The sequence below is a fragment of the Micromonospora sp. NPDC047548 genome (assembly GCF_040642975.1).
GTDB lineage: Bacteria > Actinomycetota > Actinomycetes > Mycobacteriales > Micromonosporaceae > Micromonospora.
Window position 1 is genome coordinate 45,182 of record NZ_JBEYTI010000003.1, and the last position, 57,052, is coordinate 102,233.

53 protein-coding genes and 1 tRNA gene (1 of these 54 only partly in view) are annotated in these 57,052 nt (G+C 74.0%); 15 read left to right on the plus strand and 39 right to left on the minus strand.

All coding sequences use genetic code 11. From position 1 onward, the window contains the following. Window positions 1-104: 104 nt before the first annotated feature. Entirely contained in the window at window positions 105-1,268 is a 1,164-nt protein-coding gene (locus ABZ807_RS03670) for an acyl-CoA dehydrogenase family protein (protein WP_357152369.1), read from the minus strand. Window positions 1,269-1,521: 253 nt separating this feature from the next. Between ABZ807_RS03670 and ABZ807_RS03675 the strand changes: the two genes are divergently transcribed. After that, entirely contained in the window at window positions 1,522-2,949 is a 1,428-nt protein-coding gene (locus ABZ807_RS03675; protein WP_357152372.1) for a UDP-glucose/GDP-mannose dehydrogenase family protein, read from the plus strand. Window positions 2,950-3,106: 157 nt separating this feature from the next. Further along, on the plus strand, window positions 3,107-8,017 hold the full coding sequence (locus tag ABZ807_RS03680) for a permease (protein WP_357152375.1): 4,911 nt from the start codon (window positions 3,107-3,109) through the stop codon (window positions 8,015-8,017). A 432-nt stretch (window positions 8,018-8,449) separates the two neighbouring features. Here the strand turns inward: ABZ807_RS03680 and purE are convergent, their stop codons facing one another. From purE to ABZ807_RS03695, 3 genes are read right to left on the minus strand one after another with little or no spacing between them, the layout of a single operon-like run. Then, window positions 8,450-8,941 carry a 5-(carboxyamino)imidazole ribonucleotide mutase gene (purE, locus tag ABZ807_RS03685; protein ID WP_357152379.1) on the minus strand — a complete coding sequence of 164 codons (492 nt, stop codon included), beginning with the start codon at window positions 8,939-8,941 and terminating at the stop codon, window positions 8,450-8,452. Beyond that, on the minus strand, window positions 8,938-10,098 hold the full coding sequence (locus ABZ807_RS03690; protein WP_357152382.1) for a 5-(carboxyamino)imidazole ribonucleotide synthase: 1,161 nt from the start codon (window positions 10,096-10,098) through the stop codon (window positions 8,938-8,940). Before ABZ807_RS03690 ends, purE begins: the two co-directional genes overlap by 4 nt. A 46-nt stretch (window positions 10,099-10,144) precedes the next feature. Then, complete coding sequence (locus ABZ807_RS03695; protein WP_357152385.1) at window positions 10,145-10,615, minus strand: hypothetical protein; 471 nt, start codon at window positions 10,613-10,615, stop codon at window positions 10,145-10,147. A gap of 98 nt (window positions 10,616-10,713) precedes the next feature. Here ABZ807_RS03695 and ABZ807_RS03700 point away from each other — a divergent pair, with 98 nt between their 5' ends. After that, complete coding sequence (locus ABZ807_RS03700; RefSeq protein WP_357152388.1) at window positions 10,714-11,259, plus strand: helix-turn-helix transcriptional regulator; 546 nt, start codon at window positions 10,714-10,716, stop codon at window positions 11,257-11,259. Here the strand turns inward: ABZ807_RS03700 and ABZ807_RS03705 are convergent. The 4 genes from ABZ807_RS03705 to mca form a co-directional block, all read right to left on the minus strand. Next, window positions 11,252-13,288 carry a thioredoxin domain-containing protein gene (locus ABZ807_RS03705; protein ID WP_357152390.1) on the minus strand — a complete coding sequence of 679 codons (2,037 nt, stop codon included), beginning with the start codon at window positions 13,286-13,288 and terminating at the stop codon, window positions 11,252-11,254. The two genes, ABZ807_RS03700 and ABZ807_RS03705, sit on opposite strands and share 8 nt — an antisense overlap. Window positions 13,289-13,435: 147 nt before the next feature. Continuing rightward, window positions 13,436-15,967 (minus strand): bifunctional diguanylate cyclase/phosphodiesterase, encoded by a 2,532-nt coding sequence (locus ABZ807_RS03710; protein ID WP_357152392.1) that lies wholly within the window; start codon window positions 15,965-15,967, stop codon window positions 13,436-13,438. Window positions 15,968-16,146: 179 nt separating this feature from the next. After that, complete coding sequence (locus ABZ807_RS03715) at window positions 16,147-16,440, minus strand: hypothetical protein (protein WP_357152394.1); 294 nt, start codon at window positions 16,438-16,440, stop codon at window positions 16,147-16,149. Between the two features lie 48 nt (window positions 16,441-16,488). After that, window positions 16,489-17,370, minus strand: a complete 882-nt coding sequence (gene mca / locus ABZ807_RS03720; protein ID WP_357152396.1) for a mycothiol conjugate amidase Mca — start codon at window positions 17,368-17,370, stop codon at window positions 16,489-16,491. A gap of 189 nt (window positions 17,371-17,559) precedes the next feature. On the opposite strand from mca, the gene ABZ807_RS03725 reads away from it, so the two are divergent. Together ABZ807_RS03725 and greA are read left to right on the plus strand one after the other, a co-directional pair. Then, on the plus strand, window positions 17,560-17,994 hold the full coding sequence (locus tag ABZ807_RS03725) for a DUF4307 domain-containing protein (RefSeq protein WP_357152399.1): 435 nt from the start codon (window positions 17,560-17,562) through the stop codon (window positions 17,992-17,994). A 143-nt stretch (window positions 17,995-18,137) separates the two neighbouring features. Continuing rightward, window positions 18,138-18,638, plus strand: a complete 501-nt coding sequence (gene greA, locus ABZ807_RS03730; protein WP_357152402.1) for a transcription elongation factor GreA — start codon at window positions 18,138-18,140, stop codon at window positions 18,636-18,638. A 75-nt stretch (window positions 18,639-18,713) separates the two neighbouring features. On the opposite strand, the gene ilvA is transcribed toward greA, so the two are convergent. From ilvA to ABZ807_RS03745, 3 genes are all read right to left on the minus strand, one after another. Beyond that, the gene (gene ilvA / locus ABZ807_RS03735) at window positions 18,714-19,934 is read right to left on the minus strand and encodes a threonine ammonia-lyase (RefSeq protein WP_357152404.1); all 1,221 of its coding nucleotides are present in this window, start codon (window positions 19,932-19,934) and stop codon (window positions 18,714-18,716) included. A 141-nt stretch (window positions 19,935-20,075) separates the two neighbouring features. Further along, entirely contained in the window at window positions 20,076-21,485 is a 1,410-nt protein-coding gene (locus tag ABZ807_RS03740; protein ID WP_357152407.1) for an amidase family protein, read from the minus strand. A gap of 16 nt (window positions 21,486-21,501) precedes the next feature. Then, window positions 21,502-22,641, minus strand: coding sequence for a cystathionine gamma-synthase (locus ABZ807_RS03745; protein WP_357152410.1), 1,140 nt, complete (start codon window positions 22,639-22,641; stop codon window positions 21,502-21,504). Between the two features lie 180 nt (window positions 22,642-22,821). Here ABZ807_RS03745 and ABZ807_RS03750 point away from each other — a divergent pair, with 180 nt between their 5' ends. The 4 genes from ABZ807_RS03750 (at window position 22,822) to ABZ807_RS03765 (ending at window position 25,773) form a co-directional block, all read left to right on the plus strand. Next, a complete protein-coding gene (locus ABZ807_RS03750) occupies window positions 22,822-23,268 on the plus strand; it encodes an HIT family protein (protein ID WP_357152412.1) in 447 nt (148 codons plus the stop codon). Between the two features lie 55 nt (window positions 23,269-23,323). Further along, window positions 23,324-23,986, plus strand: a complete 663-nt coding sequence (gene msrA / locus ABZ807_RS03755; protein WP_357152415.1) for a peptide-methionine (S)-S-oxide reductase MsrA — start codon at window positions 23,324-23,326, stop codon at window positions 23,984-23,986. A gap of 348 nt (window positions 23,987-24,334) precedes the next feature. Continuing rightward, window positions 24,335-25,264, plus strand: coding sequence for a ribonuclease Z (locus tag ABZ807_RS03760; protein ID WP_357152417.1), 930 nt, complete (start codon window positions 24,335-24,337; stop codon window positions 25,262-25,264). Then, window positions 25,261-25,773 carry a GNAT family N-acetyltransferase gene (locus tag ABZ807_RS03765; RefSeq protein ID WP_357152420.1) on the plus strand — a complete coding sequence of 171 codons (513 nt, stop codon included), beginning with the start codon at window positions 25,261-25,263 and terminating at the stop codon, window positions 25,771-25,773. The genes ABZ807_RS03760 and ABZ807_RS03765 overlap by 4 nt, the downstream gene beginning before the upstream one ends. 179 nt (window positions 25,774-25,952) lie before the next feature. On the opposite strand, the gene ABZ807_RS03770 is transcribed toward ABZ807_RS03765, so the two are convergent. Both ABZ807_RS03770 and ABZ807_RS03775 read right to left on the minus strand, forming a co-directional pair. Next, entirely contained in the window at window positions 25,953-27,323 is a 1,371-nt protein-coding gene (locus ABZ807_RS03770; RefSeq protein ID WP_357152423.1) for a cystathionine beta-synthase, read from the minus strand. A gap of 76 nt (window positions 27,324-27,399) precedes the next feature. After that, complete coding sequence (locus tag ABZ807_RS03775; protein WP_357152425.1) at window positions 27,400-27,756, minus strand: YkvA family protein; 357 nt, start codon at window positions 27,754-27,756, stop codon at window positions 27,400-27,402. 184 nt (window positions 27,757-27,940) lie between these two features. Between ABZ807_RS03775 and ABZ807_RS03780 the strand changes: the two genes are divergently transcribed. The 3 genes from ABZ807_RS03780 to ABZ807_RS03790 all read left to right on the plus strand — a co-directional run bounded on the left by ABZ807_RS03780 (window position 27,941) and on the right by ABZ807_RS03790 (window position 31,249). Next, window positions 27,941-28,996: an SGNH/GDSL hydrolase family protein gene (locus tag ABZ807_RS03780; protein WP_357152428.1), complete on the plus strand. Its 1,056-nt coding sequence runs from the start codon at window positions 27,941-27,943 to the stop codon at window positions 28,994-28,996. Window positions 28,997-29,093: 97 nt separating this feature from the next. Further along, complete coding sequence (locus tag ABZ807_RS03785; protein WP_357152431.1) at window positions 29,094-29,897, plus strand: SGNH/GDSL hydrolase family protein; 804 nt, start codon at window positions 29,094-29,096, stop codon at window positions 29,895-29,897. Between the two features lie 89 nt (window positions 29,898-29,986). Continuing rightward, window positions 29,987-31,249, plus strand: a complete 1,263-nt coding sequence (locus tag ABZ807_RS03790) for an acetyl-CoA C-acetyltransferase (protein ID WP_357152432.1) — start codon at window positions 29,987-29,989, stop codon at window positions 31,247-31,249. 13 nt (window positions 31,250-31,262) lie between these two features. Here ABZ807_RS03790 and ABZ807_RS03795 read toward each other — a convergent pair whose 3' ends face one another. The 4 genes from ABZ807_RS03795 to ABZ807_RS03810 all read right to left on the minus strand — a co-directional run bounded on the left by ABZ807_RS03795 (window position 31,263) and on the right by ABZ807_RS03810 (window position 33,633). Next, entirely contained in the window at window positions 31,263-31,583 is a 321-nt protein-coding gene (locus tag ABZ807_RS03795; protein ID WP_357152435.1) for a hypothetical protein, read from the minus strand. Between the two features lie 42 nt (window positions 31,584-31,625). Further along, entirely contained in the window at window positions 31,626-32,384 is a 759-nt protein-coding gene (locus ABZ807_RS03800) for a Bax inhibitor-1/YccA family protein (protein ID WP_357152438.1), read from the minus strand. 242 nt (window positions 32,385-32,626) lie between these two features. Beyond that, the gene (locus ABZ807_RS03805) at window positions 32,627-33,445 is read right to left on the minus strand and encodes a Bax inhibitor-1/YccA family protein (RefSeq protein WP_357152441.1); all 819 of its coding nucleotides are present in this window, start codon (window positions 33,443-33,445) and stop codon (window positions 32,627-32,629) included. Window positions 33,446-33,552: 107 nt separating this feature from the next. After that, window positions 33,553-33,633, minus strand: a tRNA-Leu gene (locus tag ABZ807_RS03810). Between the two features lie 102 nt (window positions 33,634-33,735). Here ABZ807_RS03810 and ABZ807_RS03815 point away from each other — a divergent pair. Next, window positions 33,736-35,571 carry a hypothetical protein gene (locus ABZ807_RS03815; RefSeq protein ID WP_357152443.1) on the plus strand — a complete coding sequence of 612 codons (1,836 nt, stop codon included), beginning with the start codon at window positions 33,736-33,738 and terminating at the stop codon, window positions 35,569-35,571. A gap of 79 nt (window positions 35,572-35,650) precedes the next feature. Here the strand turns inward: ABZ807_RS03815 and ABZ807_RS03820 are convergent, their stop codons facing one another. The 17 genes from ABZ807_RS03820 to eno form a co-directional block, all read right to left on the minus strand. After that, window positions 35,651-36,985 carry an NAD(P)/FAD-dependent oxidoreductase gene (locus ABZ807_RS03820; protein WP_357152446.1) on the minus strand — a complete coding sequence of 445 codons (1,335 nt, stop codon included), beginning with the start codon at window positions 36,983-36,985 and terminating at the stop codon, window positions 35,651-35,653. Between the two features lie 102 nt (window positions 36,986-37,087). After that, a complete protein-coding gene (locus tag ABZ807_RS03825) occupies window positions 37,088-37,648 on the minus strand; it encodes a hypothetical protein (protein WP_357152449.1) in 561 nt (186 codons plus the stop codon). Continuing rightward, window positions 37,645-39,024: a DUF58 domain-containing protein gene (locus ABZ807_RS03830; RefSeq protein WP_357153047.1), complete on the minus strand. Its 1,380-nt coding sequence runs from the start codon at window positions 39,022-39,024 to the stop codon at window positions 37,645-37,647. The genes ABZ807_RS03825 and ABZ807_RS03830 overlap by 4 nt, the downstream gene beginning before the upstream one ends. Continuing rightward, window positions 39,021-40,028: a MoxR family ATPase gene (locus ABZ807_RS03835; protein WP_357152452.1), complete on the minus strand. Its 1,008-nt coding sequence runs from the start codon at window positions 40,026-40,028 to the stop codon at window positions 39,021-39,023. The genes ABZ807_RS03830 and ABZ807_RS03835 overlap by 4 nt, the downstream gene beginning before the upstream one ends. Continuing rightward, on the minus strand, window positions 40,028-40,588 hold the full coding sequence (locus tag ABZ807_RS03840; RefSeq protein ID WP_357153050.1) for a hypothetical protein: 561 nt from the start codon (window positions 40,586-40,588) through the stop codon (window positions 40,028-40,030). Before ABZ807_RS03840 ends, ABZ807_RS03835 begins: the two co-directional genes overlap by 1 nt. A gap of 61 nt (window positions 40,589-40,649) precedes the next feature. Next, on the minus strand, window positions 40,650-41,393 hold the full coding sequence (locus ABZ807_RS03845; protein ID WP_357153053.1) for a DUF4129 domain-containing protein: 744 nt from the start codon (window positions 41,391-41,393) through the stop codon (window positions 40,650-40,652). A 20-nt stretch (window positions 41,394-41,413) separates the two neighbouring features. Next, a complete protein-coding gene (locus ABZ807_RS03850; RefSeq protein ID WP_357152455.1) occupies window positions 41,414-42,154 on the minus strand; it encodes a uracil-DNA glycosylase in 741 nt (246 codons plus the stop codon). Next, window positions 42,147-42,833: a dienelactone hydrolase family protein gene (locus ABZ807_RS03855; RefSeq protein WP_357152458.1), complete on the minus strand. Its 687-nt coding sequence runs from the start codon at window positions 42,831-42,833 to the stop codon at window positions 42,147-42,149. Before ABZ807_RS03855 ends, ABZ807_RS03850 begins: the two co-directional genes overlap by 8 nt. Before the next feature lie 227 nt (window positions 42,834-43,060). Continuing rightward, window positions 43,061-44,110, minus strand: a complete 1,050-nt coding sequence (locus ABZ807_RS03860; protein ID WP_357152461.1) for a hypothetical protein — start codon at window positions 44,108-44,110, stop codon at window positions 43,061-43,063. Beyond that, window positions 44,107-44,439 carry a PadR family transcriptional regulator gene (locus ABZ807_RS03865; protein WP_357152463.1) on the minus strand — a complete coding sequence of 111 codons (333 nt, stop codon included), beginning with the start codon at window positions 44,437-44,439 and terminating at the stop codon, window positions 44,107-44,109. Before ABZ807_RS03865 ends, ABZ807_RS03860 begins: the two co-directional genes overlap by 4 nt. A gap of 188 nt (window positions 44,440-44,627) precedes the next feature. Next, the gene (locus ABZ807_RS03870) at window positions 44,628-45,005 is read right to left on the minus strand and encodes a Fic family protein (protein ID WP_357152465.1); all 378 of its coding nucleotides are present in this window, start codon (window positions 45,003-45,005) and stop codon (window positions 44,628-44,630) included. After that, entirely contained in the window at window positions 45,002-45,205 is a 204-nt protein-coding gene (locus ABZ807_RS03875) for an Arc family DNA-binding protein (protein WP_357152468.1), read from the minus strand. The genes ABZ807_RS03870 and ABZ807_RS03875 overlap by 4 nt, the downstream gene beginning before the upstream one ends. Window positions 45,206-45,240: 35 nt before the next feature. Next, entirely contained in the window at window positions 45,241-46,182 is a 942-nt protein-coding gene (locus ABZ807_RS03880; protein ID WP_357153055.1) for a Ppx/GppA phosphatase family protein, read from the minus strand. Between the two features lie 331 nt (window positions 46,183-46,513). After that, window positions 46,514-47,026, minus strand: a complete 513-nt coding sequence (locus ABZ807_RS03885; RefSeq protein ID WP_357152471.1) for an amino-acid N-acetyltransferase — start codon at window positions 47,024-47,026, stop codon at window positions 46,514-46,516. Between the two features lies 1 nt (window position 47,027). Further along, window positions 47,028-47,585, minus strand: coding sequence for a DUF501 domain-containing protein (locus ABZ807_RS03890; RefSeq protein WP_357152474.1), 558 nt, complete (start codon window positions 47,583-47,585; stop codon window positions 47,028-47,030). Window positions 47,586-47,619: 34 nt separating this feature from the next. Further along, window positions 47,620-48,243, minus strand: coding sequence for a septum formation initiator family protein (locus ABZ807_RS03895; protein WP_357152477.1), 624 nt, complete (start codon window positions 48,241-48,243; stop codon window positions 47,620-47,622). Window positions 48,244-48,273: 30 nt separating this feature from the next. Further along, a complete protein-coding gene (gene eno, locus ABZ807_RS03900) occupies window positions 48,274-49,557 on the minus strand; it encodes a phosphopyruvate hydratase (protein ID WP_357152479.1) in 1,284 nt (427 codons plus the stop codon). A gap of 231 nt (window positions 49,558-49,788) precedes the next feature. On the opposite strand from eno, the gene ABZ807_RS03905 reads away from it, so the two are divergent. Further along, a complete protein-coding gene (locus ABZ807_RS03905; RefSeq protein ID WP_357152482.1) occupies window positions 49,789-50,481 on the plus strand; it encodes a hypothetical protein in 693 nt (230 codons plus the stop codon). Continuing rightward, window positions 50,478-51,401: an NAD(+) diphosphatase gene (nudC, locus tag ABZ807_RS03910; protein WP_357152485.1), complete on the plus strand. Its 924-nt coding sequence runs from the start codon at window positions 50,478-50,480 to the stop codon at window positions 51,399-51,401. Before ABZ807_RS03905 ends, nudC begins: the two co-directional genes overlap by 4 nt. 9 nt (window positions 51,402-51,410) lie before the next feature. Here nudC and ABZ807_RS03915 read toward each other — a convergent pair whose 3' ends face one another. The 5 genes from ABZ807_RS03915 to mfd form a co-directional block, all read right to left on the minus strand. Then, complete coding sequence (locus tag ABZ807_RS03915; protein ID WP_357152488.1) at window positions 51,411-52,340, minus strand: hypothetical protein; 930 nt, start codon at window positions 52,338-52,340, stop codon at window positions 51,411-51,413. 62 nt (window positions 52,341-52,402) lie between these two features. Beyond that, entirely contained in the window at window positions 52,403-54,022 is a 1,620-nt protein-coding gene (locus ABZ807_RS03920; protein ID WP_357152490.1) for a DUF885 domain-containing protein, read from the minus strand. A 65-nt stretch (window positions 54,023-54,087) separates the two neighbouring features. Continuing rightward, window positions 54,088-55,074, minus strand: coding sequence for a nucleoside triphosphate pyrophosphohydrolase (locus ABZ807_RS03925; RefSeq protein WP_357152493.1), 987 nt, complete (start codon window positions 55,072-55,074; stop codon window positions 54,088-54,090). Window positions 55,075-55,076: 2 nt separating this feature from the next. Next, window positions 55,077-55,862 (minus strand): hypothetical protein, encoded by a 786-nt coding sequence (locus ABZ807_RS03930; RefSeq protein ID WP_357152496.1) that lies wholly within the window; start codon window positions 55,860-55,862, stop codon window positions 55,077-55,079. Between the two features lie 62 nt (window positions 55,863-55,924). Further along, window positions 55,925-57,052, minus strand: partial view of a transcription-repair coupling factor gene (mfd, locus tag ABZ807_RS03935; RefSeq protein WP_357152499.1) — the final stretch only. Its footprint extends 2,529 nt past the window's final position; only the last 1,128 of its 3,657 coding nucleotides appear in the window; its start codon lies beyond the right edge, outside the window; its stop codon occupies window positions 55,925-55,927.

Here is a 57,052-nt window from a genome sequence, read left to right on the forward strand (position 1 = left end):
CCCCGCGCCGGGGGCCGCCCCGCCGCGCGAGCCCCCCGTTACCGGTGGCCGGGCCGCGGGCGGGCCGGAGGACCGGCCCGCCCGCCCGACCGGCCCGCCCGTGGTCAGCCCTTGAGGAGCTGGCGGGCCATCACGATGCGCTGCACCTGGTTGGTGCCCTCGTAGATCTGGGTGATCTTGGCGTCCCGCATCATCCGCTCGACCGGGTAGTCGCGGGTGTAGCCGTAGCCGCCGAGCAGCTGCACCGCGTCGGTGGTGATCTCCATGGCGGCGTCCGAGGCGAAGCACTTGGCCGCCGCGCCGAAGTAGGTCAGGTCGGCGTCGCCCCGCTCGGACTTGCCGGCGGCGGTGTAGGTGAGCTGCCGGGCCGCCTCCAGCTTCATGCCCATGTCGGCGAGCATGAACTGGACGCCCTGGAAATCGGCGACCGGCCGGCCGAACTGCTTGCGCTCGCCGACGTACCCCTTGGCGTAGTCGAGCGCGCCCTGCGCGATGCCGACGGCCTGCGCGGCGATGGTGACCCGGGTGTGGTCCAGGGTCCGCATCGCGGTGGCGAAACCGGTGCCCTCGGCGCCGATCATGCGGTCGGCCGGGATCCGGACGTTGTCCAGGTAGACCTCGCGGGTCGGGGAGCCCTTGATGCCGAGCTTCTTCTCCGGCGCGCCGAAGCTGACCCCGGCGTCGGACTTCTCGACCACGAAGGCGGAAATGCCCCGGGAGCGCGCTGTGGGATCGGTCACAGCGAAGACCGTGTAGTACTCCGAGACGCCCGCGTTGGTGATCCACCGCTTCACGCCGTTGAGCACCCACTGGTCGCCGTCCCGCACGGCCCTGGTGGTCATCGAGGCGGCGTCGCTGCCCGCCTCCGGCTCGGAGAGGCAGTACGAGAACATCGCATCGCCGGACGCGACCCGGGTCAGGTACTTCCGCTTCAGCTCCTCGGAGCCGGCCAGGATCAGCGGCATGGTGCCGAGCTTGTTCACCGCCGGGATCAGCGAGGACGAGGCGCAGGCCCGCGCCACCTCCTCGATCACGATCGCCGTGGCCAGCGCGTCCGCACCGGCGCCGCCGTATTCCTCGGGGATGTGCGGGGCGTGGAAGTCCGCGGCCCGCAGCGCGTCGTAGGACGCCTTGGGGAACTCGCCGGTCTCGTCCGCCTCGGCGGCGTTGGGGGCCACCTTCGCGTCACAGACCTCACGGACCGCCGCCCGGATCGCCTCGTGCTCCTCGGGCAACCGGTAGACGTCGAACGACTGCTCTGCGGCCATGTCCGCCCTCCCCTTTCACCGCTATCATGCGCACACAGTCTGTGGCGTCCTCAGACCGCCGACTGCCGCAGACTGAAGGATAGCCACCAGGTTCGGCCGGACCTTACCGGCAGGTAGGCTCGCGCACGACAGGCGTCGACACGGCACAACTACCCTCACACAAGACGACAAAGTTCCCACGGTGCCCCGGCCATGGCGCCCCAGCCGATTGCGACGCAGCGAAGCGCCGCCAGTGCGAGCGGAGAAGACAGGCGTGACGATCCCGTACCCGAACATCCAGCCGGTGCCGGCCATCGCCCCGGTGACGCCACCCTCGGGTGCGCCCCGACCGCGGGTGACCTTCCTGGGCACCGGCTACCTCGGCGCGACGTACGCCATCTGCTACGCCGAGCTGGGCTACGAGGTGCTCGGCTTCGACGTCGACGTCGACAAGATCGCCACACTGAACGCGGGCGAGGTCCCGATCCACGAGCCGGGCCTGGACGAGCTGCTCAAGCGCAACCTCGCCGCCGGCCGGCTGCGGTTCAGCACCGACATCGCCGAGGTCGCCGACTTCGGCGACGTGCACTTCATCTGCGTGGGCACCCCACAGCGGGCCGACGGCATGGGCGCCGACCTGTCGTACGTCGAGGCGTCGGTGACCAGCCTGGCCCAGCACCTGACCCGCAAGGCACTGATCGTCGGCAAGTCCACCGTCCCGGTGGGCACCGCCGAGTGGGTGGAGCAGCTGGTCGGCAAGCACACCCCCACCGACCTGGCCGTCGAGGTGGCCTGGAGCCCCGAGTTCCTCCAGGAGGGCTTCGCCGTCGACGACGTGCTGCGCCCCGACCGGATCGTGGTCGGCGTCAAGACCGAGTGGGCCAACGCCATGCTCTACGCCGCCCACAAAGGCGTCTTCGACCTGGCCGCCACGGAGGACCGCGAGGTGCCCCTCGTGGTCACCGACTTCGCCACCGCCGAGCTGGTCAAGGTCGCCGCGAACGCCTTCCTGGCCACCAAGATCTCCTTCATCAACGCGATGGCCGAGGTCTGCGAGGCCGCCGGCGGCGACGTCACCCAGCTGGCCCGGGCCATCGGGTACGACCCGCGCATCGGCAACCGGTTCCTCCAGGCCGGGCTCGGCTTCGGCGGCGCCTGCCTGCCCAAGGACATCCGCGCCTTCCAGGCCCGGGCGCAGGAGCTGGGCGCCGGCGAGGCGCTGCGCTTCCTGCACGAGGTGGACCTGATCAACCTCCGCCGTCGTACCCGCGTCCTCCAGCTCGCCGCCGACCTGCTCGGCCGGCGCTCCGGCCCGGCCGGCCCGGACTTCTCCGGCACCCGGATCGCAGTGCTGGGCGCCACCTTCAAGCCCAACACCGACGACGTCCGCGACGCCCCGGCGCTCGCCGTCGCCGCCCTGCTGGCGAAGTCCGGCGCCGACGTGCACGTGTACGACCCGCAGGGCACCGAGAACGCCCGCCGGGTGGCCCCCGAGCTGACCTACGAGGCCAGCATGAACGACGCGGTGACCGGCGCCGACCTGGTCTGCGTGCTCACCGAGTGGGCCGACTTCCGCAACGCCGACCCGGTCGCCCTCGGCGAGCTGGCCGCCGGGCGCAAGGTGGTCGACGGGCGCAACTGCCTCGACTCCGCACTGTGGACCCAGGCCGGCTGGGAGTACCGCGGCATGGGCCGCCCCTGACGGGTACGCGCCGACGCGCCGGCCGGGAAGCACCGCTTCCCGGCCGGCGCTTCCTGTTGGGCCGAAACGCCACCACCAGATATCGAAATCCTCGCCGGGGCAGGGCATGCTCGACACCTGAGGTCCACAGTGCGGACCGGCCGGGTGGAGGGGTGTCGTGGAGAGCTTTCAGTGCTCCTCGTGCGGACGGGAGATCACACCGGCCGCCCGCTGTCCGCACTGCGGCGCCGAACAGCCGCAGTGGCGGGAACACCTGGCGGAGATCGAGCGGTCCATCGCGGAGATGAAGGCCCGTGAGGCGGCCATCCTCGCCGAGCAGCGGCAGATCGCCGCCAGGATGCAGGCCGCCCTCTTCCAGCGGGACATCCTCGCCCACGCCGGCGAGGAGGGGATCGGACAGGCCACCCGGCCCCGCCGGGTGCTGCGCCGCAAGCCCGGGCGCCGCCCGCCGACCGCCGCCACCGGCGCGCCGCCCCGGGTGCCGCGGCAGGGCGCCGCGCCGCCGGGGCCGGGGGACGGCCCGCCAGCGCCCCCGCGCGCCACCGCCACCTGGCTGGACGCCGACGATCCCGAGCACCCGCCGGAGGCCTCCTCCCGGGAGGTGCAGAACATCCCGCTCGGGCTGGGCGCGCTGCTGCTGGCCGTGGCCGCGGTGGTCTTCGCCGCCGTCGCGACCAGCTCGATGGACGCCCTGGCCCGGCTCGGCATCCTGCTGGTCGCCACCGTGCTGCTGCTGCTCGCCCCGCCCGTGCTGGCCCGGCGCGGGCTCACCTCGACCGCCGAGACGATCGCCACGGTCGGCCTGCTGCTGGTGCCGCTGGCCGGGTACGCGCTCTGGGCGGTGGACCGGATCGGCGGCGGGGCGTCCGGTGCGATCTTCTCCGGCGTGATCTTCGCGGTGACCGTCGCCGTCGCCCTCGGGTACGCCCGGGGCACCGGCCTGCGCGCGCCCCGCTTCGCCGCCGTGCTCGCCGCCCAGCCGGTGGTGCCGCTACTGGCGTACGACCGGATCACCGGCCCCGGCGGGTGGGCCCTCGCGCTGACCGTCGTCGCGGTGCTCGACCTCTGGCTGGCCCGCTCGTCGCTGCTGCTGGAACGCCCGGTCCGCCGCGACCTGCCGACCGACGCGCCGGCCCCACCGACCGCGCCCCGGCAGCGCACCGCCACCGAGGGCCGGCCCGAGGCGGCGCCCGAGGAGGCCGGCGAGGTGCTCGGCACGGCGGCCACCCCGGTGCCGGGCGGGGCCGCCCGGCCGGTGCCGTGGCTGCCCCAGGTGACCTGGCTGCTGCACGGCGCGGCGGTGGCGCTCGCGCTGGCGTACGCGGTCACCGCTCTGCTATGGGCGAGCACCGTGCCGGCGGCCACGGTGGCCGGCGCGGCGCTGCTGCTGGCCGCGGCGGTGGCCCTGGCCGGCGCGCTGGTGCTGCGGCGACCGCCGCTGCCCGACGTGGCCGCCGGCATCATGACCCTGGCCGTGATCGGGGCGCTGGGCCGGGTCGCCTCGGTGGCCTACCCGGGTCGGGCGCTCCTGCTGATCGCCGCCGTCATCACGCTCACCGGGCTGGCCGTGCGGGCCGTACCGGAGGCGGCCCGGCGCGGGCCGCAGGGCGCCGCCGCGGCGGCGCTCACGGTCAGCGGGGTGGTGGTCGCCGGCGGCGCCCTGCGCGCCGGCCTGGCCCCGGCCCGCGCCGCCCTGCCGGCCTGGTCGGCCGACCTGACGCGGTTCCCCGCCGAGCTGGCGGCGGCGGTCGGCCCGGCGGCCTGGCAGCTCGCCGCCAGCGCCCTGCTGCTGACCGTCGCGGCGGTGCTCGCCCTGCCCCCGGAGATCCGCCGCGAGTTCGCGGTGGTCGGCGTGGGGCTGACCGCGCTCGCGGTGCCAGCCTCCCTCGCCATCGGCTGGGCGGCCGCGCCGTGGCCGATGGTGCTGGCGGCGGTCGGCATCGGGGTGCTCGGCCTCTCCGCCGGCACCACCCGCGCCGCGCTGGTGCACGCCGTCACCGCAGCGGTGGTGGGCGTGCTCGGCGCCGGGGCCGCGCTGAGCCGTCCCGCGCTGACTGCGGCGGCGCTGGTCACCCTGGTCGTGGCGGGGGTGCTGGTCGCGCTCGCGCCCCGGGTGCGGATCACCCCGGCGGCGGCCGACACGCTCTCCGGCTGGGCGGCCGGCGGGGCATCGTTCGCGCTGCCGGGCGCGGTGGCCGCCTTCGTCGCCGCCACCGAACCGGCCGTCCCGGCACCGACCCCGGCCGCGCTGCGCGAGCTGACCGTGCCGATCCTGGCCGCCAGCTTCCTCGCCGTCTGCGTCACGCTGGGCTACGCGGCCATGGTGCAGGTCTCCCAGCGGCACCTCGCCCTGCCCCACGCGGCCGGCACGGCGCTCGGCGCGCTCGCGGTCGTCGCCGCCGCCTTCGGCGCCCCCGGCACCACCGCCGCCGACGCCTGGGTGGGCGGGCTGCTGCTGGTCGCCACCGTGCTGCTCCTGCTCGCCCCGCGGATCGACGCCGGCCGCCGGTCCGACCTCGCCCTCGACGGCTCCGACCTGGCCGCTGCGGCGGTCACCGCCGCGCTGATCGCCACATTGGCCCGGATCGCCGCGGTGATCTCCGCCGGCGGGCAGCTCGCGGTGGCCGCCACGCTGGTGCTGGTGGTCGCCGTCGCCGCCCGGGCGATGCCGGAGGAGTGGCGCCGTGGCCCGGTGCTGGGGCTCGCCGTCGGCGGCACCCTGATCGGCCTGCTCGCCGGGTGGTCGGCCCTGCGCGGCGGGGTCGGCGTGCTCGCCACCCCCGGCCCGATCTGGGCCGGTGACCTCGCCGGCTGGCCGACTGCGCCCACCGGCGGCACCACCTGGCAGGCCCCGGTGGCGCTGGCGATGCTGGCCACGGCGGCCGCAATCCTGCTCCCACCGCCCTGGAGGTACGACGTCGCGGGGGCGGCCGCCGTCCTCGCCACCATCGGCGCGCCGGCCGCGTTCGCGCTGCCCTGGTGGTCGCCGGTGCTGGTCGGGACGATGGTCGCCACGGTCTTCGGGATGGCCGCCGCGGCCTCAGTCGACGCGCGCGCCGGGTTGTCCCGGGCGGTCGTGGCCGGTGCGGTGGCGCTGCACGCGGCGGCGGCCGGACTGGTCCGGCCGTGGACCACCGCGCTGGCGCTGGGCGCCATCGCACTGATCGGCCTGGTGGTCGCGGCGCTGGCCCGGGGGTTCGCCCCGGCGCTAGTGGAGGACGTGGAGACCGAGGGGATGCCGCCGCACCTGGTGCGGATCGGCGGCGCGGCGGCGGGCGCGGCCCTGCTGGCGTTGCCGGGTGCGGTCGCCGCGCTGGCCGCCGAGTTCGGTCACTCGGCCCAGGTGGTGCTGACCGCCGCGCTGGCGGCGTCCAGCGTCGGGCTCGCCGGGGCGGCCGCGGTCCGCCGCCAGGTGCCGCAGTACCTGCCATACGCGAGCGCGGCGATCGTCGGCGGCGCGACGGTCAGCGCGCTGGCCGCCATCTTCACCCACCTCCCCTCCGGCGTGTACGCCGCCGCGGCGGCGCTGCTCGGGGTGCTCGCCGAGTTGGTCCGGGCGGCCACCGTTCCGCCGGTCGGCTCGGCCCAGCCGGTCCGCCGGTGGGCCGTGCTGCTGGACGGCGCGCTGCGCCGGCTGCCCGACGACGGCACGGAACGCCGCTGGCGGATCAGCCCGGCCGCCGGTGCGCTCGCCGCAGCGGCCCTGCCGACGGTCCTGGCCCTGGCCTCGCTCGCGCCGCTGCTCTACGTCGCCCTGGTGGAGCCGCACCGGATGCTCTCCCGGGTCTGGCAGGGGCCGCCGCCGGAGCTGCTCGCCCCGCCGCCGGAGGCGGTGGACCCGACCCACGTGCTGACCGCGTTGCTGCTCACCGCGACTGCGGCGCTGGCCGCCACCGGGCTCAGCGGCGGCCGGCGTTCGCGGGCCGTGCCGGTGGTCCTGCCGGGGCTTGCGGTGACCCTGCTGATCACCCCGGTCGCCCTCGGCCACGCCTGGCCGGAGAGCGCTCTGGCGGCGCTCGCCGTCTTCACCATCTCGATGCTCGGGCTCGCGCTGACCCCACCGCCGCCGCTGGCCGAGCGGGCCCGGTCGCTGCGGGTGACCCGGATGCTGGTCTTCGTGATCGGCCTGGCCGGCGGCGGCGCCGGGCTGGCCGGCAGCCTCGGCACCCGCGAGCTGACCCTGTTCACGCTGGGTGGGGCGGTGGGCGTCGGCACGGTCGCCGCGTTCTTCGGCACCACCCAGCGGGCCCGCATCCTCGGCTGGCTCTTCGCCTCGCTGATGGCGCAGCTCTTCGTGCTCACCGCCGGGCTGGTGGCCGGGTTCGCCGCGGTCTGGTCGGCGTTCGGGGTGCTGGCGGTCGGCGCGGCACTGCAGGTCTTCGCGGCGACCCTGCCGCGGCTGCGCCGCCCCGAGGCGCAGCGCGAGGCGGCCACCGTGGCGTGGACCGGCTACGCGGCCGCGCTGATCGCCCTGGCGCTGGCCTACAACTCGCCCCGGCACATAGCGGCTCTGCTGGCCGCCTGGGGCGCCGTGCTCGGGGTGGCCGCAAGCCGGCCGGGGCGTCGTCCGCTGGAACGGCAGAGCCTGTTCTGGGCGGTGGTGGCGTGCGAGATCACCGCCTGGTGGATCCTGATGCGGGTCGCCGACGTGGCGCTGCCCGAGGCGTACACGCTGCCCTTCGCGGCGCTGGCCCTGCTGGTGGGGGTGCTGGAGCTGCGGCACCGGCCGGACCTGTCGAGCTGGGTGGCGTACGGGCCGGCGCTGGTCACCGCGTTCGTGCCGACGCTGGCGATCGTGCTGGCCACCGAGTCCAGCATGCTGCGCCAGGTGCTGCTGCTGCTCTGCGCGGTGGCGGTGCTGATCTTCGGGACGACGAGCCGGCAGCAGGCGCCGGTGATCGTCGGGGCCACGGTGACCGCGATCGCCGCGGTGCACGCGCTGTTCAGCCTCGGCCCGTGGCTGGTGCTCATTCCCGTCGGGCTGGTCCTGCTGGTGCTGGGGGCGAGCAACGAGCGCCGCCGCCGCGCCCAGGAGCGGTTGCAGACCGCGCTGCGCGGCATGAGATGACGGGGCGTGCCTCGGGCCGGTCCCCGGGGCTGCGCCCGCGGTGGCTGTCGCCGTCGGTCGTCGCTGCCGGTTGTTTCGGCAGAGACTGCCGCCACGGAGGTGGCCGTCACGATTGGTCACCTCGGCCCGGACAGCAGCTCTCCCCCGCACCGCCTTTGCTCTGCTGCATTCCACGCAACAGTCACCATCGGTGACTGTTGCGCCTGGGGCCACCCTCGGACGCCAACGAGGTTTTCCTGGTCAATCCGGTGTTGCGTATTGTTAAGCAGAGCAAAGGAGCAGCATGCACGGTGGAGGCCGCAGGCCATCCGACACGGTGCGTAACATGCGAGGAAGTCACAGATGGTGATGGACCACCCTCAACGGGGGGCCCGGGCCCGTTGAGTCCGAGCCGATGCCGGACCGGCCGCCGAACGGCGGGCCAGCAGCGGATCAGCCGAGGGAGGCGCGGAGGGCGGCGTCCTTCTCGGCCACCATCTCCTCCAGGCCCGCCTGGTACGCGGCCATCCGGGTGAGCAGCGCCGGGTCCGCGGTGGCGAGGATGCGGACGGCCAGCAGGCCGGCGTTGCGGGCGTTGCCGATCGACACCGTGGCCACCGGCACCCCGGCCGGCATCTGCACGATGGAGAGCAGGGAGTCCATCCCGTCGAGGTGCTTCAGCGGCACCGGCACACCGATCACCGGCAGCGGGGTCACCGAGGCGACCATGCCGGGCAGGTGGGCCGCGCCGCCCGCCCCGGCGATGATCACCTTGACCCCCCGGTCGGCGGCGGAGCGGCCGTACTCGATCATCTTGACCGGGGTGCGGTGGGCGGAAACGACGCCGACCTCGTAGGGCACGCCGAACTCGTCCAGCGCCTCGGCTGCGGCCTTCATGACCGGCCAGTCCGAGTCGCTGCCCATGATCAGCCCGACGGTGCTCACTCGCGCCCCTCCCGCAGCCAACGCGCGGCCCGCGCCGCCCGCGCCCGTACGTCGTCCAGGTCGTCCCCGAGCACCGTGACGTGCCCGATCTTCCGGCCCGGCCGCACCTGCTTGCCGTACAGGTGGACCTTGGCGCCCGGCTCGGCGGCGAAGAGGTGGTGCAGGCGCTCGTCGACGGAGATCCCGCCGGGCTCACCGCCGAGCACGTTCGCCATCACCGCCACCGGCGCGGTCAGCGAGGTGTCCCCCATCGGGTAGTCGAGCACGGCCCGCAGGTGCTGCTCGAACTGGGAGGTGCGGGCGCCCTCGATGGTCCAGTGCCCGGAGTTGTGCGGCCGCATGGCCAGCTCGTTGACGACGAGGCCGGCGTCGGTCTGGAACAGCTCCACCGCCAGCAGACCGACCACGCCGAGCGCGGTGGCCAGGTCGATGGCGAGCTGCTGGGCGGCGAGCGCCAGCTCCTCCGGCAGGTCGGGCGCGGGGGCGAGCACCTCGACGCAGATCCCGTCCCGCTGCACCGTCTCCACCACCGGGTACGCGGCGACCTGCCCGAACGGCGAGCGGGCCACCTGCACGGCCAGCTCCCGGCGCAGCGCCACCCGCTCCTCGACGATCAGCGAGGTGCCACCGGCGAGCAGCGTCGCGGCCAGCTCGGCGGCCTGCGTGGCGTCGTCGACCATCCAGACGCCCCGGCCGTCATACCCGCCGCGGGCCGCCTTGAGCACCACCGGCCAGCCCCGCTCCGCGCCGAAGTCGACCAGGTCGGCGGGCTCGGCGACCGGCCGCCAGGCCGGGTTCGGGGCGCCCAGCTCACCGAGTCGCTCCCGCATCACCCGCTTGTCCTGCGCGTGCAGCAGCGCGTCGGCGGGCGGGAAGAGCTTCACCCCCTCGGCGGCGAGGGCGCGGATGTGCCCGGTGGGCACGTGCTCGTGGTCGAAGGTGACCACGTCGCAGCCCTTGGCGAAGGTGCGCAGCGCGGAGAGGTCGGTGTGGTCGCCGTACTGGACGTCGGAGGCGACCAGGGCGGCGCCGTCGTCCGGGGCGAGCGCCAGCACGCGCAGTGACTGGCCGAGGGCGATGGCGGCCTGGTGGGTCATCCGGGCCAGCTGGCCCCCGCCCACCATGCCGACGACGGGCAGACCGGTACGGGAATCCATAGGCCGCCAGCCTATCCGGGCGACCGGCGGTCACCGCCGCGAGGGCTCAGGCGGCGGAGTCGACGCGGCGCGGGGTGCGGGCGATCTCGCGGGTGGTCCGCCGGGCGATCAGCGCCGAGCCGATCACGGTGGGCGCGAGCCAGGCGATCAGGTTGCCGTCGGTCATCTGGACGGCGAAGCCGGTGACGAAGGCGATCACCGTGCTGCCCATCAGGTTGAGGTGCCAGATGCGCCAGCCCCGGCCGCCGAGGCCGGTCGGGCGGCGGCGGGCGAACCAGAGCCCGCCGACCAGCCAGCCGAGGGTCAGCCCGCCGAGCAGGGCCAGCCCCCAGAGGCGGGCCGGGTCGTAGGCGAAGAGGCCGAAGGCGCTGAGGCTGAGCCCGACGGCGGCACCCGCGTACACCCGGCCGAGCAGGGTGTGCCGGCCGCGCCGCTTGGGCGCGAGCAGCACAGGCAGGGCGAGCAGCAGCCCGGCGGTGCCGCTGACGGCGTGGATCACCACGAGAAGCGGGTGCATGACAACCCTCTCCCAACCTCCCATTGTGGGAGGTTGCTGAGACCATCCTGCAACCTGACACAATGGGATGTCAAGCGGATCCGAAGGAGCAGACCTCGATGCCGGACCGGCCACTGAACGCCACCGCCGCCTCCCTGCTGGGCTTCCTGCACGACGGCCCGATGACCGGCTGGGACCTGGTCGAATACGCCCAGCAGCGGATCGGCGCGTTCTGGTCGCTGACCCAGAGCCAGGTCTACCGGGAGCTGACCGCGATGGCCGCCGCCGGACTGGTCCGCGCCAGGGAACGCGGCCGCCGCGACCGGCAGCCGTACGAGATCACCGACGCCGGCCGGGCCGCGTTCGCCGAGTGGGCCGCCAGGCCGCCGGCCGAGGAGAGCATCCGGTTCCCCCTGCTGCTGACCGTGCTCTTCGGGCGGCACCTGCCCCCGGAACGGCTGGCAGAGTTCCTGGCCACGCACCGGGCCGCCCATGCCGCCCGCCTGGCCGGCTACGAGCAGGTGGCGGTCGCACTGCCGGCAGAGGCGGACACGGTCGACCCGTACTCGGTGGCGACGCTGCGCTTCGGGCTGGCCTACGAGCGGGCGGTGCTGGAGTGGTTCGACGCCCTGCCCGAGTTGGGCGGGGCGCCGGACCTCAGCTGAGCTGGGCGACCAACTCGTCGACCGAGATCACCGGCCGCTGGCAGACGAAACCCCGGCAGACGTACGCGGTGGGCCGCCCGTCGACCAGCGGCCGGTCCGCGAGCAGCGGCACCCCCGGCTGGTCCGGTCGGCCGGCCACCACCACCGCACCGGGCGGGGCGTGCCGCACGGCGGCCGCCACCAGCGGATCACCCGCCGGGTCGTCGGTGGCCACCGCGATCTCGTACGGCCCGGAGAGCAGCGCCTCCCCCACCGTCGCCGCGTAGCCGGTGAACCGGGCGTGCCGCCCGACGATCGGCGCGACGGTGGCCAGCGCCACCTCGGCCGCCTCCCGGTAGCGACTCTCGCCGGTCAGCGCCGCGTACGCCACCAGCGCCGCCACGATCGCCGACCGCCCGGACGGGGTGGCGTTGTCGGTCGGGTCGGCCGGCCGGGTGACCAGCCGCTCGGCGTCGTCGGCGGTGTCGTAGAAGCCCCCGTCCGGGGCGGCGAACCGGGCCAGGGCCACGTCGAGCAGCCCACCGGCCAGCTCCAGCCAGCGCCCCTCCCCGGTGAGCTGGTGCATGGCGCAGAACGCCTCGGCGACGCAGCCGTAGTCCTCCAGCACGCCGGCCGGCTCGCCGACCACCTTGTCGCGCGACGCCCGGCGCAGCCGCCCGTCCACGACGTGCACGGTGGCCAGGTGCTCGGCGGCGTCCCGCATCGCGCCGTCGGCGACGATGGTGACGCCCTCCATCAGGTTGGCGTCCTCGTCGTCGGGCGAGGCGTACAGGGCGGCGACGCGGAGGAACTCGGCGATGGCGGTGATCGCCAGTCCGTTCCAGGCCGCCACCACCTTGTCGTCGCGGGCCGGCTGGGGGCGGGTGTCGCGGGCCGCCAGCAGCCGGCCGACGACGTCCTGCCAGCGGGCCCGGATCTCCGGGTCGGCGTCGTCGACGTCCCGGGCCAGCCGCAGCACGCTGGTGCCGTGCTCGAAGGTGCCTGTCTCGGTGACGGCGAAGAGGTCGGCGGCCCAGCGGCCGTCCTCCTCGCCCAGCGCCGCCACCAGCTGGGCCGGCGTCCAGGCGTAGGTGAGGCCCTCGACGCCCTCGGTGTCCGCGTCGAGGGCGGAGGCGAAGCCCTCACCGGGGAGGTGCAGCTCGTCGGCGAGGAACCGGGCGGTGTCCCGGGCCACGCGGCGGGCCATCCGGTCGCCGGTGAGCCGCCACAGCTCGGTGTAGCAGCGCAGCAGCAGCGCGTTGTCGTAGAGCATCTTCTCGAAGTGCGGCACGGTCCAGTGCCCGTCCACCGAATACCGGGCGAAGCCGCCGGCGAGCTGGTCGTGGATGCCGCCCCGGGCCATCGCCTCGGCGGTGTGCCGGACGATCTCCAAACTCTGCGGCGAGCCGGTGCGCTGGTGGTGCCGCAGCAGGAAGAGCAGATTCATGTGCGGTGGGAACTTCGGCGCCCCGCCGAAGCCGCCGTTCGTCGCGTCGTACTCCCGGGCGAGCTGGTCGGCGGCGGAGTCGAGCAGCTCGGCGGTCAGCGGGGCGGTCGGCCCGCCGACGGCCTGGGTGCCGCCGATCGCCTCGACCACCGCGGCCCCCTGGCGCAGCACCGCCTCGCGCTGGTCGCGCCAGGCAGTGGCGACCGACTGGAGCAGGCGGACGAAGTTCGCCCGGGGGAAGTAGGTGCCACAGAAGAACGGGGTGCCGTCTCCGGTGGCGAAGACCGTCATCGGCCAGCCGCCCTGCCCGGTCATCGCCTGGGTGGCCGTCATGTAGACCGCGTCGACGTCCGGCCGCTCCTCCCGGTCCACCTTGATCGCCACGAAGTCGTCGTTGACCAGCGCGCCGACCTGCTCGTTCTCGAACGACTCGTGGGCCATCACGTGGCACCAGTGGCAGGCCGCGTAGCCGACCGAGATCAGCACCGGCACGTCCCGCCGCTTCGCCTCGGCGAAGGCCTCCGCGCACCAGGGCCACCAGTCGACCGGGTTGTCCGCGTGCTGGAGCAGGTACGGCGAGGTCGCGTCGGCGAGTCGGTTCACCCGACGACCTTATCCAGCCGGCCCAGCCCCCGCCGGTGGGACCGACATCGGAGCGTCTTCCACAGTTCACGACCATCTATTTATATCTGTGCATGCCGGGCGGCCCCGGCCTCGCGGGCCCCCGGCCGGGCGGGGACGCGTCCGGGGTCAGGAGGCGCCGTCGGCGCGCAACGGCAAGACGTTCGACTCGGCCGAGTCGCGCAGCGTGCCGAGCACCGCGCCGATCTTGTCTGCCGGCATCGGCTTGAAGAAGTGGTAGCCCTGGGCGGCGGTGCAGCCCAGCTCGGCCAGGGCGAGCCGCTGCTCGGCGGTCTCCACGCCCTCCGCGACCACCCGCAGCCCCAGCTCGTGGGCGAGCCCGACGGTGGTCCGGACGATTGCCGCGGCCTCCGGCGACTCGGTCATCCGGATCACGAACGAGCGGTCCACCTTGAGCTCGTCCACCGCGATCCGGGTCAGAAAGGTCAGCGACGAGAAGCCGGTGCCGAAGTCGTCGACGGCCAGCTGCACGCCCATCGCGCGCACCGTCGCCAGCACCTCGTCGATCACCTCCAGCTCGCTCATCACCACCGTCTCGGTGATCTCCAGGACCAACCGCTGCGCCGGCACCTGATGCCTGCGCAGCGCGTCGGCGATCTCGGCCGGCAGCCGGGGGTCGAGCAGGCTACGGGCCGAGAGGTTCACCGAGATCGGCACGTCCAGCCCCTCCCGGGCCCAGTCGGCCGCCACCGCGAGCGCCTTGTCCAGCACGTACCGGGTGAAGGCGCCGAGCTGCTCGCTGTTCTCCACCGGGCGGATGAAGTCGACCGGGCCGAGCCAGCCGCGGCGCGGGTGCCGCCAACGGATCAGCGCCTCCACCCCGGTCGGCGCGCCGGTGGCCAGGTCGACCGCCGGTTGCAGGGCCAGCACCAGCTGGTCGTCGGCCTGCAACGCCTCCCGCAGCTCCGCCAGCAGCGCCAGCTGGTCGGTGCTCGCGGCGTCGCGGGAGGTGTCGTACGCGGCGACGCTGCCGCCCCCCTCCTTGGCCTGGTACATGGCGATGTCGGCCCGGCGCAGCAGCTCGGTCAGGTCGGCGGTGCCCGCCCCGGCCACCACCACCCCCACCGAGACCTCGACGGACATCCGCACCCCGGCCACCTCGGTCGGCGCGGCCAGCCGCTCGGCGATCTCCCGGGCCTGACGCAGCGCGTACGCCATCGGGGCGGACCGGTCGCCGATCACCGGGACCGACGTCAGCAGCAGCGCGAACTCGTCCCCGCCGAGGCGCCCCAGCAGGTCGCCCGGCCGGACGAGGGTGCCGAGCCGGTTGGCGGTGAGCCGCAGCAGCTGGTCGCCAGCGGCGTGCCCGAGGGTGTCGTTGACCTCTTTGAACTGGTTGATGTCCAGCAGCAGCAGCGCCACCGGGTGGTCGTGGGCGAGCTTCCGCAGCGCCTGGTCGCCCTTGCTGAGCATGGCCGTCCGGTTCACCAGCCCGGTCAGCCCGTCATGCACCGCCTCGTACGACGATCGTGCGCTGACCAGCCGCAGCTCCCGGTGGGTGGCCGCGTCGTGCAGCGCGGCGGCGAGGGCGTCGGAAAAGGCCGCCACAGCGTCCCGCTCGCGGGGGCTCGGCGGCGCCGAGGCGGGAAAGCGGACCCGCAGCTCGCCGACCTCGACCTCGCCAACGGTCAGCGGGCGGGCCAGCTCGTGCTCCGCAGTGGCCGGCCGGGCGGGCGGGCCGATCTCGCGGTCGCGCACCTGGCCGGCGGCGTCCCCCCGGTACCGGCGCCAGCGGCCGTCGCCCCGGGCCACGTCGACGTCGACCAGTTCGGCGCCGAAAAGGGTCAGCGCGCCGGTCACCGCGGCGGTGGCCACCCCGCGCTCGTCAAGCTGGTTGAGCGAGGCGGTCGCCTCCGCGAACGCCCGCCAGTCCCGCCGTTCCTGGTCGGCCCGCAGCCGGTGCCGGTAGGTCTGCTGGAGCAGCCAGAGCGGGGGCGGAAGCAGCAGCAGCCAGCGGGCGTCGATCTCCAGCAGGGCGACCACGACCAGGCCGACCGCCACGTTGCCGACGAACATCAGCAGCTTGCCGCGGAGCGCGGCGAGCACCGGCGGACCGATGGCCACGCCGTGCCGCAGCGCCAGGATGGCGCCGCCGAGGCAGGCGGTGGCGAGCAGGTAGGTCACCGAGCCGGCGATCAGGGCGAGCGCGAGCCCGGGGGTGGGCGCCGCCAGCAGCGGGGCGCCGAGCGCGATGGCGACCGCGACGGCGAGCGCGGTGGCGGCGGTCAGCGAGGCCGCGATCCGGAGGACCTCGAGCGGGGGCCGGCGGTCGACGGCCAGGGACATCCCCGTCCAGGCCAGGCCGGAGCCGAGCAACGCCGCAGCCGGCAGCCACCCGGCCGGCACGAGGTAGAGGCAGACGATCAGCGCAGCCTCGCCCCAGGTGATGCTGACCATGCCGGTGGCGGTGCGGAACCGCAGCCGGGCCAGTTGGGCGACAGCGAACGCGGCCAGGGCGATGCCGAACCGGGCCGGCGCGGGAAGGGGGTCGTCCGGCGGCAGGACGGCGGGGACGGTCAGGCCGATCAGGACCGCCGTGAGGGCGGTGACCGTGACGGCGGCGATCAGCAGGAGCACCCGTGGCGGCGTGCCACGCGTCTCGGGCCGGTCGAGTTGGTCGGCGGCCCTGCCGGACGTCACCGGCCCGCTCCGTCCGCCGGCACACGGGGGGTGTCCGGGACGGACGCAGCTGCGACGGTCATGGTGCCCCCTCCCGCGCACGGCTCAGGGACTTTTCGGTGCCCCCGGCGGAAGGCTAAGCCAATCCGGGTGGTCGCAACAGGGGCTGGCGAACCGGATAGGCGTGAATCACGCTCCGACTACCCGTTTCGGTGCTGCTGGTGGCTGTTGGGGGTGTCCGGGCGTGATTCCTGCGTCGAGGTCCCGTCCACCGGATCGACGTCCGACGCGTCGGCGTGGCCCCGGTCGACCGCCCGCCCCTGCGCGGGGAACCGGTCGGGCAGCCGGCGCAGCCGGGAGTTCATGTTGCGGATCAGCAGGATGGTGGCGGTGGCCAGGAGCAGGATGAGGAACAGGCCCATCGGCCCGGCCAGGCCACCCGTGCGGGTGTCACCGAAGTTGTTCTCCGCGAGCACCTGGGCAGCGGTCAGCATGGTGTTTCTCCGATGTGCGGTGGGGTTTCAGCGTAACCCCCCGCCCGGTCAGCGGGCATCGGCCGTCTCGCGTACCCCGGCGAAGAGGTCCGACTCGGGCAGCGGGCTGTCGACCAGCGAGCGGACCAGCTGGAAATCCTCCGTGGGCCAGGCGCGCCGCTGCAACTCCATCGGCACGTGGAACCAGAAGCCGTCCGGGTCGATCTGGGTGGCGTGGGCGCGCAGCGCGTCGTCGCGGACGGGAAAGTAGTCGGCGCACTCCACGCGGGTGGTGATCCGGGGGCCCTTGTCAGGGCGGTCGTCCCAGCGCTTGAGCCACTCCTCGTACGGGGAGGGGAGGCCGGCGGCGAGCATGCCCTCGTGCAGGGCCGTGATCTTGCCCTTGGAGAAGCCGATGTCGTAGTAGAGCTTGAGCGGCTGCCAGGGCTCGCCGAGCTCCGGGTAGCGCTCCGGGTCGCCGGCCGCCTCGAAGGCGGCGACGGTCACCGTGTGGGTCATGATGTGGTCGGGGTGCGGGTAGCCGCCCTCCTCGTCGTACGTGGTGACGACGTGCGGACGGAACTCGCGCATCAGCCGCACCAGCGGGCCCGCGGCGACCTCGACGTCCTCCAGGGCGAAGCAGCCCTCGGGCAGCGGCGGCAGTGGGTCGCCCTCGGGCAGCCCCGAGTCGACGAAGCCGAGCCAGGCCTGCTCGACGCCGAGGATCGCCCGGGCGGCGTCCATCTCGGCGCGGCGGATCTCGGCGATGTTGGCCCAGACGTCCGGCCGGTCCATCTTCGGGTTGAGCACGCTGCCGCGCTCCCCACCGGTGCACGTCACGACCAGAACGTCCACGCCCTCGGCGACGTATTTCGCCATGGTCGCGGCGCCCTTGCTCGACTCGTCGTCGGGGTGCGCGTGCACCGCCATGAGACGCAACTGCTCTGCCAACGTGGGCGCTCCTCGTCTGTGCCCGCCGACGACCCACCTGGGCCACCCAGCTGACCTGCCGTAATCCTCCCCCGTGCCGGACCCGGCCGGCGCCGACCTGTCATCCTTGACGGCAGGACGGGCTGGGGAGCATGGAACCCTCCCATTCTTGCCGATGCCCCCGACAACGACGCCAGGAGATACCCGCCGGTGACCGAGATGCACGCCACACTCACCCCGGGTGCGCCCGTGTTCCCGCCCGGCCGGTACGGCCGCCGCCGGGAGCCGGGCCGCCGCCGACCGCTGCTGGTCTGGCTGCTGCTGGCCGCCCTGGTCGCCGGGCTGGGCCTGGTCGCCGCGCAGCTCTACGCCCGGTACGGCGACCCGGCGTACGACGCCCAGGTGATCACCTACACCGACATCACCGACTCCGGGGTGAGCGTCGACTTCCGGGTCACCCTGCCCGAGGGCGGCTCGGCGGTGTGCCTGCTGCGGGCCCGCTCCCACGACGGCGCCGAGGTGGGCCGGGACGAGGTCGCGGTCAGCGTCGGACCCGGCGAGCGGCACACCACCGTCCAGCACCGGATCGCCACCACGGCCCGGCCCTTCATCGGCGAGGTGATCCGCTGCCGGCCCGCCGGCTGACCCCCCGCTGACCGGCGGGGACGCCCGGTACGACCGGTTCGGGTGCCGGCACCGGCGGTGATCGGCGGCACCCGCGGGTGTGCCGCACTGGTAACTTGGTAGTTCACCTGTCAGCCAGTTCCGCACGATCGAGGAGTACGCCTGTGTCCACGAAAGGCAACGAGGCGCCCGCCACCTGGCTGTCCCAGGACGCGTACGACCGCCTGAAGGCAGAGCTCGACGAGCACATCGCCAACCGGCCGGTCATCGCCGCCGAGATCAATGCCCGGCGCGAGGAAGGCGACCTGCGGGAGAACGGTGGCTACCACGCCGCCCGCGAGGAGCAGGGCAAGGCCGAGGGTCGCATCCTCTACCTCAAGGAGCTGCTGCGCACCGCCCAGGTCGGTGAGGCGCCGACCGCCGACTCGGTGGCGCCCGGCATGGTCGTCACGATCTACTTCGACGACGACCAGGACGACACCGAGACCTTCCTGCTCGGCTCGCGCGAGATCGCCTCCACCACCGACCTGACGGTCTACAGCCCCGAGTCGGCGCTCGGCAAGGCGATCCTGGGCGGTCGCCCCGGCCAGACCTGCACCTACACGGCCCCGAGCGGCGCCGACATCAAGGTGACCGTGGTCGGCTTCGAGCCGTTCTCCGGCTGAGTCCGGCCCCGCCGGGTCCGCGCGACCCGGCGGCTCCCGACCGCGTACGCCCGAGGCGTGACACCGGAGCCGGTGTCACGCCTCGGCCGCGAAGACCACCTGGTAGCCGCTGGCCCGCAGTGCGCTGATCAGCGTGTCGGAGTGCTCGACGCCGCGGGTCTCCACCGACAGCGCCACCTCCACCTCGCCGAGGCGCAGGCGCGGGTTGGCCCGCTGGTGCTCCACGTCGACCACGTTGGCCCGGTGCTCGGCGATCTCGGTGAGCAGCGACGCGAGCTGACCGGGCCGGTCCGAGCAGCGCACCGTGACCCGCAGGTAGCGCCCGGCCGCGGCCAGGCCGTGCTCGATCACCCGCAGCATCAGCAGCGGGTCGATGTTGCCGCCGGAGAGCACCGCGACCACCGGCGCCTCCACCTCGACGACCCCGGCCAGCAACGCCGCCACGCCCACCGCGCCGGCCGGCTCGACCACCTGCTTGCCGCGCTCCAGCAGCATCAGCAGCGCCCGGGAGATGTCCTCCTCGGAGACCGTGACCATCTCGTCGACGAGCTTGCGGACATGGCTGAAGGTGAGCTCCCCCGGGCGGCCGACCGCGATCCCGTCGGCGATGGTGGCGAAGAACGGCAGGCGTACCGGCTCGCCGGCGACCAGCGAGGGCGGGAAGGCCGCCGCGCTGGCCGCCTGCACCCCGATCACCCGTACGTCGGGGCGCAGCGCCTTGGCCGCCACCGCTATGCCGGAGATCAGGCCGCCGCCGCCGACCCCGGTGATGATCGTCTTCACGTCGGGGCACTGTTCGAGGATCTCCAGCGCCACCGTGCCCTGACCGGCGATGACGTCGGGGTGGTCGAACGGGTGGATCAGCACCGCGCCGGTCCGCTCGGCGTAGGTCTGCGCCGCCACCAGGGACTCGTCGACGGTGTTGCCGACCAGTTCGATCTGCGCGCCGTACCCCTTGGTGGCGGCCACCTTGGGCAGCGGCGCGTTCACCGGCATGAAGACGGTGGCGTGGGCGCCCAGCAGACCGGCGGCGAGCGCGACGCCCTGGGCGTGGTTGCCGGCGCTGGCGGCGACGACGCCGCGGGCCCGCTCCCCTTCCGACAGCCGGGAGATCCGCACGTACGCGCCGCGCACCTTGTACGACCCGGCGCGCTGCACGTTCTCGCACTTCAGCCACGTTGGGCCGCCGAGCGCGGCGCTCAGCGGCCGGGAGGGCTCCAGCGGGGTGGTGCGGGTGACGCCGGCGAGCAGTTCCCGCGCGGCCTGTACGTCGGCGAGACCGACCAGTTCCGTCATGCCCCGATCGTGCCACCCGCCACCGGAGGAACCGGCGGCGACGCCACCGTCTGGTCGGCCGGCGCCTGCGGCGAGGGTGCGGTCACCGGCTGCGACTGTCGTCCAGGGGTGCGGCGAGAGGTGCGCGCACACGCTAGACGATCATGCGGCGGCCGGCGACCCCGTTCCGACCCGGGGATAGCCGGGGGCGTGCCGGGACCACGGCGCCTGCATCTCGAACTGCCCGGCGACCCCGAGCAGCAGCAGCTCCGAGCCGGGCGGGCCGACCAACTGCGCGGCGACGGGCAGGCCGTCCGGGCGCCGGCCGACCGGCACCACGATGGACGGCAGGCCGGCGATGTTCCAGGGTGCGGCGTACGGGGCGTACCGGATGTTGGCCTTCATGTTGGCCACCCAGGACCGGCCGGACCAGGCGGCGGCCTCCGGCGGCGGGCCGGCCAGCGCCGGGGTGAGCAGCAGGTCGACGGAGTGGTCGGCGAAGAAGCCGACCGAGCGTTCCCGCCACGCGGCCCGATCGGCCTCCCGGACGTACCCCCGCCGCTGCGCCCACTCGCCGAGCGCGACGTGCCGGCGGCTGCGCCGCTGGAGCTGGCGGGGTGCGACGCCCGCGGCACGGACGTCGGCGGCGGCCGCGGCGAACCACGTCGCGATGCCCTGGAGGCCGAGCGCGGTCGGATACACCGGGTCGGCGGGGACGGTGTCGTGGCCGGCGGCGGCAAGCAGCCGGCCGGCGGCGGCCACCGCGTCCCGGTTGGGGGCGTCCGGCGAGACGCCCCGCACCGGGGAGCGGAGCGAGACGCCGACCCGCAGCCGCGGCGGCGGGACCAGCTTGTCGGCGCGGCGGCCGGCGAGCACCTGGAAGCCGACTGCGGCGTCCGCGACCGTGGTGGTGAGCATGCCGTGCTCGGTGAGGCCGAACCAGTCCTCCGCGCCGAGCTGGGCGGGGACCACTCCCCGGCCGGGCTTGAGCCCGACCAGGCCGCAGCAGGCCGCCGGGATGCGGATCGAGCCGAGGCCGTCGTTGCCGTGCGCGATCGGCACCAGCCCGGCGGCCACGGCGGCGGCAGCGCCGCCGGAGGAGCCGCCGGGGGTGCGCCGGGTGTCCCACGGGTTGCGGGTGACCGCCGACTCGTCGTCGGTGAGCGCCCAGAGGCCGAGCTCCGGCATCCGGGTCACCCCGAGGATCACCGCGCCGGCGCCGCGCAGCCGCCGGACCACCTCGTGGTCGGCCTCCGCAACGGCGGTACGCATCGCCGCCGAGCCGTTCCAGGTGGGCAGGCCGGCGACGGCGGTGTTCTCCTTGACCGCCACCGGCACCCCGGCCAGCGGAAGGTTGGCCAGGTCCTCCTGCTCGTCGACCTTCTCCGCCTCGGTGATCGCCTCCCCGCCGCGTACCGTGCGGAACGCGGCGAGGTCGGCGTCGACCCGGGCGATGTGGTCCAGGTGGTCGGCGACGACCTGGGTGGCCGAGACGTCGCCCCGGCGTACGCCCCGGGCGATCTGCTTGGCGGTCGCCCCCACCCAGGTCGGCATGATGTCCTGCACGGCCACCCTCCCCAGCCAGCGGTCAGCCCAGCGCCTGCTCCAGATCGGCGAGCAGGTCGTCGACCGTCTCGATGCCGACAGACAGTCGCACGAGATCGCCGGGAACTTCAAGCGGCGAGCCGGCAGCACTTGCGTGTGTCATCCGGCCCGGGTGCTCGATCAGGGACTCCACGCCGCCGAGCGACTCGGCGAGCACGAAGAGCTTGGCCTGGTTGCAGATCTGGACGGCGTGTTCCTCGCCGCCGGAAGCGCGGAAGGAAATCATGCCGCCGAACCGGCGCATCTGCTTCGCGGCCACCTCGTGACCCGGGTGCGAGGGCAGGCCCGGGTAGCTGACCTGAGCGACCTTGGCGTGCCCGTCCAGGTACGCGGCGATCCGCTCGGCGTTGTCGCAGTGCCGGTCCATCCGTACCCCGAGGGTCTTGATGCCGCGCAGGGTGAGCCAGGCGTCGAAGGGCCCGTTGATCGCGCCCATCGCGTTCTGGTGGTAGCGCAACTCGTCGCCGAGGCCGGCGTCGGCGGCGATCAGCGCGCCACCGACCACGTCGGAGTGCCCGCCGATGTACTTGGTGGTCGAGTGGACCACCACGTCGGCGCCGTGCGCGATCGGCTGCTGCAGGTACGGCGAGGCGAAGGTGTTGTCGACCACCAGCAGCGCCCCGGCGTCGTGCGCGACGGCGGCCAGGGTGGCGATGTCGGCGACGCCGAGCAGCGGGTTGGTCGGCGTCTCCACCCAGACGATCTTCGTGGTGGGGCGAATGGCGGCCCGGACGGCGTCGGTGTCGGAGACCTTGGCCGGGGTGTAGTCCAGCCCCCAGCGCTCGGCGACCCGGGCGAAGAGCCGGTAGGTGCCGCCGTACGCGTCGTCCGGGATCACCACGTGGTCACCCGGCTTGCAGACGGTGCGCAGCAGGGTGTCCTCGGCGGCCAGGCCGCTGGCGAAGGCGAGCGCCACCGGGCCGCCCTCCAGGGCGGCGAGGCACTCCTGGAGCGCGTCCCGGGTGGGGTTGCCGGAGCGGCTGTACTCGTAGCCGTTCCGGGGCGCGCCGACGGCGTCCTGGGCGTAGGTGCTGGTCTGGTAGATCGGTGGGATCACCGCGCCGGTGCGGGCCTCGGGGTCCTGGCCGGCGTGGATGGCGAGCGTGTCGAAGCCGTGACTCATTCCGCAGACGTTAGCCCGCCCGTCTGCCGGGGCGGGCGGAACCCGGCCGGGTCACGCTGCCCTGACCGTCGCCGTGCGGCCCGAGGCGTGCCCCGCGCTCCCTTTGGAGCTGATGACGTAGACGATTCACGACCCGCGGCGGCGGGCGACCATTCCCCTGTCCGGCATTAGGCTGCCCGGATGAGCGGGTGCGTGTTCTGCGGGATCGTCGCGGGCGAGGTGCCGGCGTTCCGGGTGGCCGACGAGCCGGACGGCGTGGCGTTCCTGGACACGCGGCCGGTGTTCAAGGGGCACCTGCTGGTGGTACCCCGCACCCACCTGGTCACCCTGCCCGACCTGCCGGCGGAGGATCTGCCCGGCTACTTCGGCCTGGTCCAGCGGCTCGCCGTCGCGGTCGAGTCCGGCCTGGGGGCCGGTGGGACGTTCGTGGCGATGAACAATCGGGTGTCCCAGTCCGTCGCACACCTGCACACCCACGTGGTGCCCCGCACGAAGGGCGACGGCCTGCGCGGCTTCTTCTGGCCGCGCACCCGCTACGCCGGCGACGCCGAGGCGGAGGAGCACGCGCGGCGGATCGCCGCCGCCCTGGCCCCCACCAGAGCGCGTGCCGCTCCGGGAGGCGGGTAAGGAACCGGGGCCCGGCGGCGTTGCACGCGGGGAGAGGTACGAGAGGAGTCCCACCGTGTTCCTTCGCCGGATGAAGGCCGAGCTGCCCACCTCCGACCAGGCCCTGCCGGGTCGCTCGATCGCGATGCCGATCGGTGACCGGCACGAGGTGCTGCCGTCGTCGCTGAAGGGCCCGTTCCCGGAGGGTTCCCGGGTCGCCGTCTTCGGGATGGGCTGCTTCTGGGGTGCCGAGCGGCTGTTCTGGACCCTGCCCGGGGTGATCACGACCTCCGCCGGCTACGCGGGCGGCAGCACGCCGAACCCGACGTACGAGGAGGTCTGCTCGGGGATGACCGGGCACGCCGAGGTGGTCCAGGTGGTCTACGACCCCAACAAGATCAGCTACGAGGACCTGCTCAAGGTCTTCTGGGAGAACCACGACCCGACTCAGGGCATGCGCCAGGGCAACGACGTCGGCACCCAGTACCGCTCGGCGATCTACACCACCACCGACGAGCAGCTGGCCACCGCGCAGGCGTCCCGGGACGCATTCGCGCCGATCGTGGCGCGGGCCGGCAAGGGCGAGATCACCACGGAGATCGCTGCGCTCGGTGACTACTACTTCGCCGAGGACTACCACCAGCAGTACCTCGCCCCGACGAAAAATCCGAACGGGTACTGCAACCACGGCCCCAACGGGCTGAGCTGCCCGGTCGGCGTGGCCCGTACCGCCGGCTGACCGACCTGACGTTCCGGGCCGGTGATCGAAATCCGTTGCCGGTGCCCCCGGGGAGTCGATAGCGTGGCCGTACACGGGAAAGGAGGTGGTCCAGACTTGTATAGCAATCGGACTCGTGAGGTGGCTGTCCGCTAGCCGCTGTCCTCGACAGTGAAATCCGTCCGCCGCGAGGCGGACACAGGCACCATCGTCGAGACCGTGTGGCAGCGGTGCGGCGAATCCACGACAGCCACCCGACCCCCGGGGTGCCGGCCCAGTCCAGCCGGCCCGCGCGCGAGCGCGGAAGCCCCGGGGGTCGCTTCATGTCCGGCGGAGCCGGACCGGTCAGCTCAGCCCGGGGAGGCTACTTTGTCCATGCGCGAGCTGGTGGTGCTCGGGACGGCCAGCCAGGCCCCCACCCGGCACCGCAACCACAACGGCTACGTGCTGCGCTGGGACGACGAGGTGATCCTCTTCGACCCGGGCGAGGGCAGCCAGCGGCAGCTGCTGCACACCGGGGTCACCGCCACCGACCTGACCCGGATCTGCGTCACCCACTTCCACGGCGACCACTGCCTCGGCCTGCCCGGCACCATCCAGCGGCTCTCCCTGGACCGGGTGCCGCATCCGGTGGCGGTGCACTTCCCGGTCGGCGGCGCCGAGTACTTCGCCCGGCTGCGGCACGCGTCGAGCTTCCACGAGACCGCCGAGCTGCGCGTCGAGCCGATCGAGGCCGACGGGCAGCGGATCACCCTCGGCGTGGGCACGCTGGAGGCGCGCCGGCTGCGGCACCCGATCGAGACGTACGGCTACCGGCTGGTCGAGCCGGACGGCTGCCGGATGCTGCCGGAGAAGCTGTCCGCGTACGGCATCGCGGGGCCGGCGGTCGGCGAGCTGCTCCGCGTCGGCCACCTCGACCTGGACGGACGCCGCGTCACCCGGGACGAGGTGACCGTGACCCGACCGGGCCAGCGGTTCGCCTTCGTGATGGACACCGGCCTCTGCGACGGGGTGTACGCGCTCGCCGAACACGCCGACCTGCTGGTCATCGAGTCGACCTTCCTGGAGTCGGAGGCCGCCCTGGCCGCCGAGGTCGGCCACCTGACCGCAGGCCAGGCCGCGCGGGTGGCGGCCGAGTCCGGGGTACGCCGCCTCGTGCTCACCCACTTCTCCCAGCGGTACGCCGACCCGCGCCGCTTCGCCGACGAGGCCCGGGAACACTTCACCGGAGACCTGGTGATCGCCGAGGACCTGACCACCGTGCAGGTCCCGCCCCGGCGGGTAGCCTCGGCCGGGTGACGATCATCCTCCGCCGCGCCGTCCCGGACGACCTGATGGGGGTCGGCGCCCTGCACCAGCGCTCCCGGGTGGCGGCGTACTCGTCCTTCCTGCCATCGGAATCGCTGGCCGAGCCGACGCCGGAGGCGATGGGGCGGTACTGGACGGAGCGGTGGTCCTGGGAGCGGGACACCCACCTGATGACCGTCGCCGAACGCGACGGGAAGCTGGTCGGCTTCAGCTATGTCGGCCCGGACGACGAGGGTGACCCGACGACCGGGCTGCTCTGCGCGATCCACCTGGAACCGGCCGAACGCGGGCGGGGCGTGGGCCGCGGGCTGATGATCGACGCGCTGGCCACGATGCGGGCGCGGTGCTGGCGGCGGGCGGCGCTCTGGGTGCTCGGGCAGAACGCGCCCGCCCGGCGGTTCTACGAACGCGGCGGCTGGACGCCCGACGGGGTGACGCGCGACGAGGAGATCGGCGGCACGCTCACGCCCCAGCTGCGGTACACCCGGCCGCTGTCGTAGCGCCGGCAGCCGGGCCGGCACACCGGCAACTCGCGGGCTGTACTGCTCGTCGACGCCACCTCGACGATTCCGCGAGACTCACGCGCCCGGCCGGCTGTGTCCGCTGTCGGCGAAGTCGACCTGGGGGTCGCGACGCGACGAGGCCCCTCCGGGGAAGGGGCCTCGTCGGTGTGGTCGGCTCAGCGCGCCCCGAGGTGAGCGAGCAGGTCCTGCCGGGTGAGCACGCCCTTGGGCTTGCCGTCGACCAGCACCAGCGCGGCGTCGGACTTCTCCAGCAGGCCGACCGCCTCGCTCACCGGCTGACCGCCACCGATCATCGGCAGCGGCTCAGCCATGTGCCGCTCGATGGTGTCGTGCAGGTGCGCCTGGCCGGTGAAGAGCGCGTCGAGTAGGTCCTTCTCGGCGATCGACCCGGCCACCTCACCGGTCACCACCGGCGGCTCGGCCTTGAGCACCGGCAGCTGCGAGACGCCGTACTCGCGCATGTAGTCGATCGCGTCGCGGACCGTCTCGGTGGGGTGCACGTGCACCAGCTCGGGCAGGCCGCCCGGCTTGCTCGCGAGCGCGTCGGCAACGGTCGGCTCGGTGCCCGAGTTGTCCAGGAAGCCGTACCGGGCCATCCAGCTGTCGCTGAAGATCTTCGACAGGTAGCCCTTGCCGCTGTCCGGCAGCAGCACGACGACCACATCGTCCGGGCCGGCCTTGCGGGCCACCTCCAGGGCGGCCACCACGGCCATGCCGCAGGAGCCGCCGACCAGCAGCCCCTCCTCGCGGGCCAGCCGCCGGGTCATCTCGAACGAGGCCTTGTCCGAGACCTCGATGATCTCGTCGGTGACGCCCCGGTCGTACGTCTCCGGCCAGAAGTCCTCGCCGACCCCCTCGACCAGGTACGGCCGGCCGGTGCCGCCGGAGTAGACCGAGCCCTCCGGGTCCGCACCGATGACCCGGACCCGGCCCTCGGAGGCCTCCTTGAGGTAGCGGCCGATGCCGGAGATGGTGCCGCCGGTGCCGACGCCGGCCACGAAGTGGGTCAGCCCGCCCTCGGTCTGCTTCCACAGCTCCGGGCCGGTCGTCTCGTAGTGCGAGCGCGGGTTGGCCGGGTTGCTGTACTGGTTGGGCTTCCAGGCGCCGGGGATCTCCCGGGCCAGCCGGTCGGAGACGTTGTAGTAGGAGCGCGGGTCCTCCGGCGCGACGGCGGTCGGGCAGACCACCACCTCGGCGCCGTACGCGCGCAGCACGTCCTGCTTGTCCTGGCTGACCTTGTCCGGGCAGACGAAGACACACTTGTAGCCCCTGAGCTGCGCCACCAGGGCCAGCCCGACGCCGGTGTTGCCGCTGGTCGGCTCGACGATGGTGCCGCCCGGCTTCAGGATGCCCGCGGCCTCGGCGTCCTCCACCATCCGCAGCGCGATCCGGTCCTTCACCGAACCGCCCGGGTTGAGGTACTCCACCTTCGCCAGCACGGTGGCCTGGATGCCCTCGGTGACGTTGCGCAGCCGTACCAGCGGGGTGTTGCCGATCAACTCGACGACATTGTCGTAGTACTGCACCTCGTTGTGCCCTTCGTTGCGGCGCCGGCAGCGGCGGCCGGGCAGACGTTTCGTGTGTCGCCCAGGGTACGTGCCGTCAGGGGATCACCTGCCCGGGGATGACGGAGCTACGACGCGTCTCCCACTCCAGGAAGCGCTCGGTCTCCGCCAGCACGCTGCCGGCCAGCCAGGTGACCATGACCGCGTCGTCGGCCAGCCCGAAGACCGCCAGCGGCAGCTCCGGCAGCAGGTCGATCGGGGAGACGATGTACGCCGTCGCCGCGCCCATCAGGGCCAGCCGGAGGCCCCCGTCGTACTCGCCCCGGGCGGTCGCCCTGATCATCCGGGGCAGCGCCCGCAGCCGGGCGCCCAGCGAAGGGCCACCCCGGGCGCCCGCTGCCAGTGCCCGGGCCAGCGCGGTGAACGCCGCGCTCCGCTTCAACGTCTTGCCCATCAGTCCAACCCCTTTCCGCCTGACCAGCGTGACGCGGGGGCGCAAGCCCGCCGCGACCTGCGGCCCGGGGCCCGTCGCCCCGTGGCCGTCACCGGACAGGTACCCAGAGAACGGTCACTGCCCAGCCACGAACCAGCCGTCACCAGGAGAGCGGCGTGTCGGGCCGGCGCGATAACGTGGCGGTATGGGGGTGGCTGGTTCCGTCGTACCGGTTGGTCCGCGCTGGCAGCGGGCCCGGCGGATCGCCCGGATGGCGGCGATCGGCACGGGCGCCACCGCGGCGGCGTTCGTCGCGACCGGCGGGGTGCTGCTCGGTCAGGCCCGCCAGGCCCGGCGCACCATCCCGATGGCGGAGGCGCCCCCGCCACGCTGCGACGGCGTCTACGGCGCCAAGTGCCCCGGTTCGCCGCTGACCATGGTGGTGCTCGGCGACTCGTCGGCGGCCAGCTACGGCGTGCACCGGCGCCGCGAGACCCTGGGGGCGCTGCTCGCCACCGGGCTGTCCCGACGGCTGCACCGGCCGGTCCGGGTGCACCGCTTCGCCGTGGTGGGCTCGCTCTCCGCCGGGCTGAAGCCGCAGGTCGAGTCGGCGCTGGAGTGCGACCCGGACGTCGCGGTGATCCTGATCGGCGGCAACGACGTCACCAACCGCACCCCGCCCGGGCTGGCGGTGCGCTACCTGGTCGACGCGGTCCGCGCGCTGCGGGCCGCCGGCTGCGAGGTGGTCGTCGGCACCTGCCCCGACCTCGGCGCGATCGAGCCGATCCAGCCGCCGCTGCGCTGGCTGGCCCGGCGGTGGAGCCGGCAACTGGCCGCCGCCCAGACGGTGGCGGTGGTCGAGGCGGGCGGCTGGACGGTCTCCCTCGGCGACATGCTCGGTCCCCGGTTCGTCGCCGAACCGACCCGGATGTTCGCCTGGGACCGGTTCCATCCCTCCGCGGAGGGGTACGCGGTGGCCGCCGCAGCGCTGCTGCCCACCGTGATCTCGGCGCTTGGCGCCGGGCCGGAGCGCAGGCCGGTGGTCCTGGGCCGGGGCGAGGGCGTACGGTCGCTGCCGAAGGCCGCTCAGGAGGCGGCCCGACACGCCGGCACGGAGGTCAGCGGCACCCAGGTCCGGGGCCGCGACCGCGGACCGGCCGGCCGCTGGGCGCAACTGCGCCGGCGGGCGTTCTTCGGCGTCGGCGCGGTGCCGCAACCAGGTCCCGCCACCGACTCACCCACACTGGAGGGATCGGCATGAGCGAGCGAACCATCGGGCGCGACGCGGCCGAGCCCCATGCCGACCGCAGCCGGGGGCCGGCATGCCGGCGCGGTGTCCGGCACGGGGAGGTGTCGTCATGACCGAACGCGGCGTCGGCGCGGAGCTGGCCGTCCGGCTGGGCAAGGCGGCGGCCTTCTCCCTGGTCGCGGGCACCATCGGCGGCGCGGCGGTGCTCGCCGGGCAGGCCGTCGCGGCCCGCAACCGAAGCTACGCCCAGCCGGAACTCGGCCTGGCGCTGCGCGCCACGGTCGGCCGGGCCGGTGCCCCGCCGCTGCGGCTGGTGCTGCTCGGCGACTCCTCGGCGCTCGGCGTCGGGGTGGAACGCCTCGACGAGACCGTCGGCGGCCAGTTGGCCCACCTGCTGACCGAGGGGCCGACCGGGCGGCAGGTGCACCTCTCCAGCGTGGGGGTCTCCGGCTCCCGCTCCACCGACCTGGCCACCCAGGTGGCCCGGGCGCTGCTCGGCGAGCGCCCCGACGTGGCGGTGGTCCTGATCGGCGCCAACGACGCCACCGCGATGCGCCGACCGGGGGAGGCCGCGGCGTACCTCGGCGCGGCGGTGCGCCGGCTGCGCGAGGCGCGGGTGGAGGTGGTGGTCGGCACCTGCCCGGACCTGGGCGCGGTGCGCGCCGCCGCGCAGCCGCTGCGGCAGGTGCTCGGCTGGTCGGGGCGGCGGATCGCCCGCGCCCAGACCGTCGCGGTGCTCGGCGCCGGCGGCGCGGTGGTCGACCTGGGCACGGAGACCGGGCCGGTGTTCCGCGCCGACGCCGGGACGCTCTGCCCCGACGGCTTCCACCCCTCCGCCGACGGGTACCGGGTCTGGGCGCACGCCCTGCTGCCGGCGGTGGCCGCGGCGGCCACCACCGCCTCCCGCCACTGAGCAGCCGGCGGGACGGCACGCCGCAGGGTGACATTTCCCGCCGCCCGCGCCGCTTCCCCGCCAAGTTACTGGCGAGTTAACGTTGGTTCATGCCGATTGAGTCGTCCCGCGACGCCGTCATCGTCGCCACCGCCCGGTCCCCCATCGGTCGCGCGTTCAAGGGTTCGCTGCGCGAGGTCCGCCCGGACGACCTCGCCGCCACCATCGTCCAGGCCGCGCTGGACAAGGTCCCCGACCTCGATCCGACCGAGATCGAGGACCTCTACCTCGGGTGCGGCCTGCCCGGCGGCGAGCAGGGCTTCAACATGGCCCGGGTGGTCGCCACCCTGATGGGGCTGGACGGCCTGCCCGGCGCCACCCTGACCCGCTACTGCGCCTCCTCGCTGCAGACCACCCGGATGGCGATGCACGCGATCCGCGCCGGCGAGGGCGACGTCTTCATCTCCGCCGGCGTCGAGATGGTCTCCCGGTACGCCCGGGGCAACTCCGACACCCTGCCCCCGGAGGCCCAGGCGCTGGTCGGCGGCGGCTGGGAGAACCCGCGGTTCGCCGAGGCGCAGGAGCGCTCGAAGGCCCGCGCGGCGGGTGGCGCCGTGATGTGGACCGACCCCCGCGAGGCCGGCCGCCTCCCCGACATCTACCTGGCCATGGGGCAGACCGCCGAGAACCTGGCCCAGGTGTACGACGTGACCCGCGAGGACATGGACGCGTTCGGCGTCCGCAGCCAGAACCTCGCCGAGAAGGCGATCGCCGACGGCTTCTGGGCCCGCGAGATCACCCCGGTCACCACGCCGGACGGCACCGTCGTCGGCGCCGACGACGGGCCGCGCGCCGGGGTCACCCTGGAGGCGGTCGCCGGGCTGAAGCCGGTCTTCCGCCCCGACGGCCGGATCACCGCCGGCAACTGCTGCCCGCTGAACGACGGCGCCGCCGCCGTGGTGGTCATGAGCGCCCAACGCGCGCAGGACCTCGGGCTCACCCCGCTGGCCCGGATCGTCTCCACCGGCGTCACCGCCCTGTCCCCCGAGATCATGGGCCTCGGCCCGGTCGAGGCGTCCAGGCAGGCCCTCAAGCGGGCCGGCATGACCGTCGACGACGTCGACCTGGTCGAGATCAACGAAGCGTTTGCCGCCCAGGTGATCCCCTCCTACCGGCAGCTCGGCATCCCGGAGGAGAAGGTGAACGTGATGGGCGGCGCGATCGCCGTCGGCCACCCGTTCGGCATGACCGGCGCCCGGATCACCGGCACCCTGCTCAACGCCCTGGAGTGGCACGACAAGACCATCGGCCTGGAGACGATGTGCGTCGGCGGCGGCCAGGGCATGGCGATGGTGCTGGAGCGGCTCAGCTGAGCCGCGGCACCGCCTAGAGCGCGGATCGGGTCGCCGCCACCTCGGCGGCGGCCCGGGCCAGCACCGCGTCCGGCGGCCCGGCCGCGACCAGGTCGGCCGCAGTCACCCGGACCTGGTCGACCAGCGCCAGGTCGTTGTCCAACCGGGGTACGCCCCGACGCGGCTCACCCTCGGCGTCCGCGCCGAGGTTGGCCAGCTCCTGCACCAGCCGGTGCACCAGGTCGGCGCGGGACACGTTGCCCCCCTCGGCCACCGCCGCCCACCGCGGCTGCTGCCAGTGCCCCACCTGACGGACCAGCAACTCCACCGCCCGGTCCAACTCCGCTGCGCTCATCGCCGCCGAGTCTACGGCCGGGCCGGGCCGGCCCGCCCCCGCTCACCGGCGCAGGTAACTCAACAGCCGCAGGATCTGCCAGTACAGGAAGATCAGCCCGACCAACAGCCCGAAGGCGCACAGCCAGGCGTACCGGCGGGGCAGGCCGGTGCGGACCGACCGCTCCACCTGGTCGAAGTCGAGGATGAAGCTGAACGCTCCGGCGATGATCGCCACCACCGAGAAGACGTACGCCAGCCAGCCGACCCGGCCGGAGATGCTGCCGTAGATCTCCACCCCCTGCCGGCCGGTGAACAGCCGGAAGACCAGGTTGACCAGGGTGACCGCGAGCAGCCCGATCAGCGTGCCGATCACCAGGCGGGCCAGTCGCGGCGTGGCCCGGACCAGCCGCGCCCGGTAGAGCACCCCCATCCCGAGGAACACCCCGAACGTGCCGATCACCGCCTGCACCACGATGCCGGGGTAGACCAGCTCGAACGCCCGGCTGGCCACCCCGAGCAGCACCCCCTGGAGCAGGGCGTACCCGATGATCGGGGCCGGGTGGGTGATGCCGCGCAGCGAGATCACCAGGACCAGCGCGATGCCGGCCAGGGCGGTGCCGGCCAGCGCGGCCGGGACCCACAACGCCTGGGGCACGACCGCCCAGGCCACCGCCGCGGTGGCCCCGGTGAGCAGCAGCAGCCCGACGGTGCGGACCACCACGTCGTCGAGGGTCACCGCCTCCGCACCGCCCGCCCCGGGCAGCCGGTGCTCACGGCTGGTGTCGTCCAGCCGGTCCAGAACCGGGTTGGCGCTGCGCACCCGCCACCTCCTCGCCGGGGCGTACCCCTGGTGTCACTCTGCCCCGCACGGCCCGCCGGCGGCGGCGAAACGGGACAGCCCGCCGGCGGCGGCGAAACGGCACGGCCCGCCGGCGGCGGGGAAACGGCCGGGCGCGGGTGCGGCGGCCGGCGCCGGTCGTGGCGCGTGGCGAACGGCCGGCCCGGAAACGACGGCGCCCGCCGCCGCGGGTCGCGGTGGCGGGCGCCGAGGGGCTCCGACGGTCAGTCGTCGCCCTGGAAGTAGCTGATCAGCCGGAGCAGCTCCAGGTAGAGCCAGACCAGGCTGACCACGATGCCGAACGCGGCCGTCCAGGAGTAACGCTGCGGCAGCCCCATCCGGACGCCGTCCTCGACCTCCTTGAAGCTGAGCACGAAGCTCAGCGAGGCGACCACGATGCAGACCAGGCTGAAGCCGATGGCCAGCGGGCCACCGCCGCGCAGGCCGGTGTTGACACCGAAGAGCGCGAGCACCAAGTTGATCATCATGACGGCGAAGAGGCCGGCCATCACGGCGACCATGCCCTTGACGAACTTCGGGGTCGCCCGGATGGCCTTCACCTTGTAGAGCATGGCCATCACGAAGAAGACACCGAAGGTGGCCACCACGGCCTGGAGCACGATGCCCTCGTAGGCGGTCTCGTACGCCTTGCTGACCAGGCCGACGAAGGCGCCCTCGACCACGGCGTACGCGACGACCAGCGCCGGGTTCGCGATCCGGGAGAAGGAGATGATCAGGCCGAGGACCAGGCCGACCATCGCGGCGCCGATCCATGCGGTGCGGATCATCGTGTCCGGCACCAGCACCCAGGCGGCCGCGGCGGAGACGCCGAGGATGCCCAGGAGCGCGACGGTCTTGACGACCACGTCGTCGATGGACATCGCCCCGGCGGCCGGGGCCACCGGGGAGCCGGGCTGACCGGGATACTGCTGGGGAATGCCGGGCTGGCCGTAGCCGTACTGCCCGGGCGGGGCGTACCCGGCGGAACGCTCCCGCTCGGCCGCCTGGCCGAGCCGGGCGAGCACCGGGTTCGAGGTCTTCACTTCTCAGGCCTCCCTCAGGGGGTCGTCGCACGCTCGACGTGCCTACAAGGGTAGACGGACGGGGCGAACCACGCGTTCATGACCCGGCTGAGGGAAAGCTGAGAGTGTGCCCGGGGCGGGGGTCGAACCCGCACGCCTTTCGGCAGCCGCTTTTAAGGCGGCCGTGTCTGCCGTTCCACCACCCGGGCGGGCGGCACCGGCGCGCCGACACGCGACAGTGCCCTGTCACCGTAACCGTTCACCGGCAACCCGACGTACCCCGCCACGGGTGCCGCACTAGGGTCGAGCCCGTGACCAGCGCAGCCCGTACGGCGTCCGACCCCGACCGTGATCTGGCTGTCGGCCTCGCCGAGCCGGCCGCGCCCGGATCCCGCGTCCCCCGCTGGTGGGCCTTTGCCGCCCGGCACCGCGCCGACCTGCTCGTCGGCCTCGCATTCGTCCTGCTCGCCGGCTGGCTCACCCAAGGCCTCTGGCCCGACCCGACCGGCCGGGTGCTGGCGCTCAACCCGGAGGACCAGACCCTCTACGAGTGGTTCCTGGCGGTCGACTCGCGGGTCGTGCTCGGCGACTTCGGCCTGCTCACCGACCGGCTCAACAGCCCGGACGGGGTGAACCTGATGACCAACACCACGGTCATCGCGCTCGGCGTGCTCCTCGCCCCGGTCACCCTGCTCTTCGGCGCGCCGGTCACCTTCGCCCTGCTGGCCGGGGTGAACCTCGCCGGCACCGCCGTCGCCTGGTACCTGCTCTTCACCCGTACGCTGCGCGCCCGCCGGCTCGCCGCCGCGCTCGGCGCCGGGCTCTGCGGCTTCGGGCCGGGCATGGTCTCCCAGTCCAACAGCCACCTGCACATGACCGCGCAGTGGCTGGTCCCGGTGATCGTCTGGCTGGTCGTCCGGCTGCTGCGGGCGGCCGACCCGGGACCGGCGTCGCTGGACCGGCCGGACCGGCGCCGGCTGGTCACCTCGGCGGTGGGCCTGGCCGCCGTCGTCACCGCGCAGGTCTTCGTCGGCGAGGAGGTGCTCTTCCTCGCCGCGGTCACCCTGCTGGTGATGGCCGTCGCGTACGCGGTGACCGACCGCGAGCTGCTGCGCCGGGCGCTGCCCGGCTTCGCCGGCGGCCTGATGCTCGCCGCCGGGCTGGCCCTGCTCGTCCTCGGCTACCCGCTGTGGCTCCAGTTCGCCGGGCCGCAGGGCGTGGCCGACGGGATGTTCAGCCCGCACTACTTCTCGGCCGACCTGCGCAGCTGGTGGACCATCTCCCCGCTGTCGGTGGTCGGCAGCGACTCGTCGGCCCGGCTGACCACCGGCCCGGCCGAGTACAACACCTTCCTCGGCCTGCCCCTGCTGCTGGTCACCGCCGGCTGCGCGCTCTGGCTGGGACGCCGGCCGCTGGCGCTGGCCTGCGTCGCCGGCGCGCTGGGGATGGGCGCGCTGTCGCTCGGCCCGGAGGTGGTGCACGACGGCGCCCGCAGCGCCGTGCCCGGGCCGTACGCGCTGCTCGCCGGCCTGCCGGTGGTCGACGGCGCGCTGCCGATGCGGTTCGGGCTGACCCTGCTGCCGCTGGTCGGCACCCTGCTGGTGCTCGCGGTGGACCGCGCGCTGCGGCGGCCCGGCCGGGCCCGGCGGTTGGTCCCGGCCGCGGTGGGGGCGGCGCTGCTCACCGTCTTCCCCGCTCCCCTGCCGACGGCCGAGCGTCCCGCGCTGCCCGAGTTCATCACCGGCGGCCACTGGCGGGAGTGCGTACGCCCCGGCGGCGTGCTGGTGCCGGTGCCGGCGGCCACCCCGAAGGAGCCCTGGCCGATGCGCTGGCCGGCGGCGGCCGACGCCGCGTTCGGCATCCCGGAGGGCTTCTTCATCGGCCCGTACGGCCGAGACGGGACGGCCGCGATGGGCACCTACAAGCAGCCCACCTCCGCGCTGCTGGCCGACGTGGCGAGGCGGGGCGACGAGCCGGTGATCGGCGAGGAGCAGCGGCGGCAGGCCCGGGCGGACGCCGACTTCTGGGGCGCCTCCTGCGTGGCACTCACCGACGACGCCCCGCACGCGGAGAGCCTGCGACGCACCCTGGTGCAGCTCTACGGCCCGGGCACCCGGATCGCCGACGCCTGGACCTGGCGGGTATGACCCGTCCTGGCGACGAAGACCCGGCCACGACGAAGGGCCCCTCCCGTGTCCGGGGAAGGGCCCTTCGCGACGAGTGGGATCAGACCCGGCGGCCGGCGCCGGCCGGCTTGGACGCCTCGGCGAATTCCTCGCGAGGGTCGTGCAGTTGGCCGAGGGCGACCACCTCACGCTTGAGGAACAAGGCCAGCGACCAGTCGACCACGACCCGGACCTTGCGGTTGACCGACGGGATCCGGCTCATGTGGTACGTCCGGTGCATGAACCAGGCCGGCCAGCCGGTCATCTTCACGCCGTACACCTGGGCGACGCCCTTGTGCAGGCCGAGGCTGGCCACGCTGCCCGCGTGCTTGTGCACGTAGTTGACCGGCTCACGACCGCGGACCACGTTTGCGATGTTGTCGGCCATCCGGCCCGCCTGGCGCACCGCGTGCTGGGCGCTCGGCGAGCAGTAGTTGCCCGGCTCCTTGGTCAGGTCCGGCACGGCGGCGCAGTCGCCAGCGCTCCAGGCGCCCTCGACGACCCGGTCGCCGTCGACGATCTGAAGGGTCGGCAGGCAGGTGACCCGCCGGCGCTCGTCGCGCGGGAAGTCGGTCTTGTCCAGCATCGGCGAGGGCTTCACGCCGGCCGTCCACACGATGGTGTCGGACCGGAAGGTGTCGCCGTCGGAAAGCTTGACCACACCGTCCACGCAGGACTCCAGCCGGGTGTCCAGGCGGATGTCCATGTTGCGCTTGAGCAACTGCTGGACGGTGTAGGCGCCCATGTCCCGGTCGACCTCGGGCAGCACCCGCTGGGTGGCCTCGACCAGCACCCAGCGCATGTCCTCGGGCTTGAGCTCCGGGTAGTACCGCAGCGCGTCCCGGGCCATGTCCTCCATCTCGGCGAGCGCCTCGATGCCGGCGTAGCCACCGCCGACGAAGGTGAAGGTGAGCGCCGAGCGGCGGACCTCCGGGTCCGGCGTGACGGCCGCCACGTCGAGCCGGTTCAGCACGTGGTTGCGCAGGTAGATGGCCTCACCGATGGTCTTGAAGCCGATGCCGCGCTCGTGCAGGCCGGGGATCGGCAGCGTCCGGGAGACCGCGCCGGGGGCCACCACGACGTGGTCGTACCGGATCTCCCGGGTGGGGCCGCTGATGGGCTGCACCACCGCCGTCATGCGGGCGTGGTCGATCCGCGTCACCGTACCCGCCACGACCTTGCACTTGCGCAACTCCCGCCGCAGCGGCACCACGGAGTGCCGGGGCGAGATGTTGCCCGCCGCCGCCTCGGGGAGGAACGGCTGGTAGGTCATGTGCGGCTGTGGGTCGACGACGACGACCTCGGCCTCCCGGGAGCTCAGCTTCTTGGACAGGCGCAGAGCGGCATACAGGCCGACGTGCCCGGCACCCACGACAAGGATCCGCTTCGGATTCACATCATCTATCTTTCCCCGGGCGGCTCGGCTAATCCCGTCCGAGAGCCCCTTCTGTGACCGAGCACAACCGCTGTGACCTGCGCAACGTCCCGTATCGTCCCGTTATCTGTGACGCAGCAGCCAGCCCAACAGCCCGCTCATCCCCACCGCCACCAACAGTCCGGCCACCGTCGCCGCCTGGAACCCGGCACCGCCGCCGATCTCACCCAGCCAGGCCAGGACCACCCCGACCACGGCCGTGGCGAGCACCACCGCCCCGGCCCGGGTGAGCCAGCGCAGCACCAGATCCGGGTCGACCACCGCGTCGTAGGGCAGCAGCGCGGCGAGCGCGCAGAGGGTGTGCGCCAGATAGAGCGCCGCGGCCACGGCGAGCAGCCGCCAGAGCGCGATCGGCCGGTCGTACCCGGCGGAGGCGACCACCCAGCCAGCCACGGTGACCAGGGCGGCGAAGGTCGGCCACCCGCGGCGCGGAGCGACCGCCGGCAGCACCGCCACCACCGTGAGCGCGAGCAGCGCCCGCGCGCTGAACATCTCGACCGGGTACGCCAGCAGCAGGCCGACCAGCACCGTGAGGAAGATGCCGGCGCGCACCAGCAGCGACGCCGGGCTCACCCGGTGGACCGCCGAGCGCAGCGCCCCGACCCGTTCGATGACCGCCTTCATCGGGCACCCACCCTCGGGGCGGTGGCCAGCCGGGCCACGTCCCGCAGCACCTGGTCCAGGCTGCCCGCGCCGGCCCAGCGCACCACCGGCACACCGTGCTCCCGGAGCTGGCCGATCATCGTGTCCCGGTCCAGCCGCCACAGCCGGTACGCCACCGGCGCCCAGCCCCGCTCGCCGGGCGGGGTGAGGTCGGTGGGCAGGGTGTCCACCGCGACCACGAACCGGCCGCCCCGGGCCAGCCGCGCCAGCATCTGCGCGGACCGCTCGTCCAGCAGCGGGGTGAGCACCACCACCAGCGCGTCCACGGAGAGCACCTGCGGCCCGAAGACCTGGTCGTACGGCTCGTGCAGGGAGGCCTCGGCCCGCACGTCGAGCAGCCACTCCAGCACCGTCAGGTACTGCCGGCGACCGGTGGCCGGGCGCAGCCGGCGGGCCGCCGGCCCGTACTCCAGCATCGCCACCCGGTCGCCGCGGTGCAGGTAGTGCTCGGCGATCGCGGCGGCGGCCCGGACCGTGGTGTCCAGCACGGACGCCGCGCCCTTCACCCCGCCGGAGCGGCCCGCCTCGGCGAGCACGTCGAGCAGGACCACCACCTCGGCGTCCCGGTCGGAGAGGGTGGCCGCCACATGCAGCTGCCGGGCCCGCAGCGACACCCGCCAGTCGATGCGGCGCAGCCGGTCTCCCGGCCCGAAGACCCGTACGCCGGCCAACTCGCCACCCTCGCCGGGGCGGCGCGAGCGGTGCGCGCCGACCAGCCCGGCCGCCCGGGGCATCGCCTCCACCGCCTCGAACGGCTCGGTCTCCGGATAGACCCGCATCCGCACCGGCTCGGTGATCACCGCCCGGGAGACCAGCAGCCCGTCGGCGGCGGCGACCCGGGCGCCGGCCGGGCCGATCGGGTGCCGCCCCCAGCGCAGCGCGGTGCCGTGCAGCTCCAGGTCGACCGCCGTGCCCGTCGGGATGGCGGTGACGAAGGGGCGGTCCGCGCCGCCGGAGCGGCGCACGTCCACGCCGGCACCCCCGAAGCCGACCCGCTCGACGCGCAGCCACCGCGAGACGCGGGCCCGCACCACGGCCACGTCGTACGAGACGGTGTCCGGGTTGCCGACGCTGACCGTACCGGCCAGCGCGCCCCCCTCGACCAGATGCGCGTCCTCGGCGAGGATCTCCAACTGCGGCGCGGCGGTGGGCCGGCGGCGCAGCGCGTACGCGGTGCCGAGCGCGAACGGCGCGGCCAGCACGACCAGGTCGACCCGGCCGAGCAGCACGGCGGCGATCAGCAGCAGCCCGGTGAGCAGCACCGCCCGGCCCAGCGCCCAGGTGGGCGCCCAGCCCGCCGCCGGCTCCGGCCCTTCGTCGGTGGGCACGGCCGTCAGTGCCCGGACCGGCCGGCCGCGTGGCTGGGCAGCGCGCCGCTGGCCGGGGCGGGCGTCTGCGCCAGCACCTCACCGACCACGAAGGACGGGTCGACCCGGCGCAACCACATCTCCGGCCGCAGCGTGATCCGGTGCGCGAGCGCCGGCGCGGCCACCTCCTTGACGTCCTCCGGCACCACGTAGTCGCGGCCGGCGAAGACCGCCCGGACCCGGGAGAGCAGCAGCAGCGCCAGGGAGCCGCGCGGGGAGGCGCCGACCAGCACCGACGGGTGCTCGCGGGTGGCCGCGGTCAGGTCGACGATGTACCGGCCGATCGAGTCCTCCACCACCACGTCCTCCAGCGCGGCCTGCATGGCGCGCAGCGTGGCGGCGTCGACCACCGGTTTGATCTCGGCCTCCTCGCGGCGGCGGGCCATCCGGCGGCGCAGCACGTCCCACTCCTCCTCGCGCTGCGGGTAGCCGAACGACACCCGCAGCAGGAACCGGTCCAGCTGCGCCTCGGGCAGCGGGTACGTCCCCTCGTACTCGATCGGGTTGGCGGTGGCGAGCACGTGGAACGGTTCGTCCAGCCGGTAGGTGACGCCCTCGACCGAGACCTGCTTCTCCTGCATCGCCTCCAGCAGCGCCGACTGGGTCTTCGGCGGCGTCCGGTTGATCTCGTCGGCGAGCAGCAGGTTGGTGAAGAGCGGGCCGGCGCGGAAGGAGAAGTCGCCGCTGCGCTGGTCGTAGAGGTAGGAGCCGGTGACGTCGGCCGGCAGCAGGTCGGGGGTGAACTGGAGGCGGCGGAAGTCCAGCCCGAGGGCCTGCGCGAAGGACCGCGCGGTCAGCGTCTTGCCCAGGCCCGGCAGGTCCTCCAGCAGCACGTGCCCACCGGCCAGGATGCCGGCGAGGACCAGCTCCAGCGACTCCCGCTTGCCGACCACGACCGTGCCGACCGCGTCCAGCACCGCCCGGGCCAGGTGGCCGACCTCCGCGGCGGGGATGGTCCGGTCCACGTCGTTCATCAGAGTTTCTCCAGTTCGGCGACGATCGCCGCGAGGTCGCGCGGCGACGGGGGGCGGCGGGAGGGGATGCTGAGGAACGTCCACAGCGGCTCCCCGAGCAGGGTGCGGGCGCGGGCCGGGTCGGAGTCGCGGGTCAGCCCGTGGCGCTGGCGCAGCCGCTCGTCGGCCAGCTCCCCCAGACGCGGCAGGACCCGCTCGTTGAACCGCTCCCGGTTGCCCGAGGACCAGTCCAGGGGCCGTTCCCACCCGTTGATGGCGGTCCGCAGGGCATCCTGGGCGGCCCAGTTCCAGGCGTCGGGCTCCGCACCGACGGGGGCGCGCCCGCCGGCGCGGGGCGGGGGCGGCGGGGCGAGCGCGGCGGTGACCCGGCGGACGGCAAGCACCGCCAGCACGCCCGCCACCACGATCCAGATCGAGACCTGGAGGCCGACCGCGCGCAGGACGGCGAGGACCACCGCGGTGACGGCGGCGGCGACCGCGAGGGTACGCAGCACCGCCCGGGACCGCCCGCCGCGCTGCCGGCCGGGATGCGGTGCCCGCTCCTCCTCGAAGCTGAGCAGATCGTCGAGGCCGGTCCGCTCGGTCACGACGGCACCGCCCGCGGCCCGACGGTCCGCGCGCTCACGCCGGCACCTCCTCGGCGGCGGTGGCGAGGGCGGTCAGTTCGCCGCGCAGCCGGCGCAGCGCCGCCCGGGCCTGGTCACGCATCCGGGCGTCCACCGTGTGGGTGGCGTACCGGGCCTCGCGGTAGACGTGGGCGAACCCGTCCAGCACGTCGGCGCTGGCGATGGCGGGCACCCCGGCGGCCGGGTCGCCCCGCAGCAGCCGGGTGACCAGGTCGGTCGGGGTGTCCCCGGTACGCCGTGGCACACCGGCCTCGGTGGCGGCCTCCTCCAGGCGGACCCAGCAGGCGATCACGGCGGTGCGCGGGTCGGTGTCGGCGTCGTCCAGCTCGACCAGGCCGGCGTCGAGGGCGGCGACCACCTCGCGGGCGGTGCCCTCGGCGGTACGCCGGGTGCGGGCGACCGGGATGGCCCGGGTGGTCCGGCGCAGGGCGCCCCGGATCAGCGTCCACACCAGGTAGCCGAGGGCGAGCAGAATGGCCAGGCCCAGCAGGACGATCGCCGCGGTCGCGATCCACTGCGGGATGTCGGCCTGGGTGGCTTCCGCGCTGGTCCGCGGCTCAACCGGGATAGAGGGGGCCGGCTCGGCGGTGGGGTACTCCGGGACGAACGGGATGTCGCCGGCGGCGGGCGGGATGCGGCTCGCGCCGATCGAGGAGTGCCCGGCGGCGAGCGCCGCGGCGGCGAGCAGGAGGGTCACCGCGACGACGGGCCACCACCTGCGCAGCACGCCGAGGTCCATCGCCACCGTCCCACGCAGCCTCAGTCCAGCCCGGCGAGCTGTTTCGCCCGGGCGAACACGTCGTCCAGCATCCCTGGTGTGAGCCGTCCCGTGAAGGTGTTCTGCTGGCTGACGTGATAGCAGCCGAGCAGCTCGGGGGCGGCCGTCCCGGACCAGTGTGCCGCATGGCCGAAGACCGGTCGCGGGCTGGGCGGGCGGACGCCGTACACGTCACGCAGCACCGGCCACCACGCGGCCCAGGCGAAGGCGCCCAGCGCGACCACGACGCGCAGGGTGGGCCGGATCAGCGCGACCTCGCGGTGCAGCCACGGCGCGCAGGTGTCCCGCTCGGTCGGGGTGGGCTTGTTGTCCGGCGGCGCGCAGCGCACGGCGGCGAAGATCCGGGTGTCGGCCAGGGTGAGCCCGTCGTCGGCGGCCACGCTGGTCGGCTGGTTGGCCAGGCCGGCGCGGTGCAGGGCGGCGAAGAGCACGTCGCCGGAGCGGTCGCCGGTGAAGATCCGGCCGGTGCGGTTGCCGCCGTGCGCGGCCGGGGCCAGCCCGAGGATGCCGATCCGGGCGTCCGGCGCGCCGAAGCCGGGCACGGGCCGGCCCCAGTAGCGCTGCTCGCGGAAGGCCGCCCGCTTCGTCCGGGCGACCTCCTCCCGCCAGGAGACCAGGCGCGGGCAGGCGAAGCAGCCGCTGACCGCGCCGTCGAGGTCGGCCAGGTCGGTCGCCCGCGCGGCGCGGGCGACCACCTCTGCGGGGGTACGGGGCTCAGCCAAGCTTGGCCCGGAAGAGTTCCAGGGTGCGGGCCCAGGCGGTGGCGGCGGCCCGCTGGTCGAAGTTCTCCGGCCGGTCCTCGTTGAAGAACGCGTGCGCGGTGCCCGGGTAGTCGTAGGTCTGGCAGGTGCCGCCGGCGGTCTCGATGGCCCGCCGGACAACCTGCACGCCGTCCGCGGTGGAGGTGCCGTCCGCTTCGGAGCAGTGGATGAGCGACGCCTTGCCCGCGTAGTCGGTCCACTCGGGGCGCATCGCCTCCCACGGCAGCCGGGGGTAGAAGGCGGCGGTGGCGACGATCCGCTCGGAGCGGGTGGCCGCCCAGAGGGCCAGGCTGGCGCCGGCGCAGAAACCCGCGCTGCCGACCTTGCCGGTGACCTCGGGACGCCCGGCCAGGTAGTCCGCCGCCACGGCGATGTCCGCCGCCGCCTCGTCCATCTGCGCGCTGTTCAGCATCTGCCGCGGCTCACTCGGCTTGCTGGCCGGCTGACCGTGCCGGAAGTCCGGGGCGAGGGCGACGAAGCCCGCCTCGGCGAAGCGGTCCGCGACCGACCGGATGTGGGGAACCAGACCCCACCAGTCCTGGATGACGATGACCGCGGGGCTGGCCGCACCGCTGGAGGGTATCGCGAGATACCCCTCGCTCGTCCCACCGTTGGTGGCGTAGCTCACCATCTCGCCCATCGGCCGTTCTCCTAGCGGTCAGTCATCGTCGGCTGTCGCCCAGTGGTCCTACGTGCCGGTAGCCTGCCACGCCGTGAGCGCGCCGGGAAGACGCGAAAACAGTGGCATATACCTCCCGTTCACCCCGTGGCGAACCCGCGTACGACGACGGCGACGCGGGTGACTTCCCGCGCCGCCGTCCGACGGTCGTGCCCCTCATCCGTTCAGCCATTTCCCAGAGTCGATCCTCACCCGGTCGGCGTGGGCGCCGGCGCGGTCGGACCGGTCGGCGCCGGCGCGGTCGCGGTCGGGCCTGGCGCGCTCGCGGTCGGCGCCGGGGCGGTCGCGGTCGGCACCGGTGCGGCACCGGTCGGCGGCGCGGTGGCCGGGGGCGCGGCGGTCGTCGGGGCCGTGCCCGGCGGGACCGGGACGACGGCCGGCGGACGGGGCCGGAAGGGCGCCTGCTCGGGGCAGTACGGGTAGCCGCGTTGCACCGGGTTGACGTCGGGCAGGGCCGGGTCGGTGCAGGAGGGCCAGCCGAGCCGGATCGGGGTGCCGTTCTGGTCGAAGAGCCGGGCGTTCTCCACCAGCCGCCCCTCGCTGTCGTAGACGTAGACGTCCTGCACCTCGTCGTACGGGTTCCGCACGGAGATCGGGTCGTAGCCGTAGTCGCCGATCCAGCGGGCCCGCACGTCCACCTGCATCAGGGCGGCCAGGGCGAAGACGACGAGCACCAGGGTGCCCGCGCGCAACAGGTAGCGCGGCCACCGGCCCAGCCCGTCGGCGTGCCGGCCCAGCCAGATCGAGGCCAGCACGCTGCCGACCAGCAGCACGAGGCCGACAAGCGCGTTGCCGCCCAACTGAGGGATCAGGGCGAGCGGCTCACCGGTCAGCACCGTGAGCAGCAGTGCGGCGAGATAGCCGCGCAGCACCCACCAGGCCGGGCGGAGCAGGCGGAGGAACTCGCTCGCCGAGGCGTACCCGAGCGGGGGGCCCAGCCGGGTGTCGAGGCCGGAGAGCCGGACGCGGACCCGGCCCACGAAGCTGCCGATCCGCTGCTCCAGGCCGCGCCGGCCGTCGGATGGCCCGCCCGCGCCGGCCGCGGCCCGCAGCTCGGCCGCGTACACCTCCGGCTCACCCAGCCGCTCCACCAGCGAGCCGCCGTCCTCGGCGGCGACCTCGGCGAGGTGCTCCGGCAGGTCCTCGGTCAACTCCTCGCGGACCTCCGGCGGCAGGTCGGCCAGCGCGGCCCGCACCCGATCCACGTAGTCGGTGATCTCCTGCCCAGTGACGGTCATGCCGCCATCCCCCGATCGTCGAGCAGTCTGTCCATCGTGGTGGCGAACGAGCGCCAGGTCTTGCCGGAACGGGTGAGCTGGTCACGGCCGGCGGCGTTGAGCGCGTAGTACTTGCGGTGCGGCCCGGACTCGCTGGGCACCACGTACGTGGTGAGCAGGCCGGCGCCGAAGAGCCGGCGCAGTGTGCCGTAGACCGAGGCGTCGCCGACCTCGTCGAGACCGGCCTCGCGGAGCCGGCGCAGGATGTCGTAACCGTAACCGTCCTCGTCGCGGAGCACCGCGAGGACGGCCAGGTCGAGCACACCCTTGAGCAGTTGTGTGGTGTCCACGCTTCGCACACTACTGTGTAGTGCGAAGTACCGTCAAGAACGCGGTAGTAAGCGTGCGTGTCGGCGACATGCGCCGCCTGGCGGCGAGGAACTGATCAAGAGAGGAAAGAGCCAGCTTCTCGCTCCCGCTGTCGGGGCGAGGCTCCACGCGATGCGTCCGGCATCTGCGACAGAATCTGCGCGGACGGTCAGAGATAGAGCTTGTGGAGCTCGCGGGCGATGTCCGGGACCTCGGTCAGCGAACCGCTGGCCACCGACATCACGAGAGCCTCGGCCTGATCCACGTCGACGCCCTGAACGGGCGCCTCGTTGAGCGCGAGGAAAACCCGCGCGGCCGCCCAGGCGAGCCGCTTGTTGCCGTCGATCAGCGCGTGGTTCATGCAGACCGAGTGCAGCAGCGCGGCGGCCTTGCTCCACAGATCGGTGTACGCCTCCTGGCCGAACGCCACGGTGGCCGGTCGGACGGCCGCCGACGAAAGCAGGCCGAAGTCACGGACCTGCGGCGCCTCGCCCAACACGATCGAGGCGATCTCCACGAGGTCATCGACTTCCAGGTATTGGGTCACTCTGCCAGCCGCCGCAACAGCTCGGCGTCGCGTTCGGCAACCTCTCGCGCGAGATCCCGGACGCGGGCCCGATGACTATGGGCCGAGACGTACTCTTCGACGGCCACAACGATGGTCGCGTTCATCGAGCGGTGCTCTTCATCGGCGAGCTGCTTGAGCCGCTCATGCAACCCGTCAGGCAGATTGACCGTGGTGATCATATGGGAATCATACCGCGCGCACGCAGGCCAATTACCTACGTCACGGTCGGCGACAGGCTCCAGGCGATGCCGTCGAGGATGTCGTGCTCGGAGGCGACCACGGAGGGCATCCCGGCCCGCTCCATGATCACGCGGAGCACCAGCGCGCCCGCGCCGATCACGTCGGCCCGGCCCGGGTGCATGACCGGGATGGCCAGCCGCTGCTCGCGGGTCCTGGCCAGCAGCTCGGCGGTCACCTCGGCCACCCCCTCGTACGGCACCCGGGCGTGGTGGATGCGCGCGGGGTCGTACTCCTTCAGGCCCTGCGCGATGGCGACCACGGTGGTGACCGACCCGGCGAGGCCGACCAGGGTGGCGGCCTGACGGCCGGGGACGGCCTCCAGCGCGCGATCCACGGCGCCCGCGATGTCGGCCTGCGCGGCGGCGACCTCGTCCAGGGTTGGCGGGTCGCCGTGCAGGTGCCGCTCGGTCATCCGGACGCAGCCGATGTCCATCGAGATCGCCGCCTGCACCCCGCCCTCGCGGGTGCCGACCACGAACTCCGTCGAGCCGCCCCCGATGTCGACCACCAGGTACGGCGGCTGTGCGTCGGCGGGCAGCCCGCGGACCGCGCCGGTGAAGGAGAGCCGGGCCTCCTCGTCGCCGGTGACCACCTCGGGCGCGACGCCGAGGGTCTGCTCGACCATGGCGCGGAACTCGGCGGCGTTGGAGGCGTCCCGGGAGGCGGAGGTGGCGCACATCCGCACCCGCTCGGCGCCCAGCTTCCCGATCTCGGCGGCGTAGTCGGCCAGCGCCACCCGGGTCCGCTCGATCGCCTCCGGGGCCAGCCGGCCCGTCCTGTCGACGCCCTGGCCGAGCCGGACGATCTCCATCCGGCGGGCCAGGTCGACCAGCGGCGCCTGCGGGCCGGCGGACGGGTCGGGCAGGTCGGCGACCAGCAGGCGGATGGAGTTGGTTCCGCAGTCGATGGCGGCCACACGCGTCGTCACGGCAGCAACCCTACGGCAGCCGGCCGGCCCCGACCCGGGGGTCGCGCGTCCGCGTCCGCCGCTGCCCGGGCGGCGGGCGGCGGGCGGCGGGCGGCGGGCGGCGGGCGGCGGGCGGCGGGCGGCGGGCGGCGGGCGGCGGGCGGCGGGCGGCGGGAACCAGGTTGAGCGAGATACCTGTCAGTCATATTGATGCCTCACAGGTATCGCTGAAAAGGGTGCCGCCTCGGGTGGCGCGACACGCCCGGGCAGCGCCGTGGCGTCGGGGCGCACCGCGGCCGTCCGTCGCACGATCAGCATGGACGCAGCGTGCGATCGACTGCTAGAGCCGTAGCAGCATCCGGATGTTGCCGAGCGTGTTCGGCTTGACCCGTTCCAGGTCCAGGAACTCCGCGACACCCTCGTCGTACGAACGCAGCAGCTGCTCGTAGACCGGCTGCGGCACCGGCGCCCCGTCGATCTCGGTGAAACCGAACGAGCCGAAGAACCGGGTCTCGAAGGTGAGCACGAAGATCCGCGCGACGCCCAGCTCCCGGGCGGCGTCGATCAGCTCGCCCACGATCCGTTGACCGATCCTGCGGCCCCGGCACACCGGGTCCACCGCGACCGTGCGGATCTCGGCCAGGTCCTCCCACATCACGTGCAGCGCCCCGCAGCCGACCACGGTGCCGTCGCCGGTCACCGCGACCCGGAACTCCTGCACGTCCTCGTAGAGCGTGACGGTCGCCTTGCTCAACAGCCGCCGGTCGTCGGTGTAGGTGTCGACCAGCCGCCGGATGCCACGCACGTCCCCGGTGCGCGCCCGGCGTACGACGATCTCGTCGGCGGCGCTCATGTCACTGGGCCGCCGGCACGTCCACGCACGGCCCGTCCGCCCACCACTTCTCCACCAGCGCCAGCGTCTCGTCGCCGAACGGGTTCACCCCCGGCCCGGCGCCGAGCGCGTGCCCCAGGTGCACGTGCAGGCACTTCACCCGGCCGGGCATCCCACCGGCGGAGATGCCGGCGATCTCCGGCACCTCGCCGATCGCCTCCCGGCGGGCGAGGTAGTCCTCGTGCGCCGCCCGGTAGCGGTCGGCCAGCTCCGGGTCCTCGGCGAGCCGGTCGGCCATCTCCTTCATCAGCCCGGCCGACTCGAGCCGGCTGCACGCCGCGGTCGCCCGGGGGCAGGTCAGGTAGAACAGTGTCGGGAAGGGCGTGCCGTCGGCCAGCCGCGGCGTCGTCTCCACCACGTCGGGCAGCCCGCAGGGACACCGGTGGGCCACCGCCCGGGTGCCGCGCGGCGGGCGTCCGAGCTGCGCGGCCACCGCGGCCAGGTCGGCCTCGGTGGCCGGTTCCCGCTGCGGCAGGGGTACGGAGTCCGCCGCCGGCTCCTGCGGTGGTACGACAGTCACGGTGCCCATCTCTCGTCCGGTGCTCGGGTGGTGCTCACTTGTCGGGGCGGTCGCCGTTCGCCGCCCGCACGCTCGACCAGAGCGTGCCGTACCAGGGGTCGGGGGTCTTCGGCGGGACCGGCGGCTTTGCCGCGTTCGCGTCCCGGGCCGCGCCCTCCGGGTCGTTCAGCACGATCACCGGCGTCTCCCCCGGCCGGACCATGTAGAACCGCTCCCTGGCCTTGATCTCGATGTACGCCGGGTCCTGCCACTTCGCCGCCTCGGTACGCAGTTCGGAGATCCGCTCCCCCTGCGCGGCCTGGTTGGCCTCCATCCGCTCGATGTCCACCTGCTGGTCGAGATAGACCCGGACCGGATAGGTGTACGCCAAGGCGAGCGCGATCAGCACCGCGAACAGCACGGTGGCCCGCCCGGTGAAGCGTCGGGGGTGGGGTGCGGTGAGCCGCTTGATGGTGCCGCCGGCCGCCGTACGACGGGCGGCGGCGGGACGGCTCGCGGAGCGTACGCCCTCGGCGCCCCGCGCCCGGCCGGCGGCGGCCCGCGGCTCGGCGCGGACCCCGCCGTCGCGGACGGACGGCCGGGCGCCCCGGGCCCCGCCCGGCCGACCGGTCGGTCGACGGGCGGGGCGCTGACCGCCCGGTGTGCGGCGCTGCTGCATCGTCACACCTCTCCCCCGAGGCTTCGCGCGTCAGGCCGAACGGTAACGCGGGAACGCGCCCACGCCGGCGTACCGCGCCGCGTCGGCCAACTCCTCCTCGATCCGCAGGAGCTGGTTGTACTTGGCCACCCGGTCGGAGCGGGCCGGGGCGCCGGTCTTGATCTGACCGCAGCCGGTGGCCACCGCCAGGTCGGCGATGGTGGTGTCCTCGGTCTCGCCGGAGCGGTGGCTCATCATGCACCGGAAACCGGCCCGGTGGGCCAGGTCCACCGCGTCCAGGGTCTCGGTCAGCGAACCGATCTGGTTGACCTTGACCAGCACCGCGTTGGCGGACTTCTCGGTGATGCCCCGGGCGATGCGCTGCGGGTTGGTCACGAAGAGGTCGTCGCCGACGATCTGGATCCGGTCGCCGACCGCCGCGGTCAGGGTGGCCCAGCCGCTCCAGTCGTCCTCCGACAGCGGGTCCTCGATGGAGACGATCGGGTAGTCGCCGATGAGCTTGGTGTAGTAGTTGCTCATCTCCTCGGCGGTCTTCGCGGTGCCCTCGAAGGTGTAGGTGCCGTTCTCGCAGAACTCGGTGGCGGCCACGTCCAGGGCGAAGACGATGTCGGTGCCGAGCCGGTAGCCGGCCTTCTCCACCGCCTCGGCGATCAGGTCCAGCGCGGCCGAGTTGGTGGGCAGGTTCGGGGCGAAGCCGCCCTCGTCGCCGAGCCCGGTCGACAGGTCCTTCTTCTTCAGCACCGACTTCAGCGCGTGGTAGACCTCCGTGCCGGAGCGCAGCGCCTCGCGGAAGCTGGGCGCGCCGATCGGCGCGATCATGAACTCCTGGATGTCGACGTTGGAGTCGGCGTGCGCCCCACCGTTGAGGATGTTCATCATCGGCACCGGCAGCAGGTGCGCGTTCGGGCCGCCCAGGTAGCGGAAGAGGCTCAGCTCGGCGCTGCCCGCGGCGGCCTTCGCCACCGCCAGGGAGACGCCCAGGATGGCGTTCGCGCCCAGCTCGGCCTTGTTGTCCGTGCCGTCGAGGTCGAGCATCTTCTGGTCGATCAGCCGCTGCTCGCTGGCCTCGTACCCGATGAGCTGGTCGACGATCTTGTCCTCGATGTTGGCGACCGCGTTCTCGACGCCCTTGCCCTGGTAGCGGTCGGAGTCACCGTCGCGCAGCTCGATCGCCTCGAAGGCGCCGGTGGAGGCGCCGGAGGGCACCGCGGCGCGGGCGATCGTGCCGTCGTCGAGCCCTACCTCGACCTCGACCGTCGGGTTGCCCCGCGAGTCGAGAATCTCCCGGGCGACGATTCCCTCGATGGTTGCCACTGAGTCGCTCCTCGTTCGTGTGCGAATCCGGTATGGGCCGCGACGGTGCGGCTGGGGCAGGTGTTGAACGCAGCGTATCGGGCGGCGGCCGACCGCACGCTCTCGGCCGTCGCACGGACCGCCCCGGGGACCCCGTTCCGCGCGGCGGGCGACGCGGACATTCCCGTATTCTCGGGCGTCAACCGGCAACGAGTTTGCGTCCGGTGGACCCGATCGACCACGCTGGTCGCCATGCCCGCCGTATCGACCACTCTCCGCGTGCTGGCCGTGTCGCTCGCCGCGTCGCTCACGGTAACCGGATGCCAGACCCTGGACGACGCCGGACGGGCGCTGGGCCGGGCCGATCTGGTCAACGACCTGGCCGCCCGGATGGACGGCGCGCTGACCGAAACCTGGGCCGCGGACTACCAGCTCTCCGGCGGCCGGACGGCCTCGATCGCGCAGACGCAGGAGCCGCTGCGCTCCTCCTACACCTGGCCGGACGGCAAGATCACGGTGACTCAGGAGGCGGTCACCCGGTGCGAGAACACCGGCGGGCGTACCGCCTGCACCGTGCTGCCCCCGGAGTTGACCGCCGGTAAGCCCTCGGTGGTCGTCTACGCCGAGGCGGACAAGCGGGGGCTGGTCACCCCGCCGGCCGTGATGGGGCTGCTCACCGAGGCCGCCCTCGACCGCGAGGCGGAGATCACGCAGAGCGACACCACCGTCGCCGGCCACCACGCCACCTGTGTGAAGGTGCGACGCTCCGCCGGTGACTTCACGACCTGTGTCACCACGGAGGGCCTGCTGGGCAGCTTCACCGGCACCCTCGACGGCACCGCGACCGAGGTGGCGCTGACCCGCTACACCGAGACGGTCGACCCGGCCGCCTTCGGCGTGCCGGCAGGCGCGGGCGTGGTGGACAAACGGCCCACCGGCTCATGACCGGGCCGTCCCCCGACCTCCCCGCCAACACCACCGCCCACCGGGTGTCCGCGGCCGGAGAGCTGGCGGCACCCGTCCGCGGCGGGTTCCTTCCCGGGGCGGACCGCACCGCCCCGCCCGCCCCCGACGACCTGGCCCTGCCGGTGGCCGGGCGCAGGGTGCTCACCCGCGTCGACGGGCGGTTTGCCCGCGTCGGCGAGCTGCCCACCGACACCGCCTGGGTGCCGGTCGGCACGCTGGACGGCGTACCGGTCTGGGCGGCCGAGGTCGCCGACCCGGCCGAGCCGGCCGCGACCGACGAGCCGGCCGGCCGCTGGTGCAGCTGGCGGTCGCTCGCCGCCGAGCTGCCCGAACGGTTCGCCACTGCGGCCGGGCGGGCGCTGGCGGTGGTCATCTGGCGGCGTACCCACCGGTGGTGCGGGGCGTGCCGGGCCGAACTGGCCGACGTGCCGGGCGAGACGGCCCGCCGCTGCCCCGACTGCGACCTGTACGTCCCGATGCGGCTCTCCGCCGCCGTGCTGGCGGCGATCACCCGCCCCGGCCCGGACGGCGGCCCCGACGAGCTGCTGCTGGTCCGCCACGCGTACGGGCCGACGGAGCTGTGGGCGCTGGTCGCCGGCTTCGTGGAGACCGGCGAGACGCTGGAGGCGGCGGTGCACCGGGAGGTCGGCGAGGAGGTCGGGTTGGCCGTCGACCGGGTGGCCTACTTCGGCAGCCAGCCGTGGGCAATGTCCGGGCCGGGGACGCTGCTGACCGGGTTCACCGCCACGGCCGCCGACCCGTCCGCCGAACCGGTGGTGGACGGGCGGGAACTGGTCGAGGCGCGCTGGTTTCCGCTGGACGCGCTGCCGGCGGAGCTGCCGCCGGCGTACTCCATCTCGCGCTGGCTGGTCGACGCGGTGGTCGCCCTGCGGGGCTGAACCGGTTGCTCACCCGGCCTTGGCGGAGCTGAACCTAAGCCGGTGATAGCCCTCGGCGTACACGAACTCCCTCCCGTTCGGGGAGAAGCTCGGATGGTGTGCCTCGGCCTCGTCCAACAGCTTCGACATCTTCCCGGTGGCCGCGTCGACGGACCAGACACCGCCCTTCTCCTCGGGCGAGGTGACCGCCACGATGACGGAGCGGCCGTCCGGAGCGACCGCGAGGTCGGCGAGGCCCGGGACCCCGGTCAATGATCTGGCGGAGGCCTCCTTCCCGTCCCACACCACCAGATGCCATTCGTAGCTCTCCAAGGCGTCGCTCCTGCGGTCCGGGAGCTTTCCGAGCGAATCGGGCGCGGCCAGGAAGTACAGCTGGCCATCCCCAGAGAGCGCCGGCGAGCGCACCCAGGCGACCGGCCCACAGTCACGGTCCGAACCACTTATCGTGAACGTCTTCCCGGAGACCGTGATCGGGCGGTCGAACTCACTCGCCTTCCCATCGACGACCCGCTCGATCGCGATGCCACAGTTTCTCGGCACCTCCGCGAACCCGGTGCCGCTCTCGTCGGCGAATGTGACGTCACCGAGGAACGGCATGGAGGCGACCGGCGCGAGCGACGCACGACCGGCTGAGAAAGTGAACAGTTCGGTGGTTACGCCATGACACTGCGCAGCGACGCCGACATCTGCCTCCGGTGCCCGGTACAGGAAACTGAACACTCCCCTGCCGCACACGGGCTCGAGAGCCGACTCGTCGAGCACCAGCTCCGCAGCCCCCTCGTCGGGACGCTGCCGCCACAGCTCCGCCCCGTCGGAGGACACCTCCCGGAGGAAGTAGACCCAGCCGTCCCGGGCCCAGACCGGATCCGTGACGGTCACCGGCTCCACCACCGCCAGCAGCCGCGAGCACCCGGCAGCCGCCATCATCGCCAGCAACACGACCGCCAGGATCGCGCGGCACGCCGCCTTTCGTGCGCCGCCCCGGCCGAGGGTCGGCATGCTCAGATGCCCAGCAGGGTACGCAGGTGGCGCGGCGGCGGGCAGTCGTGCGCGAGCATCGCGTCGTGCCACTCGCGCACCGGCACCCCGGCGGGGCGCGACCCGGCGATGTCGGCCAGCTCGCTGTAGCCCACGAAGTACGTGGAGAGCTGGGTGGAGGTCAGCAGCGCCCGCCGCCACTTGCCGGCCGCCTCGCCCTCCTCCTGGAAGCCGCGCCCGGTCATCAGCGCCATCGCCTCCGCCTCGGGCATCCCCTCGCAGTGCACCAGCTGGTCGAGCAGCGCGTTGATGGTCATCCGCAGCTGCATCTTGAGCTGCTGCAACCGCACCGGCAGGCCGCCGAAGCCGAGACCTGCCATCAGCTCCTCGGTGTAGACCGCCCACCCCTCGATGAACACCCCGGACTCGGTCAGCGGGCGGACCCGGGTGGGGCCGGCGTACCGGCGGGCGTGGGCGAGCTGGAGGAAATGACCGGGCATCGCCTCGTGCACCGTCAGGTTGCGGATCATGTGGTCGTTGTACTCGCGGTAGAACGACTCGACCCGGTGCGCGGGCCAGTCCGCCGGGGTGGGCGAGATGCAGTAGAAGGTCGGCAGCGCCGCCGTCTCCAGTGGGCCTGGCGAGTCGCAGTAGGCGACCGCCACGCCCCGGGCAAACTCCGGCATCTCCTGGATCACGCACGGGTCGTCGACCAGGGTGACCAGATCGCGGTCCCGGACGAAGTCGACCGCCTCGTCCAGGGTGGTCGAGGCGAGGTCCACGATGGTGCGATCGTCCGGGTGCTCGGCGGCGAGCAGGTCCAGCGCCCGGCGTACCGTCTCGTCGTCGGCCGGGCCGCCGACCAGCTCGACGGCGGCGGCGCGGATCTCCCCGGTGACCCGCTCCAGGTTGGCCCAGGCGCGGCGCTGGATCTCCGCGGCGCCCAGCTCGGTGTCGAGGGTGTGCCAGAGCCGGGCCTCCCAGCGGCGGCGGCCCAGCCGGGGGTCGCGCCCCGGCCCGGCGTCGGCCGCGAGACCGATGCGCAGCCAGGCCACGAACTCCTCCAACGCCGCGATCGCCGCGGTGGCGGCCGGCTCCACCCGGTCGTACAGCGCGGGCGCCTGGGCCAGCAGCGCCGGCACCTCGTCGCGGATCAGCGCCGCCGTGCCGGTGAACTGCCCCACCGCCGTCTCGGCGTGGATCCGCGGCATGTCGCACAGCGTCGCGCGCGCGGTCGCCAGGGCATCGGGTACGGCCGACAGCCGGCCGGCCAGGTGGGTGAGGCGCTCCTCGGCCGGGGCGTACGGGCGGGCGAGGAGGGCGTGCAGAAGCGGGCCGGGGTTGTGCCGCAGCGGGTCCCACTCGTGGGCCCGGATCTCGGTCAGCTCGAACAACTCCCGGTCGACCAGGGCGCTGAGCAGCGCGTGGTCGACCTGCTCCTCGACGTCGAGCGCGTCGGGGTCGAGCTCGGAGAGCGCGTCGGCGGCCTCCCGGAGCATGCCCTGGTCGGCCTTGACGGCCTCCGGGGCGAGATCGGGCAGCCGGTCGTCGTACCGGTGGTCGCCGGCGGAGGTGGCCAGGCCGGGCCGGCTCTCCAGCAGGGCTTCCACGATCCGCTCGGCGAGCGGCACGAAGTACTCCATCCTCCGACCCTAGTCGTCCCCACCCAAGCTGGCGGGGACCGGACCACGGCCGTGGAGCGCCGGGCTCAGGCGGGCGGGCCGGCCTCGCGCTCCGCGGTGCGGACGGCCTCCGCGTACGCCAGGGTGGTGCGGCGGAGGGCGGCCTCGGGGTCGATCCCGGCCTGCCGGGCGGCGGCGACGGTGGCCAGGAGGCTGGCCCCGAGTCGCGCCTCGGGGTCGACCTGGGACTCCGCCAGCGGGGGCGGGACGGCCAGGCCAACGCGGGCGGCGCGGTCCAGGATCTTGGCGGCCAGGGCGAGCGCGGGCTGGCTCAACGCGATGCCGTCCAGCACCGACTCGCGGGCCTTCTCGGCCCGCTTGATCCGCTCCCAGCTCGCCTCGATCTCCTCCAGCGTGCCCGCCTCGATCCCGGCGAAGACGTGCGGATTGCGGCGGACCATCTTGTCCACCAGGCCACCGGCCACGTCGTCGACGTTCCACCGCTCGCCCTCGGGCAGGTCCTCGGCGAGCCGGGCGTGCAGCAGCACCTGGAGCAGCACGTCACCCAGCTCCTCGCGGAGCGCGTCGGTGTCGTCGGCGCTGATCGCGTCGTACGCCTCGTAGCACTCCTCCAGCAGGAAACCGGCGAGGCTGCGGTGGGTCTGCGACCGCTTCCACGGGTCGCCGCCGGGCGAAGCGAGACGGTCCATCACCTCGACCGCGTCGAGCAGCCGCGCGCCCGGCGGGTCCCAGGAGCCGTACATCAGCTCCAGCTCGGCCAGCCCCGGCTCGCGGGCCAGCCGCAGGCCCAGCTCCCGGGCGAGCGCCTCGTCACCGGCAGGACCGGCCAGCCAGACCGCCGTGCCGTGCGCCGCCACCGCGTCGAGCAGCGCCTGCGTCGCGCCGGTCTCGACCACGGTGACCTCGGCGCCCGCCGAGCGCACCGCCGTGGTCAGTGCGCTCTCCCCGCCGGTCAGCACCGGCGCGGAGCGTACGACGTCCCAGGCGGCGGCGGTCAGCAGGCCGGCCGGCAGCCGGGGCGAGGTGACCAGCAGGACGATCCGTGCGGGCATGCTCAGGGCGCCACCGAACCGGTCGACTCGGCCGGGGTGGCCACCGGCTCGGGGGTCGAGATGTCGGTCACCGGGCCGCTGGCGTCGACGTACGGCAGGGCGTAGAAGACCAGCTCCTGGCCCTTGTTGACCCAGGACGGGACGCCGAGCGGCCGGAAGCGCGGGTTGACCGACAGGTCCACCTTGTCGGCCTGCTCCTCCAGTGCGGTGCTGAGCGCCGACGCGGCACGGACGAAGCCGCCCTCGCCGAAGAGCCGCCGCACCTCGGCCACCGAGAGCCCGGACTGGATCCCGCCGGTCTGCGCGATGGCGTGGTAGACGGCCATCACCGACTCGTCGCTGAGGTCGGCCGGCGGCAGCTGCTGGCTGAGCACCAGGGAGATGTCGGCCCACTCGCCCCACAACTTCGCGAACTCGGCCTGCGGCGGCATCTGGAGCTGCTGGGCGAGCTGATCCGGGGTGATCTGGTCCGGCACCTGGAGGCCCTGCTCGGCCACGACACGCTTGCCGAGGTCGATGCTGACCAGCAGGTTCACCACGTCCTGCCGGGTCACCGCGGAGCGGAGCTGCTCCGCGGTGGGGGTGATGCCGGCCTGGGTCGCGCTCTGCCGCACCGCCTCCGCGAACTTCGCCTGGGCGTCGTCGTAGACCGCGTCCACCCGGTCGACCGAATAGGTCCGGTCACCGACGTACGCGGCCACGTCGGGCGAAGACTTCCCGCAGGCGGCGAGGGAGAGGACACCGAGAGCCGCGACGCTGGCGGCGGCGATGAGACGGCGTGCACGCATGCCGGCCACTCTCTCATGCCCGGTACGACGGTGTGACGCCGCCCGCCAGGGGCGCGTGGGCCTCACGCCGACGCCCCGGCCAGCGCGGCCGGCTCGCCCAGCACGTCGGAGAGCAGCTGCGCGCACCACTGCAGCAGCGCCTGGTCGCGCAGTGGCTCGCCGCCGACCCGTCGGGTACTGGGCCGCGGCACGCTGACCTGGTCGAGCGCGGACTTGTAGACCGAGTCCGGGTGGTAGCGCTTGAGCCGCAGCTGCTTGGAGTCGGGCAGCGGCAGCGGGCCGAACCGGATGTGCTTGCCCTGCATCGACACGTCGGTCAGGCCGTAGCGGCGGGCCAGCAGGCGGAACCGGGCCACCGCGACCAGGTTCTGCACCGGGGCGGGCGGCTCGCCGTACCGGTCGGTCATCTCGGCGACCACCTCGCGCAGCCGCTCCTCATCGCGGGCCTCGGCGAGCTTGCGGTACATCTCCAGGCGCAGCCGCTCCACCCCGACGTAGTCGTGCGGCAGGTGCGCGTCGACCGGGAGATCGATCTTGACGTCGGCCTCCTCCTCGGGGCGCTCGCCCTTGAACGCCGACACCGCCTCGCCGACCATCCGGACGTACAGGTCGAAACCGACGCCCTCGATGTGGCCGGACTGCTCGCCGCCGAGCAGGTTGCCGGCGCCCCGGATCTCCAGGTCCTTCATCGCCACGTACATGCCGGCACCCAGCTCGGTGTGCTGGGCGATGGTGGCCAGCCGCTCGTGGGCGTGCTCGGTCAACGGCTTCTCGGGCGGGTAGAGGAAGTACGCGTACGCCCGCTCCCGGCCCCGGCCGACCCGGCCCCGGATCTGGTGCAGCTGGGCCAGGCCGAGCAGGTCGGCCCGCTCCACGATCAGGGTGTTGGCATTCGGGATGTCGATGCCGGACTCCACGATGGTGGTGCAGACCAGGACGTCGAACTCTTTCTCCCAGAAGCCGACCATCACCTTCTCCAGCGCGTCCTCGCCCAGCTGGCCGTGCGCCACCGCCACCCGCGCCTCGGGCACCAGCTCGCGGATGCGCCGGGCCGCCTTGTCGATCGACTCGACCCGGTTGTGCAGGTAGAAGACCTGCCCGTCGCGGAGCAGCTCGCGGTGGATGGAGGCGGCCACCTGCCGGTCGTCGTACGCCCCGACGAAGGTGAGCACCGGATGCCGCTCCTCCGG

Bases quoted from the DNA above. Each gene is read 5' to 3' on its own strand.
- ABZ807_RS03745 (WP_357152410.1), bottom strand. From the start codon at position 22,641: ATGAGTCACGGCTTCGACACGCTCGCCATCCACGCCGGCCAGGACCCC.
- ABZ807_RS03690 (WP_357152382.1), bottom strand. From the start codon at position 10,098: ATGGATTCCCGTACCGGTCTGCCCGTCGTCGGCATGGTGGGCGGGGGC.
- ABZ807_RS03855 (WP_357152458.1), bottom strand. From the start codon at position 42,833: ATGGGCGAGATGGTGAGCTACGCCACCAACGGTGGGACGAGCGAGGGG.
- ABZ807_RS03795 (WP_357152435.1), bottom strand. From the start codon at position 31,583: ATGAGCGCAGCGGAGTTGGACCGGGCGGTGGAGTTGCTGGTCCGTCAG.
- ABZ807_RS03925 (WP_357152493.1), bottom strand. From the start codon at position 55,074: ATGCCCGCACGGATCGTCCTGCTGGTCACCTCGCCCCGGCTGCCGGCC.
- ABZ807_RS03780 (WP_357152428.1), top strand. From the start codon at position 27,941: ATGGGGGTGGCTGGTTCCGTCGTACCGGTTGGTCCGCGCTGGCAGCGG.
- ABZ807_RS03695 (WP_357152385.1), bottom strand. From the start codon at position 10,615: ATGCACCCGCTTCTCGTGGTGATCCACGCCGTCAGCGGCACCGCCGGG.
- ABZ807_RS03905 (WP_357152482.1), top strand. From the start codon at position 49,789: ATGCCCGCCGTATCGACCACTCTCCGCGTGCTGGCCGTGTCGCTCGCC.
- ABZ807_RS03920 (WP_357152490.1), bottom strand. From the start codon at position 54,022: ATGGAGTACTTCGTGCCGCTCGCCGAGCGGATCGTGGAAGCCCTGCTG.
- ABZ807_RS03750 (WP_357152412.1), top strand. From the start codon at position 22,822: ATGAGCGGGTGCGTGTTCTGCGGGATCGTCGCGGGCGAGGTGCCGGCG.
- ABZ807_RS03785 (WP_357152431.1), top strand. From the start codon at position 29,094: ATGACCGAACGCGGCGTCGGCGCGGAGCTGGCCGTCCGGCTGGGCAAG.
- ABZ807_RS03860 (WP_357152461.1), bottom strand. From the start codon at position 44,110: ATGACCGTCACTGGGCAGGAGATCACCGACTACGTGGATCGGGTGCGG.
- ABZ807_RS03775 (WP_357152425.1), bottom strand. From the start codon at position 27,756: ATGGGCAAGACGTTGAAGCGGAGCGCGGCGTTCACCGCGCTGGCCCGG.
- ABZ807_RS03825 (WP_357152449.1), bottom strand. From the start codon at position 37,648: ATGAAGGCGGTCATCGAACGGGTCGGGGCGCTGCGCTCGGCGGTCCAC.
- ABZ807_RS03700 (WP_357152388.1), top strand. From the start codon at position 10,714: ATGCCGGACCGGCCACTGAACGCCACCGCCGCCTCCCTGCTGGGCTTC.
- ilvA (WP_357152404.1), bottom strand. From the start codon at position 19,934: ATGACGGAACTGGTCGGTCTCGCCGACGTACAGGCCGCGCGGGAACTG.
- ABZ807_RS03895 (WP_357152477.1), bottom strand. From the start codon at position 48,243: ATGCAGCAGCGCCGCACACCGGGCGGTCAGCGCCCCGCCCGTCGACCG.
- nudC (WP_357152485.1), top strand. From the start codon at position 50,478: ATGACCGGGCCGTCCCCCGACCTCCCCGCCAACACCACCGCCCACCGG.
- ABZ807_RS03790 (WP_357152432.1), top strand. From the start codon at position 29,987: ATGCCGATTGAGTCGTCCCGCGACGCCGTCATCGTCGCCACCGCCCGG.
- ABZ807_RS03875 (WP_357152468.1), bottom strand. From the start codon at position 45,205: ATGATCACCACGGTCAATCTGCCTGACGGGTTGCATGAGCGGCTCAAG.
- ABZ807_RS03930 (WP_357152496.1), bottom strand. From the start codon at position 55,862: ATGCGTGCACGCCGTCTCATCGCCGCCGCCAGCGTCGCGGCTCTCGGT.
- ABZ807_RS03845 (WP_357153053.1), bottom strand. From the start codon at position 41,393: ATGGACCTCGGCGTGCTGCGCAGGTGGTGGCCCGTCGTCGCGGTGACC.
- ABZ807_RS03885 (WP_357152471.1), bottom strand. From the start codon at position 47,026: ATGAGCGCCGCCGACGAGATCGTCGTACGCCGGGCGCGCACCGGGGAC.
- ABZ807_RS03670 (WP_357152369.1), bottom strand. From the start codon at position 1,268: ATGGCCGCAGAGCAGTCGTTCGACGTCTACCGGTTGCCCGAGGAGCAC.
- ABZ807_RS03715 (WP_357152394.1), bottom strand. From the start codon at position 16,440: ATGCTGACCGCTGCCCAGGTGCTCGCGGAGAACAACTTCGGTGACACC.
- ABZ807_RS03835 (WP_357152452.1), bottom strand. From the start codon at position 40,028: ATGAACGACGTGGACCGGACCATCCCCGCCGCGGAGGTCGGCCACCTG.